At 46.0% G+C, this 50,331-nt stretch carries 43 protein-coding genes (1 of these 43 cut by a window edge); 18 read left to right on the top strand and 25 right to left on the bottom strand.

What is annotated here, in order from left to right:
* The first annotated feature begins 78 nt into the window (after positions 1-78).
* Positions 79-1,596 carry an FISUMP domain-containing protein gene (locus ACJMM9_RS04410; RefSeq protein ID WP_405324195.1) on the top strand — a complete coding sequence of 506 codons (1,518 nt, stop codon included), beginning with the start codon at positions 79-81 and terminating at the stop codon, positions 1,594-1,596.
* 121 nt (positions 1,597-1,717) lie between these two features.
* On the opposite strand, the gene ACJMM9_RS04405 is transcribed toward ACJMM9_RS04410, so the two are convergent.
* The 6 genes from ACJMM9_RS04405 to ACJMM9_RS04380 form a co-directional block, all read right to left on the bottom strand.
* Entirely contained in the window at positions 1,718-4,411 is a 2,694-nt protein-coding gene (locus ACJMM9_RS04405) for a beta-L-arabinofuranosidase domain-containing protein (RefSeq protein ID WP_405324193.1), read from the bottom strand.
* A gap of 171 nt (positions 4,412-4,582) precedes the next feature.
* Complete coding sequence (locus tag ACJMM9_RS04400) at positions 4,583-5,263, bottom strand: hypothetical protein (protein ID WP_405324191.1); 681 nt, start codon at positions 5,261-5,263, stop codon at positions 4,583-4,585.
* Complete coding sequence (locus ACJMM9_RS04395) at positions 5,256-6,089, bottom strand: TIGR02147 family protein (RefSeq protein WP_405324189.1); 834 nt, start codon at positions 6,087-6,089, stop codon at positions 5,256-5,258. The genes ACJMM9_RS04400 and ACJMM9_RS04395 overlap by 8 nt, the downstream gene beginning before the upstream one ends.
* A gap of 233 nt (positions 6,090-6,322) precedes the next feature.
* Positions 6,323-7,894, bottom strand: a complete 1,572-nt coding sequence (locus ACJMM9_RS04390; RefSeq protein ID WP_405324187.1) for a glycoside hydrolase family 5 protein — start codon at positions 7,892-7,894, stop codon at positions 6,323-6,325.
* Positions 7,895-8,072: 178 nt separating this feature from the next.
* Complete coding sequence (gene gltA, locus ACJMM9_RS04385) at positions 8,073-9,572, bottom strand: NADPH-dependent glutamate synthase (RefSeq protein ID WP_085491167.1); 1,500 nt, start codon at positions 9,570-9,572, stop codon at positions 8,073-8,075.
* A complete protein-coding gene (locus ACJMM9_RS04380) occupies positions 9,572-10,459 on the bottom strand; it encodes a sulfide/dihydroorotate dehydrogenase-like FAD/NAD-binding protein (protein WP_290763413.1) in 888 nt (295 codons plus the stop codon). Before ACJMM9_RS04380 ends, gltA begins: the two co-directional genes overlap by 1 nt.
* Before the next feature lie 155 nt (positions 10,460-10,614).
* Here ACJMM9_RS04380 and ACJMM9_RS04375 point away from each other — a divergent pair, with 155 nt between their 5' ends.
* Entirely contained in the window at positions 10,615-11,064 is a 450-nt protein-coding gene (locus ACJMM9_RS04375; RefSeq protein WP_405324185.1) for an RrF2 family transcriptional regulator, read from the top strand.
* 84 nt (positions 11,065-11,148) lie between these two features.
* The gene (locus tag ACJMM9_RS04370; RefSeq protein ID WP_405324183.1) at positions 11,149-12,240 is read left to right on the top strand and encodes a hypothetical protein; all 1,092 of its coding nucleotides are present in this window, start codon (positions 11,149-11,151) and stop codon (positions 12,238-12,240) included.
* Positions 12,241-12,455: 215 nt separating this feature from the next.
* Here the strand turns inward: ACJMM9_RS04370 and ACJMM9_RS04365 are convergent, their stop codons facing one another.
* From ACJMM9_RS04365 to ACJMM9_RS04300, 14 genes are all read right to left on the bottom strand, one after another.
* Positions 12,456-13,364, bottom strand: coding sequence for a PD-(D/E)XK nuclease family transposase (locus ACJMM9_RS04365; protein WP_405324181.1), 909 nt, complete (start codon positions 13,362-13,364; stop codon positions 12,456-12,458).
* A gap of 268 nt (positions 13,365-13,632) precedes the next feature.
* Positions 13,633-14,742, bottom strand: coding sequence for a tetratricopeptide repeat protein (locus tag ACJMM9_RS04360; protein WP_405324179.1), 1,110 nt, complete (start codon positions 14,740-14,742; stop codon positions 13,633-13,635).
* Positions 14,743-14,795: 53 nt separating this feature from the next.
* Entirely contained in the window at positions 14,796-15,443 is a 648-nt protein-coding gene (locus ACJMM9_RS04355) for an energy transducer TonB (protein WP_405324177.1), read from the bottom strand.
* Positions 15,444-15,623: 180 nt separating this feature from the next.
* A complete protein-coding gene (locus ACJMM9_RS04350) occupies positions 15,624-16,028 on the bottom strand; it encodes an ExbD/TolR family protein (protein WP_405324175.1) in 405 nt (134 codons plus the stop codon).
* Positions 16,029-16,052: 24 nt separating this feature from the next.
* Complete coding sequence (locus tag ACJMM9_RS04345) at positions 16,053-16,784, bottom strand: MotA/TolQ/ExbB proton channel family protein (RefSeq protein WP_405324173.1); 732 nt, start codon at positions 16,782-16,784, stop codon at positions 16,053-16,055.
* A gap of 38 nt (positions 16,785-16,822) precedes the next feature.
* Positions 16,823-18,565, bottom strand: coding sequence for a MotA/TolQ/ExbB proton channel family protein (locus ACJMM9_RS04340; RefSeq protein ID WP_405324171.1), 1,743 nt, complete (start codon positions 18,563-18,565; stop codon positions 16,823-16,825).
* On the bottom strand, positions 18,562-19,398 hold the full coding sequence (locus tag ACJMM9_RS04335; protein WP_405324169.1) for a DUF3450 family protein: 837 nt from the start codon (positions 19,396-19,398) through the stop codon (positions 18,562-18,564). Before ACJMM9_RS04335 ends, ACJMM9_RS04340 begins: the two co-directional genes overlap by 4 nt.
* A 91-nt stretch (positions 19,399-19,489) precedes the next feature.
* Positions 19,490-21,286, bottom strand: a complete 1,797-nt coding sequence (locus ACJMM9_RS04330) for a hypothetical protein (protein ID WP_405324167.1) — start codon at positions 21,284-21,286, stop codon at positions 19,490-19,492.
* Positions 21,270-23,711: a TonB-dependent receptor plug domain-containing protein gene (locus ACJMM9_RS04325; RefSeq protein WP_405324165.1), complete on the bottom strand. Its 2,442-nt coding sequence runs from the start codon at positions 23,709-23,711 to the stop codon at positions 21,270-21,272. Before ACJMM9_RS04325 ends, ACJMM9_RS04330 begins: the two co-directional genes overlap by 17 nt.
* A 216-nt stretch (positions 23,712-23,927) precedes the next feature.
* Positions 23,928-26,195: a caspase domain-containing protein gene (locus ACJMM9_RS04320; RefSeq protein ID WP_405324163.1), complete on the bottom strand. Its 2,268-nt coding sequence runs from the start codon at positions 26,193-26,195 to the stop codon at positions 23,928-23,930.
* Positions 26,196-26,200: 5 nt separating this feature from the next.
* The gene (locus ACJMM9_RS04315; protein WP_405324161.1) at positions 26,201-26,989 is read right to left on the bottom strand and encodes a hypothetical protein; all 789 of its coding nucleotides are present in this window, start codon (positions 26,987-26,989) and stop codon (positions 26,201-26,203) included.
* On the bottom strand, positions 26,986-27,489 hold the full coding sequence (locus ACJMM9_RS04310) for an RNA polymerase sigma factor (RefSeq protein WP_405324159.1): 504 nt from the start codon (positions 27,487-27,489) through the stop codon (positions 26,986-26,988). Before ACJMM9_RS04310 ends, ACJMM9_RS04315 begins: the two co-directional genes overlap by 4 nt.
* Before the next feature lie 109 nt (positions 27,490-27,598).
* Positions 27,599-28,309, bottom strand: coding sequence for a nitroreductase family protein (locus ACJMM9_RS04305; protein WP_405324157.1), 711 nt, complete (start codon positions 28,307-28,309; stop codon positions 27,599-27,601).
* Between the two features lie 51 nt (positions 28,310-28,360).
* Positions 28,361-28,798, bottom strand: coding sequence for a very short patch repair endonuclease (locus ACJMM9_RS04300; protein WP_405324155.1), 438 nt, complete (start codon positions 28,796-28,798; stop codon positions 28,361-28,363).
* Positions 28,799-28,931: 133 nt separating this feature from the next.
* On the opposite strand from ACJMM9_RS04300, the gene pepT reads away from it, so the two are divergent.
* Together pepT and ACJMM9_RS04290 are read left to right on the top strand one after the other, a co-directional pair.
* Positions 28,932-30,179 carry a peptidase T gene (pepT, locus tag ACJMM9_RS04295; RefSeq protein ID WP_405324153.1) on the top strand — a complete coding sequence of 416 codons (1,248 nt, stop codon included), beginning with the start codon at positions 28,932-28,934 and terminating at the stop codon, positions 30,177-30,179.
* Between the two features lie 162 nt (positions 30,180-30,341).
* The gene (locus ACJMM9_RS04290; RefSeq protein ID WP_405324151.1) at positions 30,342-31,097 is read left to right on the top strand and encodes a fibrobacter succinogenes major paralogous domain-containing protein; all 756 of its coding nucleotides are present in this window, start codon (positions 30,342-30,344) and stop codon (positions 31,095-31,097) included.
* 118 nt (positions 31,098-31,215) lie between these two features.
* Here ACJMM9_RS04290 and ACJMM9_RS04285 read toward each other — a convergent pair whose 3' ends face one another.
* A complete protein-coding gene (locus ACJMM9_RS04285; protein ID WP_405324149.1) occupies positions 31,216-32,343 on the bottom strand; it encodes a Gfo/Idh/MocA family protein in 1,128 nt (375 codons plus the stop codon).
* Positions 32,344-32,458: 115 nt separating this feature from the next.
* Here ACJMM9_RS04285 and ACJMM9_RS04280 point away from each other — a divergent pair, with 115 nt between their 5' ends.
* Together ACJMM9_RS04280 and ACJMM9_RS04275 are read left to right on the top strand one after the other, a co-directional pair.
* Positions 32,459-33,343, top strand: coding sequence for a TonB family protein (locus ACJMM9_RS04280; protein ID WP_405324147.1), 885 nt, complete (start codon positions 32,459-32,461; stop codon positions 33,341-33,343).
* Positions 33,344-33,363: 20 nt separating this feature from the next.
* On the top strand, positions 33,364-34,290 hold the full coding sequence (locus ACJMM9_RS04275; protein ID WP_405324145.1) for a ketopantoate reductase family protein: 927 nt from the start codon (positions 33,364-33,366) through the stop codon (positions 34,288-34,290).
* A 136-nt stretch (positions 34,291-34,426) separates the two neighbouring features.
* Here the strand turns inward: ACJMM9_RS04275 and ACJMM9_RS04270 are convergent, their stop codons facing one another.
* Positions 34,427-34,807: a (deoxy)nucleoside triphosphate pyrophosphohydrolase gene (locus ACJMM9_RS04270; protein WP_173468631.1), complete on the bottom strand. Its 381-nt coding sequence runs from the start codon at positions 34,805-34,807 to the stop codon at positions 34,427-34,429.
* A gap of 147 nt (positions 34,808-34,954) precedes the next feature.
* On the opposite strand from ACJMM9_RS04270, the gene ACJMM9_RS04265 reads away from it, so the two are divergent.
* From ACJMM9_RS04265 to ACJMM9_RS04255, 3 genes are read left to right on the top strand one after another with little or no spacing between them, the layout of a single operon-like run.
* Positions 34,955-35,497: a glutathione peroxidase gene (locus tag ACJMM9_RS04265; RefSeq protein ID WP_173465002.1), complete on the top strand. Its 543-nt coding sequence runs from the start codon at positions 34,955-34,957 to the stop codon at positions 35,495-35,497.
* Between the two features lie 8 nt (positions 35,498-35,505).
* Complete coding sequence (locus ACJMM9_RS04260; protein ID WP_405324142.1) at positions 35,506-35,940, top strand: MarR family winged helix-turn-helix transcriptional regulator; 435 nt, start codon at positions 35,506-35,508, stop codon at positions 35,938-35,940.
* The gene (locus ACJMM9_RS04255; RefSeq protein WP_405324140.1) at positions 35,937-36,473 is read left to right on the top strand and encodes a low molecular weight protein-tyrosine-phosphatase; all 537 of its coding nucleotides are present in this window, start codon (positions 35,937-35,939) and stop codon (positions 36,471-36,473) included. Before ACJMM9_RS04260 ends, ACJMM9_RS04255 begins: the two co-directional genes overlap by 4 nt.
* On the opposite strand, the gene ACJMM9_RS04250 is transcribed toward ACJMM9_RS04255, so the two are convergent.
* Positions 36,460-37,278: a thioredoxin family protein gene (locus tag ACJMM9_RS04250; RefSeq protein WP_405324139.1), complete on the bottom strand. Its 819-nt coding sequence runs from the start codon at positions 37,276-37,278 to the stop codon at positions 36,460-36,462. The genes ACJMM9_RS04255 and ACJMM9_RS04250 overlap by 14 nt on opposite strands.
* Before the next feature lie 439 nt (positions 37,279-37,717).
* On the opposite strand from ACJMM9_RS04250, the gene ACJMM9_RS04245 reads away from it, so the two are divergent.
* From ACJMM9_RS04245 to ACJMM9_RS04210, 8 genes are all read left to right on the top strand, one after another.
* Positions 37,718-38,911: a DNA cytosine methyltransferase gene (locus tag ACJMM9_RS04245; protein ID WP_405324137.1), complete on the top strand. Its 1,194-nt coding sequence runs from the start codon at positions 37,718-37,720 to the stop codon at positions 38,909-38,911.
* Complete coding sequence (locus ACJMM9_RS04240; RefSeq protein ID WP_405324135.1) at positions 38,904-41,174, top strand: ATP-binding protein; 2,271 nt, start codon at positions 38,904-38,906, stop codon at positions 41,172-41,174. Before ACJMM9_RS04245 ends, ACJMM9_RS04240 begins: the two co-directional genes overlap by 8 nt.
* A complete protein-coding gene (locus ACJMM9_RS04235) occupies positions 41,167-42,093 on the top strand; it encodes a hypothetical protein (RefSeq protein ID WP_405324134.1) in 927 nt (308 codons plus the stop codon). Before ACJMM9_RS04240 ends, ACJMM9_RS04235 begins: the two co-directional genes overlap by 8 nt.
* Before the next feature lie 806 nt (positions 42,094-42,899).
* Positions 42,900-43,343, top strand: coding sequence for a hypothetical protein (locus ACJMM9_RS04230; RefSeq protein ID WP_088640320.1), 444 nt, complete (start codon positions 42,900-42,902; stop codon positions 43,341-43,343).
* 162 nt (positions 43,344-43,505) lie between these two features.
* A complete protein-coding gene (locus ACJMM9_RS04225) occupies positions 43,506-43,946 on the top strand; it encodes a hypothetical protein (protein ID WP_405324132.1) in 441 nt (146 codons plus the stop codon).
* Between the two features lie 122 nt (positions 43,947-44,068).
* Positions 44,069-45,415, top strand: a complete 1,347-nt coding sequence (locus tag ACJMM9_RS04220; protein WP_405324130.1) for a UDP-glucose dehydrogenase family protein — start codon at positions 44,069-44,071, stop codon at positions 45,413-45,415.
* Positions 45,416-45,424: 9 nt separating this feature from the next.
* Positions 45,425-46,501, top strand: a complete 1,077-nt coding sequence (locus ACJMM9_RS04215; protein WP_405324129.1) for an NAD-dependent epimerase/dehydratase family protein — start codon at positions 45,425-45,427, stop codon at positions 46,499-46,501.
* A 38-nt stretch (positions 46,502-46,539) separates the two neighbouring features.
* Entirely contained in the window at positions 46,540-47,754 is a 1,215-nt protein-coding gene (locus ACJMM9_RS04210; protein ID WP_405324127.1) for a CotH kinase family protein, read from the top strand.
* On the opposite strand, the gene ACJMM9_RS04205 is transcribed toward ACJMM9_RS04210, so the two are convergent.
* Positions 47,755-49,239 carry a hypothetical protein gene (locus ACJMM9_RS04205; RefSeq protein ID WP_405324125.1) on the bottom strand — a complete coding sequence of 495 codons (1,485 nt, stop codon included), beginning with the start codon at positions 49,237-49,239 and terminating at the stop codon, positions 47,755-47,757.
* Positions 49,239-50,331, bottom strand: partial view of a lipopolysaccharide biosynthesis protein gene (locus ACJMM9_RS04200; protein WP_405324123.1) — the 3' portion only. Its footprint extends 374 nt past the window's final position; only the last 1,093 of its 1,467 coding nucleotides appear in the window; the start codon falls outside the window, past its right edge — the gene reads right to left on this strand; the stop codon is at positions 49,239-49,241. The genes ACJMM9_RS04205 and ACJMM9_RS04200 overlap by 1 nt, the downstream gene beginning before the upstream one ends.

The raw sequence follows: 50,331 nt of genomic DNA, 5'->3' as shown, positions 1-50,331 counted from the left end.
ATTCCATGGAATCAAAATAAAGCATAAGGTCTCCCATTATAAGAGAATTTATTTATATTCTAAATAGTTGGAGGCGTTATGCGGAATTTATTCTTTTGCCTACTTGTTGGGATTTTATTTTTAAGCTGTAGCGATGAGAATCCCTCCGACATTTTCACAAATCCACCAAACGATGAATCATCTAGTTCTTTTGCAGAATCGTCATCTTCAGAAGAATTTGGATCATCATCATCTTCATTCGACATATTCTCCAGCAGTTCCGAAATCAGCTCTTCCACTTGGGCACCATATTCATATGACGAATTAATCGATGAACGTGATGGACAAGTATATAAAACAATCAAGATTGGTGAACAAACGTGGATGGCGGAAAACCTAAATTACGCTTATTCACAACCAACCTCAACAAAAGATTCTTCTAGTGAATGCTATAACAACGAACTAGAAAACTGCAAAAAATTTGGACGACTTTATTTATGGTCTGCAGCAATGGACAGCGCCGGAATCTTTAGCTTAGATGGGAAAGGATGTGGAAAAGGCAGCGGTTCATGCAAAGCCCAGCCTGCCAAAGGGGTTCGAGGTGTATGCCCCGAAAATTGGCACATACCAACAGAATCGGATATGGGTAATTATGTCAATTATGCCAATTCATCCATTGAATCGTTATACACTGTAAGACATTACTGGATTAATGAAATAATGCTTCCAGATTTTTTACAAGATAGCATTGGAAAAAAACACGCTTTTTTATGGTCTTCTGTAGACTTATACGGAGATAAATTCAATGACAACATCGTAGAAGGTATAGAATTTTCAAACTTCAGCAATCTTGTAGAAAAAACTTCCTTTCATAGAGGGGAAGTACATTCAATCCGTTGTGTCAAGGACGACAAAATAATCCAAGTTGAACATGGTACAATGACGGACGAGCGCGATGGTCAAGTCTACAAGACCGTAAAAATCGGTGACCAATGGTGGATGGCAGAAAACCTGAACTATGCCTATCCACATACATTTGACGATTTGGATTCGGCCAGCTGGTGCTACAACAACGAACCCGACAGTTGCGCAAAATACGGCAGGCTATACATATGGGAAGCAACAATGGATTGCAACGCTTTATCAGAATACACGGATGATTACTATGATTACAATTATTTTTGCACCGAACAGGTTTACAAAACAGAAGAATCTTTTAATTTCTATCGCGGAATCTGCCCTGAAAATTGGCATATTCCATCGCATGACGAATGGGCTTTGCTAAAAAGTACAGTAAACAACTTTGCAACAGATTTAAAATCGACTGATGATTGGCGCGATGACGGAAACGGTAGCGACATCCTGGGATTCAGCGCCCTCCCTACTGGGGGATGTAGAGCATCTTCTAGCAATAAATGTTTTGAAGCCGGACAAAAAACATGCTTTTGGACAACCAGACAAATAGACCGCACCATACATGATATTACCCCAATAACTTGGAACGATTATTTCTGGACAAGCATTTTCTGTCTTACAGCAACCAGCAAGGATATTTTTAACGATGTAATCGATAAATTTGATTACGCTCTTTCCATCCGCTGCGTGAAGGATGAATAGTCTCGCATCCGTAACATGGGATGTATGGATCCTCGCTTCGCGAGGATGACGGAGGCGGAGGAAAGCGTCTTTGTTTCGCGAGGATGACGGGGGCACACGAGGATGACGCATTAGAAAATGCCTAAAGGCCGTTTTTGTTGAATAGCGTGTAGCCGCGCACGAGGCCATCCTGGAAAAGGCGAACAATGTAATTGCCGTTCTGGAGACCCGCGATATCGACGTTAAATTCACTTGCGCCTGCGGGGAGCATTTGCGAAAGCTTGAGGCGCCCGTCCATTGAATAAATTTTTACGTTCATCGTTCGGGCTAGAGCTGCGGCCGATTCGATTTGAAGCGTTTGCGATGTTGCACGTACGCGAAGGCCCTGTTTTACGGCAGCAACCGGCTTGATGCTTATCGGCGGGCCTTCTACAACGGGCTTCGGCTTGTTGCGGAGGAGTCGTACGCCATAGATGCCGCCCACCATTCCCGAGCTTGCTGTAAACGAGATGCGCACAATCTTTTTGCCTTTAATCATATTGTCTGGAATCGGATACGTAACGTTCACAAACTCGTCCTTTTTCCAGCGGTTCGAAATGGTCTCGGTCGTGAGCTTTTCATCGTCAATCGAGATATCGAATGTGCGAGTGCAACCTTCGTTACCCCAGTAACGCACCATGAGGCTGAGGGAATCTTCGCTATTCGTCTCGAATTCGTAGCTGATAAGGCCGCCATCGCCACCGGAGCACTTGCCAGCGTCACGGTAGAATTCGCCCTGATGTGTGCCGGAGGTGGAATTTTCGGTTTTCATCTTGTGGTCCACTTCTGGCTGCTGCTCGCCCGGAGCAACTTTATCGACCGTCTTTTCGTCAAGTGCCAAAGCTTCTTTTTGCTCCTTTTCGAGGCGGTCGAGAATCGAGGGGTCCGTAAGCACCATCCAATACATCATGTAACGGGCATCGTGAACTTCATAGAACGGCTGCAAAAGCAGGCTCGCGTCCTTTTGCTTCGCAAAAAGATAAGGCGCCTTGAAGTGCAGCGGTTCGCCCTTTACCGGTTCCACCTTCGAGGGGATATCCTCTTTTTTACTCGCGAGCATCGGCGCCTGATCGAGCGCTTCCAGCGCTCCGGACGCGATATGACTCCAGCGACCATCATCGGCAACAAGGCCATTCAAGTTAGCCGTTCCTGTCTTTGCAGAAAGCACGATCGGGCCATGCAAAAGCGCCACGTAATCGGTCACGCCCGGCAAATCTTCGACATGCGTGTACATCGGGTAAAGCACTTCGACGACATCGCCCGACTTCCAGGACTTTCCGGCAGAAACATAACTCGACGGAGTCGATTTTTTCACGACCGTATCGCCATTGACGATGACCTTGAATTCACCTTCCTTGACCCAATACGGGTGGCGAATTTGCATATCAAAATCGCCGCTACCGGTAATCGTAAACTTGGAACGTTCACCCTTCGGGAAGGCCGTCTCCTGCTTGATTTTTATGCTCTTGTCTTTCCAATTCAAGAAGGAAGCGGCAAAGAGGTTCACGTAAAGCGAGTTGCCATCTTTCGTGTAAATAAATTGATTGTACTTGGCCGGATTTTCCATGCCCGAGCCTACGCAGCACCACATGCCCGCATTGACCTTGGAATACACGCGGTAATGGCGCGGGCGAGCCGGCGTAAAGTAGACATAGCCGCCATGCGTCGGGTGAATGGTCGAAAGGATATGGTTGAAAAGTGCGCGTTCATAGAAGTCGGCGTAATGCGCATCGTGCTTGATGTTGAACAGACGTTCCGTCAACTTGAGCATGTTATACGTATTGCAGGATTCAGGTCCTTCACGTTCTTCGATGAACTTTTTGTGATTGTTGAGCGCCGGGAAATGTTCCGAAATGCTGTTGCCACCGATTGCGATGCTGCGCTTGTTCACGACAGTCTGCCAGAAGAAATCGGAGCCCTTCTGGTACTTTTCATCGCCCGAGAGTTCTGCGATTCGTGCAAAGCCCACAACTTTCGGCACCTGCGTATTGGCATGGACATTCGTCAAGTTGTCATTGCCCTGCGACATCGGATTCAAAAGCCACTGGTGCGACCACTTCTTGGCCGCATTCAGGTACTTTTCGTCTTTCGTGAGCTTGTAGGCGTCGGCGTAAACTTCGGGCATGCCGCCGTGTTCCGTGCCGAGCATCTGCTGCATCTTGGAATCGTTCAGGCCGTTCGTAATCGAAATGCCCCAGTCGCAAAGCGCGAGGAACATCGTCTTTGCCTGTTCATAGCCCGCATAAACGTAGGCATCGCGGAGACCCGCATAAAGCTTGTGGATATTGTACCACGGCACCCAATAGCCGTTCTGCGCGCCGGCATTGCCGCTCTTCATGCTGAGCCACATCTTTTTGCCGTTGGGAACGCCACTGATATAGCCCTTGAAATTGTTGTCCTTGGAATTCTGATCCTGAATCGTCTTGAGTTCTTTCAAGATGTATTCGAGGCGATTCTTGACCTGGACGTCATCGTTATCGGCGTAATGCATCGCCAAAGCGCTCAAATAATGCCCGAGCACATGGCCGTCGAGGCCTGCCCAGTTCGGGAACTTGCTCGCCTTCGGCTTCATGCCCGCTTCTTCGTAAAACGGCGCAAGCAAGCGGTCCACATCGTAACTGAGGAGAGTTTCGACGTTCAAGTCCTGGCGTTCCTTCAAAACGCCATCCAAAAGCTGCACATCCGACAATGCGAACATGTCGGGGTAAAGCACATCCTGTGAAAATCCGAGACCGCACGCAACCCCCGTCAAAGCGAGAGCCGTGCGTAAATGTTTACCAAACCATCCTAACTTCATAAAAGCCACCTTGTTTTGCGACTTCATCTTTTTTGTCATAAAGGAGATGCCTGCTCGGCGGCAGGCATGACAAGTTCAAAGAAAAAGTACCGTCTCTGCTTAGAAAATAGATTGCAGAGCGGGCGTTAGGAATGGGGCTTAATCAATTAGTTTTGCTGATTTGACAAAGGACTAAATTCCAAAAGAATCGATATGGACGCTACTTTCACCGCAATTGACTTTGGATTCATCGGTAAAATCGTCCAAAAGGGTGTCGAACACAGCAGACTCGTCAAAATAGGCGCAATAGGCTTCGAGGGTTCCACTTTCGTCGCAGGCGCCACTAAATTCATCACTTGCATTTTGAAGCAAGCAAAGATTTTTGAACTGTTCGAAAAGCCCATCGCAGCCGCTGCCAAAATTTTCAAGTTTTATACTTCTTTCCATGCGGTTATTCCGCCCAAGCTTAAACTGGGACAAATATTTTTTTTCGCCAATTGTACAAGATGCCGAGGCACCCTTTTCTTCGGAGTACACATCTATTTGGCCCTTATTTTTTTCAACATTTCCCTTTGACACTTCGACAATTGTATATGTCGCCGAAACCCCGCATTCAAAACTGACGCTCAGCATTTCTTCACCTTTATTCACGACACTCTTGTATTTCACAACAAAAATTTCACCAACAGACGAACTACTACCCAAACTGCTATTTGAGTCAGAGCTATCATACACAGAGCTACTTGAAACCTTGTCACCTTGCGCTATTCCCGGACCAGCATTGGGGTCCACCGTTCCAGTGGCATAATTATCACTAGAGCAAGCAACAAGAACAAGTAAAGGAAGGACTAGTAAATAGAGATTCTTAAGCACGGCCGTTACCTGTTATTTTGTCTGTGAGTGGAAAGAACTGAAAGTTGATTCGGCAAACTTGATTAAAGTTTCCGCACTCGTTAGCAATGGCCACAGCCTTCTTGCAACAAGCCTTTATTTCATCGACTATTTTATTATACGCATCCTGGTTGACGCTAAGCGTCGCGCCATTAAAAAAGCGTTCATTCGCTGTATAACGATCAACAGCCCGGGCAGCCATAATGGCCATTTCCTTGTGCATCGCGCGGATGGCGATCGGGAGAGCGTCCTTGGAACCAATGACAGTCTGTTCCGTCTGCACATAAACTTTTTCGCTTTCTTTTTTCAGGAATCCCGCCTTCACAAGAAATTCCAGAACATCGCGGACTTCTTCAGCAGAGACGTACTCCTTGCATTCTTCAGCAAGGTCACGGGGGGTCGCCCCAGGCATTAGCGGTGCAAGTTCTCTAATAACGGGATATTTCCAAGATTCATAATACTGGAACGCTTCCTTGTCAACAACACGAACCTGGTGTTCTAACGCGATTCGCTGCATTTCAAGAAGAGCCGCTCTCTGGACTTCACTGTTTTCTGCATTGCCCAAAACTACAAGCTGGTAAAAAAATTGCTCTTCGTAATCAACAAGCCCCATCGACTTGGCAACTTGACACGCCTTAACCTTGCTGAGCTTGCTCTGCCCCATGGCAACAAGCTTTAAAAAATTGGGCGAAGAAAAGCCCGCGTTCCCGCAAAATTCACGCCACGAAAAAGATCCTAGACGTTTGCGTTCGTCGTAGTAATCCTGCAAATAGAGGTGGTAATCGCGGTACTCGAAAATCGACTTCATGGATTTTAAAATAAATTTTTACAATACAAAAGTCAACATTCGTATTATACAGAAAACGTTATTTCGCAGCCAGGATAGCAACTTTTTTGAGTTTTTAAATATTGCAAAGTCTATATTATACAAAGTGTATAATACAAGGAACTATAGGTTTCCGAGGTAACGAGAAAGCCCCGGCGAATGGTTACGCCAAAGCCGTCCCGGAACAAGTCCGGGATGACGTTGAGCAAGGCTATTTAGCGGACCTGGACCTGCAAGACGCTATTTTTGCACTTGGCGATGTAATTGCCCTGGCGAAGACCGTCCAGCCGCATTTGAGCCTGCTCGGCAGACATGTTATTCGTGGAGCGGACGAGATTTCCGTTCACGTCGAAGAGCATAATATCGCCGGAAGCATAAAGCGTATTGCCTTCACGGCGGAGATTCTTCGGACCACCCGCGAGAACGGTCGGCAAAGCGGTTGTTGACGAACTGCTAGGCTGCGAAACTTCACTAGAACTTGAAACTGCAACGCTGGAGCTAGACTGCGTTTCCGAGCCGCCATTGATAAAGTCTTCGACGTGCGTGACGCCATTGTTCACGTAATTGCCGAGACCATACACACCGCGCATGGCGTTGATAACATCCACCTCGAGAACCTTGCCCACCGGCGAGCTTTGACGGCGGATGTAAGCCATGTTGTCGTAGCCGGTATTGCTTTCGTTGCCCATATCCCAGAGAATCGGGGTGAGGCCATACTGCTTTGCTGCCGAGACGACATCCTTGTGCCACTGTACGCGCCCCTGCTTGTGGAGGTTCAAGTCAGAGCCGCTCAATTCCGGAGTGCGTACGTTGGCGCCAAATTCACCGACAATGACCGGGTAGCCCTTGTCCACGTAATTCGTCTTCATCTTGGCAAACTGTTCTTGCGGATGCACAATGCTCCCGAGCTTGGAATCTACAGAACCCGCCCAGGCATTGTAACCCGCGTTGTGCTTGGGTTCGCTAGCCTTGGTGTAGTCGCCATAGTAGTACTGCGGCTGAATCGGTTCGCTGGCGCCCCAATCCTGCTGACTCGTCATAAGCGTGTACTGGTACGGATCGTAATAGTGAACTTCGAACATCAAGCGGCCTTCGACCTTGTCTTTCGGGAAAGTGCTTACGGGAGCGCTTGCGACGGACTTGTCGATGTCCGTATTGAGGCCCTGAATAATCAAGGTGCGGGTTTCGTTGTTGCCGCCTGTAGCGCGGACAGCATCAATGAACGTCTGGTAATAATGCATGAGCGTAGACACATGCTGCGATGTCCACGTGTTCACATTCGGGCCAGGTTCGTTTGCACCGGCGAAGAGCAAGCGTTCGTTGTAGTTCTTAAACTTGTTCGCAATCTGCGTCCAGTAAGTCTTCATCTTGTTGTCGATAGTGTTATCAACGCTCGTGCCGATGTTGCTCTGGAACCAGCCACCTTCACCTTCGTGGTGGATGTTCAAAATCGTGTAGAGACCAGCGCGCATCGCGTAATCGACAACCGTCTTCACGGAATCAAGCCAGGTTTCGGTGACCTTGCCGCCACTCGTGTGGCTATCCCAAGCGCAAGGAATACGCACCGTATTGAAGCCAGCCGCCTTCACGGAGTCGAGCAAAGCCTGTGTCGGAAATGGGTTGCCCCACAAAGTCGGGTTGTTCGGCACTTCCATCGAGTTACCGATATTGAAGCCCATACCCATCTTAGCTTGAACTTCTTTTGCTGTAGGAAGAGTGGCTGCAGAAACAGAGCCTGCAAAAAATGCAATGCCACAGGTGATTCCTAAAATTTTTGACCAATCCATAACATCTCCTTAAATAACCTTTCTTTTGAATATAATCAAAAGAATTTCAAAAAGGCGATGTCACAAAAAAGGAAGAATTGACAAAAAGGAATGATATACAAAAAGGATGGCCGAAGCCATCCTCTTTTGAAATGCGTAAACCGATGCCGGAACGGAGTCCGGCATGACAGCCTAAGAATTACTTCTTGAGGAATTCGTTAATGCCTGCAGCAGCACGACGACCTTCGCCCATGGCGAGAATCACAGTTGCAGCGCCGAGCACGATGTCGCCACCTGCATAGACCTTTTCCATGAAAGTCTTGTTGGCGGTTGCATCTTCGAGAAGGATGTGACCCTTCTTGTCGACGGAGAGTTCCGGAGTGGTGTTGCTGATAAGCGGGTTGGAACCGTTACCGATTGCAACGAGCACGGTGTCGCATTCGATTTCGAAGCTTGCGCCTTCGACCTTGACCGGACGCGGACGGCCCTTTTCATCGGGTTCGCCGAGTTCGTACTTGTCGACGAGCATGCCACGGACGTGACCGGCTTCGTCGCCAAGAATCTTGGCCGGGTTCTGCAACACGCAGAATTCGACACCTTCTTCCTGAGCGTGGAGAACTTCTTCCTTACGGGCCGGAAGTTCGTTCATGCTACGACGGTAAATGATGCGGACCTTTTCTGCACCGAGGCGGAGTGCCATACGGGCAGCGTCCATAGCGACGTTACCACCACCAAGGACGACAACGTTCTTGCCCGGCCACATCGGCGTATCGGCATTTTCCTTGTCGTAAGCGCGCATGAGGTTTGCGCGGGTGAGGTATTCGTTAGCAGCGAACACACCGACGAGGTTTTCACCTTCGATGTTCATGAACAACGGAAGACCAGCACCGGTACCGACGAACACAGCGTCAAAGCCATCCTTTTCGATGAGGTCCTTGAGCTTGCGGGTACGGCCAATCACAAAGTTCGTTTCGAACTTCACGCCCATAGCGGCGAGAGATTCAATTTCCTTGTCCACAATCTTCTTCGGAAGACGGAATTCAGGAATACCATAGCGGACCACGCCACCGAGCTTGTGGAAAGCTTCGAAGATGGTCACGTCGTGGCCTTCGCGGCGGACGTCAGCAGCGACAACCAGGCCGGCAGGACCGGAACCGATCACAGCCACCTTTTTGCCGGTAGCAGGCTTAACGGCCGGAACCGTTGCACCACCGTTGTTGCGTTCATAGTCAGCAGCAAAGCGTTCCAAACGACCGATTGCGACAGCCTGGTTCACGTCCTTGTGCATCTTGCCCATCGTGCAGTTCATCTGGCACTGGCGTTCCTGCGGGCACACACGGCCACATATTGCCGGGAGCAAGCTCGTTTCCTTAATCTTTGCAATAGCAGCCTTGAAGTCACCTTCGGCAATCTTTGCGATGAAAGCCGGAATGTCGATGTGCACCGGGCAGCTTTCGACGCAGAACGGCTTCTTACAAGCGAGGCAGCGGTTAGCTTCGACGATAGCCTGAGCTTCGGTGTAACCCTGAGCCACTTCTTCCATCACGCGTGCGCGATAGGACGGTTCGAGCTGCGGCATCGGCTGAGCCGGGATAGCAGTCTTGTCCTTCGGCTTGAGCGGCTGCGGAAGAGCCTTAATCTTTTCAAGTTCCACCTTGGCGGCGGCGTCCAACTGTTCGCGAGTCATATGTTCAGACATTATTTGCTCTCCTTAGCCTTGGCATCTGCCATCTTGTCGATATTGCACTTGTGGCCGTCATTTGCACCGAAGCGATGCAAAGCTTCCTGTTCCTGGGGCTTGAAAGCGCCCATACGCTGGAGCATGTTGTTCCAGTCGACTTCGTGGCCGTCAAATTCCGGACCATCGACGCAGACGAACTTCGTCTTGCCACCGATAGTGACGCGGCAACCACCGCACATGCCAGTACCATCGACCATGATGCTGTTGAGGCTAACGACAGTCTTCACACCATACGGCTTGGTGGTGAGGGCGCAGAACTTCATCATGATCGGAGGACCGATAGCGATGACCATGTCCGGCTTGCCCTTGGTATCTTCGCAGAGTTCCTTGAGCGGTTCAGTCACGAGACCCTTGCGGCCATAAGAACCGTCGTCGGTCATGAAAATGATGTTGTCAGCGAGAGCGGTCATTTCTTCCTTCATGAGGAAGAGGCTTTCGTTACGGGCACCCATGATAATCGTTACCTTGTTGCCGGCAGCCTTGAGGGCCTGGACAATCGGGTGCATCGGGGCAATACCGACACCACCGCAAACGCAGACCACATGACCAAAGTTGTCGATATGGGTCGGAGAACCGAGCGGGCCAACCAAGACCGGGATATCGTCACCGACTTCGAACTTAGAAAGTTCGGTCGTCGTCTTACCAACCGTCTGGAAAATGAGGGTGATAGAACCTTCATTCGTATCGGCGTCAGCAATAGTGAGCGGAACGCGTTCACCGTTGTCCTTGTTCGTCTGGAGGATGATAAATTGTCCTGCCTTACGTTCTTGCGCGATCAGCGGGGCGTGGACGCGGAATTGGAATACCGCGGGAGATAACTGTTTTTTAAAGAGAATCTTTGCCATAATGCGAGGCAATATAGAAAAATTTTCTTACCGCTGATAGTAAAAAAATATGTAAAGGGGGGCTATAAGGCGAGGAAAAACCAATAAAATTTGTAGGAAAAATTTTACAATAATTGTAATTATATATATATTTGGTCTAAAGGAGTCAAAGAATCATGAGAGTATCTACAAAGGGTCGATACGCTATTCGCGTTATTATTGATATGGCAGCAAACGGAGAGTCCGAATTCCACCCGCTGCACAACCTGGCAGAACGTCAGGGTCTTTCCGAAAAGTATCTTGAAGCGATTCTTGGAGTCCTCGTAAAAAACAATGTGCTCGAAGGCGCACGCGGCAAGGGTGGCGGCTACAAGCTTGCAAAGCCAGCGGCTGAACTCACGGTCTGGGAAATCCTGAGTGTCATCGAAACTTCGATGAGCCCCGTGGAATGCGTCGCCGATGAGAAAAACGGCTGCGACCGAGCGGACATCTGCCCGACACTCCCGATGTGGAAAGACCTGGCAAAAATCATCAAGGATTACTTCACGGGAATTACAATCGAGCAACTGGCCCGCAAAGCCCCCAAAATTGCGCGCCCGATTTGCAAAGAGAACATGAAAGAGTAGAACTAAAAAATAGGACTTTCACGGCGGCAAAACCGCCGTTTTTTTATGCAATTTTTTTTAGTTTATCTCATCATGAGGTTTAAGATGTTTTTTAGAATTTTGATTATTTGCCTTTTCACGTTTTTAGTCGGATGCGAAGAGAAAGCCGAGCCTATTTCTTTGACAACCTACAGTGTTATGGATTCGGTAAGCCTTGGCAAGTTTTTTGAATTGAACGATACGAACGACATTTATTCAGGCCGCATCAGGAAAGTTCTTGAAGATGTAAACAAGCTTATGATTAAAGTTAACGACTCAAACGATATATTAGACACGCTAAACCATGAAATCTTTTATAGAGTTTGCTTTTCTGACATTGACGGTTTTACGGTAAAGCATCCTTGCTCCATGGATTCAACACTGCTTGTAAGCATTACAAAAAAATTGAACTACAACGATTCTGTAAAAGCTCTCAAAGTCGAACTTGATTTCATTTCCTATTCAACATCACCAGAATTCGCCAACTACTCGGAAATGTACTTGAATGAAGATGATTCGGTTGAATCCAAATGCTTATCAAAAGACGGGAAAATGTGCAACGATCTATACGCACATATTACCATTTCAAAGAAACTCTTTTCCGAAAATGTTTTAACAGGATTCGCTCCAAATTGGCCAAAAGAACAATTCGACATTCACATCAATGAATCAAACTTTGCCCAAAAATTCAAAATCGATGATTTTCTTTCTTCAATTTACGAAGAACGTCTAAAACGTAGATATGAAATGGGAAAAATAGATTCCTTGATTCCGTTTGAAATGTGTTATAAAAATGGTCTAGCCACTCCATGCGGGTTAACCAAAGAAATCAGTTCACATATAAAAAATGCGGTAGAAAAGGAAAGAGATACGTTGATCGCCATTACTTACCAACGTTGCTTCATGATGAACGATTTTGCTTTAGACGGAATGTCCAGCAAACATTTTTGCAACTCAACGGATGGCGTTCATTGCAGTGAACTTTATGCACTAGTTCGCAGAAATGATAACGTTGTTTTATACCTCTTTGATTTGAATGACTTTTCTTATACGGTTGAAGAATTAAGCCATGGCGATCCGATGTGGATTCGGTACAACGAATTGTACAAAAAAGACGGAACATTTGTAGGCTACGAGAAAAGGCATCATTCATCGTAGCCATTTACGTAAAAATTCACAGTTACTTCTCGGACTGCGTTTCGAGCAAGTCTGCGGCTGAATTCTTGGGAATATGGAAACAATTTAACAATCCCGATTTCAAAGGTGTCGAAATCGACCCACTTTTGAGGGTAGCGGGAAGCATCGCTTTCACGATGAGCTAATCTTCGCTAGATTAAACTTGCCAGAGCTATAGGAATTATCTCAACGGGACATCAGCGCTGTGCGCTGCGCCTTTTGATTTCGTCCAGAGGAATACCGGAAATAATAGCGATTTTTTCAATAGGAATATCGTTAGCAAGCATCGCATCGACCATTTCAAATCGAGTCTCAATCTTGGCACCAGCCAAACGACATTCAATTTCTTCTTTTGCAATCATTTCTCGTTCCAGTTCGGTTAGAGTGGTTTTGTCCAAATTCTCGATTTTTATGCGGTTCAAGGCTTCATTGACAAAGCCATTCCCAAAGTCAGGGAGAGGCCCGCCTTCATGCGCGTGCTTGAGCACATAGAGCCAAGCATCAACAGGACCTTTTACCTCGTCTGCGGTCTTATTGAACTTCGGCAGACTTACAATAATATACTTATTTTTGGGGAATAACATCTCGACGATTCCTCCATTCAACATTTCCTTGCTATAAATAGCCCATTCATCGATGTAATTTTCCATACAGTAAGGCAATTCAAAGTCGCAAATCCAAATGGAAATTGTTTCGGGGATTTCGTAACGCCGGTATTCCTTTTCTTCTTTTGCGAGCATTTTGAATTCTTCTGATTTATCCATTTCATGCTTGCCTTTTATAATCAAGAACGCCTTATACAATATAGTGCGGTCGATAAAGAAACTATGGTCAGCCTTTTGCATTTCAATATTGAGGAAACGCTTAGAACCCGTAGTTGCGAAAGCATCCAAAATGACTTTTCGCTCTTCGGGAATCATAAACCTTAACGTATGTTCAAACGAGTAATTCAGATTCTTGATTTGGTCATCGCCCTTCAGCTGTAGGATTCCGTCAACGAAGTCCTTGATGGCATCCTTGCTGGCGAACAAATTTTTGAAACCCGTATCAGTTCTTGGATCGATGTAGGTTTTACCTTTCAGTTTTTCAGGAATAGATTGATTCATAATTACACCTCCATTAAGTTTGGAGGTTCTAATCTACAACAGCGAATTCTCAAAAAGTGAAACTTTGCAAATTTTGCAATCAACCGTTAGCAAAATCGTTTATTTTGTCAACTATAGATTTCAGCACTTTTCCAGAGCAGAATCGTTTGCGAAGCCGCATAAAATAAGGTATATTCAAAAGTAGGTCTTATAGGGGCTCTTTTTGAACGGGGTTAAAACAAAGGAAGCCGGACTCGACTCCTTAACTTTGTCTCCCCCAAAATGGATTTCACTTCTCGGACTGCATTTCAAGCAAGTCGGCGGTGAGGGAAGCATCGTTTGGATAATATTTTAACGCAAGCTTCAGCAGGCGCACGGATTCTTCCGTGCGCTTTTGAGCATGGGCATCGTAGGCCATATTCTTGAATCCAAAGACGGCTTCGGCGTTTCCGTTTTTGGCGGCGAGCTCGTAGGCATATTCGGCGCGGTCATAGAACTTGGCGTCGTACGCGAGGTTTCCCATAAAGATGGCGGCATCAGAGAAATCGGGTTTGATTTGCAGAATGTTATTTAAGATTTCCATCGCGATGTAGGGCTTTTTATCTTCGGCAAGGACGTCGGCAAGCTTGTACATAATTTGCGCATCGTCGAGTTTCACGCCGAGGGCTTCGCGGTAGGCATTGGCACTTTCTTCGAAATTCTTGTTCAGGCGGTAGACGTCGCCGAGATACACGAGAAAATCGGATTCTTCGGGATGGAGCGTGTAGCCTTCACGGATTACGGCAACGGCTCGGTCAAAGTCGTTCAAGGCAATGTTCGCTTCGGAGAGCTGGTAGACAATGCTGATGTCATTTTTGTCGAGACGGTAGGCGTTTTCGATGGCGCGGAGGGCACCGACTTTGTCGCCGGTTTTGGTGTAGGCTTCGCCAAGGTAAAGCCAACCGGAAATGTTATCGGGGTCGAGTTTGAGCGCACGGTGGTAAACGGCAATGCATTCCGGGAACTGCTTTAAGCGGAAGTAGACGCTAGCCATGTTGAAAAGGGCGGGTGCAAAATTGCCTTCGGAGTAGTCCACGGCCTTGCGGTAAGCGGCGGCGGCTTCGGGATATTTGTCCATCTGGTAATAGCTATTGGCGATGTTGAAACTCACGGCAACGGGATCGGCGCCGCGGTCTTCGGCCTTGCGGTACAAGAGGATGGCCTGCTTGAATTTTCCACTGCGATAAAGAGCGTTTGCGCGTTCCATCAAGTCAAAAGACGATTGCGCGGCAAATGCGGGAAGCGCGAGGAAAAGGGAAATAAGCAGGACAGACGAAAGATGAGAGACGAGAGACGAGAGTGACGCAAAACAAGAATCACCCCGTTGTCTACAATACCTATTTACACATTCATTAAACATAATTTTCTCTTTTGCGCGAAGCGCCATTATTGTTCATCCGTCTTTTGTCTCAATCAATCTCTAAACTTCACTTCGAAGGGTTGTTCCATTCCGCAGAAGGCGACGGCTTTGCCATCTTTTTCGGCGGGTGCAAATGTCATGCGAGCGATAGCATCCTTTCCCGCTTGCGCAAGTCCAGAGCCTGCGGGAGATTCTTCAATGACCTTGATGTCGTACGCACGGCCTCCGACATCCACACAAAAACTGAGACGAAGCGTTGCATCAATTTCGCGGTCACGGATTTGCGGCGGCACTTGGAAATTTGCGACAGAGCGGCTTTCTGGCTTTTTATCGACATCGCCTTTTTCTGTAGAGAGCGCGCCACCTCTGAAATCGGCAACGAGTTCGCTATTGATGGCGGCCCCTGCTGTTCCAGAAACAGCGCCGAGAGCCATAGCAAAACGCGGACCCGCTTTAGGCGAGCGCGAATTGGACTTTTGACGGTTCGGCTTGCGAGCAGTGCGTTTTTTCTCAATCTTCTTTTCGACTTCTTCAACCTTTTTCACAGAAACTTCGGTCTTGACGAATTTCTTTTCGTGGAAAATTTTACCCGTCAAGAACAAGTTCGCCATCGTCACAGAGAATACGAGAACCATGCTCGCGAGAATCGCCGCGAGAAGGATTGTAAAACGCTTTAAAAACTTTTTTATAAACTTTTGCATAATTAAAAACTTAACTGGATTCTTCGTCCCTACGGTCCTCAGAATGACAAGATGCTATTTCAAGAATTTATTGGATTGCTGCTCCTTCGAACCTAACGCGACTAAGGAACTAAAGTTCCAAGTCTTGTATATCGCTACGCTCGCAATGACGTGTTCTTGGTACATTCCGTTTACAAAGCATCACTCTGCTTGGGCGGCGATGGAGACTTTCTTGACGCCGGCCAAATTGCACATGTCAATGACCTGGACGAGAACGCCTGTTTCAGATTCCTTGTCGGCAATCACGACAGCTTCGCGGCCAGGCGCTTTGGCAAGAGACTGTTTCAAGATGTCTTGCAGGCTCGCCAAATCCACCTGGCGCTCGTTCATGTGAATCGTCCCTTCGCGCGTGATAGCAATGAGCAAGTTTTCCTTTTCAAGTTGACTTGCCGATTGCGCTTGCGGCTTAGTCACATCGACACCCGTTTCACGAGTGAACGACGACGTCACCACAAAAAAGATGAGCAAGATGAACACGATGTCCATCAGCGGGCCCATTTCGATGCCCACGTCTTTCTGTTTTCTTCTCGGTAAGTTAAAGTCCATTATAAACTCCTTAGATTGCTTCGCCTACGGCTCGCAATGACGAGTAAAGCGAGAGTTCTCGGCATCAGTTTCATTAGCACGGGCCGCAAAATAGTTGTCGATTACAGTTGCACCAAGTTCCATTTCCTGTTTCAAGATTTCGATGCGTTCGTCCAAGCGCTGTTTCAAGAGCGTAAGCGGGAACGCTATCAAAAGACCGCTCTGCGTTGAAATCAACGCTTCCGAAATTCCATCGGCCATCAGCACGGGGTTCTGGTTTCCGTATAACGTGATCACTTCAAAGGTCGAGACCATACCCGTAACCGTCCCAAGGAGGCCAAGTAATGGGGCGGCTGCGGCCATCACCATGACGATGTGGTTCCCTTGTTCCATGTAACGCACGCTTTTCATCATGCGCACTTGCATGTAGTCGCGGAATTCATCATAATTCTTTTGCGCAATTTCAATCGCGTAAGAAAGCTCTCTCGAAAGGAATCCACCGCGCTTGCGAAGATTCTTCAGAGTTGCCTGAATACGATGTTCATCAGAATTCAACTCGGTTCCCGCATCAGACTTTTCGCCGGTCAAGTTGCGCTGCATACGCCTTACGACTTTATGGATATCATTCTTGAAAAAGTCGCTACCGATGCGCAGCCAGCTCGCAAACAGGAAGTAGAACCCAACAACGCCCGCCAAGAGGATGGGGAGCATCACTACCCCACCCGCCTCGTACGTATTCCGCAGGGATTCTATGAATATGTAATGAAAATCAGTCATAATTCAGATGAGATTGTTTTGGCTCGCAATGACGTATTTTACTTACTTTCCTTTCCGAAGACTTTATTCATAAGCGAGGTGCTTTGCACATAGAGTTCGCTGGTAATCTTTTCGATTTTTTCGCTCAAAAGACCGTGCAAAATCATCACAGGGATTGCAATGACAAGGCCCATTTCGGTCGTGACGAGAGCTTCGGAAATGCCGCCTGCAAGTACGCGGGCATCATTCGTCCCGACTTCGGTAATCACGGTAAAGAGCGTAATGATACCCGTCACCGTACCGAGCAAGCCCAAGAGTGGAGCAATCGTACCCATTGCCGCCAAAAGGCCCATGCGGCGTTCGAGTTTCGGCTGTTCACGGAGCAACGCTTCTTGCAGGGAGCGTTCCGCATTTTCGCGAGTGTCATTCACCTTGTTCAGCACCGCAAACAGCACCATTGCAAGACTCGTCTCTTTCTTGAGGCAAAGATTTGCTGCTTCTTCGTACTTTTTCTCGGCGACAAGCGCATCCATCTTCTTGGTAAAGCGACGGCCGAGATGACCACGATAAGAGAGCATGATGAATCGTTCAAGGAACAGGAGGAGGGCAATAATCGCCACGAGCATCAACGGATACATCACAATACCGCCCTTCTTGAAGAACGCCTTGAATTCTTCGGTCCAGGTAAGTTCCTTTGTATCGGTGATGGAATTCTTGATGGCCTTGTTCTGTAGCACATCCAACGGAATCGCGATAATCGCAGACGGCGCATCTGTTGCAGCACTCGTCACCGAACCTGCCTGGTTCACAGCAGCCTTGATGTTCGCCGCCATTTCCGTCGGCAAATTCGCATTCCATTCAAAGACCTTTCCTTGCAAAGCTCCAGAACGCAATAACGCCTGCACATCGCCATTGTCGTTTGCCACTTCGCCGAGGAACACCGTTCCCAAGCGCAAACGATTCACGTTCACATCCGGGCGCGTACCGACCTGCGAAAGCTCTGCACCATAAGACTGCGTATAAGTGACTTCGTGACGGGCAAGCAAATCTGCCATGTAGCCCTGTACCGCAGCAATCGTATTTGGCACTTTCTTTTCGGCTTCGGCACTGGCGCGTTTCAAGTTCAAAAGGCGCTTGTTCATTCCGACCGGATAATCGCCCGCCACATCGCCAAGCGTCTTTTCAATCGAAAGCTTCACTTGCGTGTTAAGCGCATCAAATGCAACCTCTTCGCTCTTGGATTTTTCTTCGGCTTCTTCGGTGACGTTCTTGTTCGCCATCACTTCTTCGGTGACGCGGCCAAGATCTGTCGAAAGCTTGGAATAGCGGCCGTCCAGTTCGCGTGTTTTATTCTGGTGTTCTTCGGTCAGCTGCGATTCGGCATAGCGGTTGCTCCAATGCTTGGCATCGAGCTTTTCAAGGGAATCCGCTTTTTGCATACGGATGCGAGTGAGCGTTTCGACTTCGCGCTGCAAATTGCGCACTTCGACTTGCAACAAGGAATCCTTAATGCGGGCTTCGTCTTCGGCGCTTTTCTTGTCGCTGGACCACGGCCATGCAAAAGCAGAGGAGGCGAGCATTAACACGAGTGCAAAAATAACTCGACGCATAGATTGCTTCGTCACCGAGTTCCTCGCAATGACGTTTTTTTCTCCGCTCAGGATGACACCATTTCTCTCGTCTTTGCACTCCGTGCAAGACTGGTCGGCTCGGTCATGAAAACAAGTAAACTTGGTTTCACGACTCTCGCCTCTTTCGTCTTTCGTCTGTAGGGCTTTACCCGTTCTTTCGTCTAAAATCATCTCACGCCTCCCACAACAGAAAGGCTTACAGGCAATTTTACAATCTGAGGCGGCTTTTTCGCCTGTTTCACATCAATGGCAAGCTTCACGGCAGCGCGTTCCTCAAGATTCAATTCTTCGTTCCATTCGTAAACAACTTTATCGTTTTCGAGCTTACGTTCCAGGCGACCGTAAGAAGCGCCATTTTCATCGATATAGACCATCCACTGGTTGCCAATGCGGAGAATCGTTGCATTCACAATTTCGCCGTTCTTGCGAGTAAGCGGGCTATTGACCACGGAAACTTCATCGCCGAACTTGATTTCTTCATTCACAAGCGACTTCATGCGAGAAAATGCTTCTTCTTCAGTCACGTTACCGCTTTCGATTTCGCGCGTCAAGGATTTTGCACGGTCAAGGCGCTTGTCGCGTTCCCACGGGAGCGTCTGCGCAATTTGCATTTCGAGCTGTTTGCAGATTTTGGCAAGTTCGCTGCGCAAGGCGCGGCGCTTGGCAGCCACGTTATCGCTCTTGTTCTTTGCGCGAGCCTGCTTGTTGCGTTCCTGCTGGAGGCTAGCGGCCACCTTACGGATTTTCGCATTCAGGCTATCAATTTCCAGATTGCGGCGTTCCACATCGGCCTTGTAGCGCTGTTCCAGCAATTGGCGATGAGACGCATCTGCACGCAGCATCGAATCCGTCGATGCAATTCGAGTATTCAAATTTTGAATTTCAGAATTCAGCTTTTCCTTTTGCAGTTTCAAGTCGCGAATTTCGGACTCGTAGTCTGCAAAGGCAAGGCCCGAAAGCGAGAAAACAAGGACTGCAAAAGGCAATATATTCAATCGTTTCATAACTATTCCAAATAGGTTGTCTCTAAATTACATTATTTAAACACCTTGACCCATCAAAAGTGTCACCGTGTTTGATAAAAATTTTCAAGAATCATTGACATTCTACACGACCATCCTTGAGACTGCACCAGTTCTCGCAAATTTTGGGTTCTGCGCCCAGTCCATAGCACACATTCTCGACCTCGCGTTTTAAGACACTAGACTTTAATTCCTGGAGATAATAACGGCTCACAAGCGCAGACTTACACTGTTCGTACTCATCCAAATTCCAACCACGGTCAGCGCACCAGAGCCACAGATATTCCTTGCAGTAATTTTGTTCAGGATCCTCCAAGCAATCCCGTTTTAGCGCAGAACAATCTGCAATGTGATTACTTTCAAAATTACTTGCCACGCAATAGCGTTTCAAGCCGTCTGCATAGGCGTTCGCCTTGTCTTCCGCATTGACCGTATCCGGCAAGAACTGAGACCACTTCGTCGTATCAAGCATCATCGCAGCTTTTACATTAGACGCATAGCAAGTCCTCAAGCCCCTATTATAGACAGAATCCCTATAAAGCAAAGCAGCCTTTTCATTAGCCTCCACCAAGCCTTCTAAATAATGCACATCTTCACCGGACATTCCAGAACAAGCAACATCCTGATAAAGCCTACACCCACGGGAATCCCAGCTATCGGAATTGTCGCCCTTAGTGTCTTTACAATTCGCCCAAGCGATGTGAGAAAAGCCTACAGCATCGCCAGTAACTTCTATAGTAACCGTCGTTTTTGCCATTCCGCTAAACACGCCCATTCCATTCTGGATATTCGACTCCGGAACAAAACGTGAATCCGAAACCGATTGCTTCACCTTCTCCACATAGTCAATATACGCGTCATCGGTCGAATAAAGGTCAACTGAGAATGTTCCTATCGGAAGCATCATATTCATCAGGTAAAGCGTGTCAAGATTTTTATTTCCAGCAACCGTACGATTCGATGAAAAACCAAGGTTTTGCTGTTCTTCCAGAGGATCATGCATAGAAACTCCCCTGTACCCCTTTTCATCGGCATCGGTCATTCCCTTGAACATCTGGTTCATCGTCGTATTCTGCGATTCACCATCCCTTATGTCGTAATTCATAATCGAAAGGACGCCACGCACAGACTGATCGTAATCCAGGGCCACTTTTACAAATTCCATATCCATCGGAAATTCCAAAAAGGATACCGTAAAATCCGGATCAAGGAAAAAACGCTTTGAAGTATCGTTATTCCGTTTTTCAATCCACTTATACGAACCATCTTGCTGAGGAGCGTTCATGCCCTTGATTTTCACAGCATTCGGGATCGTCGCGACCGCTTTATAAGTCGATTTCACCATATGGCCAGCGCTATCCCATTTAAAGGAAGCGTTCAACTCATACGATTCGCCCGAAATTGGGTGAAGCATATAAGGCGTATAAAAACAGTTTACCTTCAACTTGTAGCTATCAAGTTGAATCGTAGCATTTACAGTTTCCTGACTGTTTTTACGAAACAAACCGCTAATCGTCACATCAGCGCTGTCATAGAAAGCGAAGTCTTGTGAAGAGGCTTCGTCCAATTCATACACTTTTGAAAAACAGACATTAGCATCACCATCGGCAAGGATATATCCGTACGTATAAATTCCCGTATAGACTTCACGGTCTTCGGGATAGTATTCCCACGGGCCATGAAAATCGCAGGCCGCGAGAAAAACAGACAAGAGAATCCAGACGAGAGACGAGAGGACTCGCCTGCAAGATCCTTCGACGGAGTTTACCCTGAGCTTGTCGAATGGGTTCAGGATGACACATTCATTCTTTCTTTCGTCTCTAGTCTGTAGCCGAGAATCGGCGTTCTTTCGTCTAAAAGTAGTATTCATAATTCAACATAATCGGTAAAAAGGGGAACTGAGTAATTTCTGTTTTCTTCGGCGGAGTCTTGCGCGTATCGTAGAAAGTGAAGAACATGTTATCGTGATTCGTCAAATTGATAATAGTCCAGCTAAAGTTCCACTTGCCTTCGCGTCCCATGTCAATCGCCTTCAGGTCAATCCTGAAATAGTCCGTCTGGCGGCCAGCATTGCGGCTTCCTGGAAGAACAACGATATCGTCTGAATATCTTTGCGTTCCGATTTCCTGCTGCAAGTAATAACCTTTGTACTCACTAATCGGCATTCCCGACGAATACTTGAGCGCCAAGGAAGAGCGCAAATAACGCCCCTTTTTCTTATGCTTCCAAAGGGCATCTTCATCGCCCTTCCAATTGATGCCCAGATCCATCTTTAGCGCATACGGTTGATGCCAACTCGGGTAATACGCCTTGGTTCCGTCATTGGAACGCGCAACGCTGATGCTCTGGCTCCAGTTAATTCCACCGAACCACCAGCCTTTATCTTTGCGGAGCGAAAGTTCATAACCAAAGGAATATCCATCAGCCGTTCCAAAATTATCGGCAAGCACTAATTTTTTAGAAGACGATTCATCGCTACTATCCTGTTTCATCGCAAACGTATTCAAGTTGTTCTGCGTCTTGTAATAAACTCCAGCCGTAAAATCGTAACCGTCAAACAGGTCGCGATGGCTATACTCCGCCGCAAGCAACCACGATGAAGCGGGCTTGATATGTTTGCCATCCGTCGTTGTCGTTGCCGGGTAATAGAACTCGTTTAGCGTTTCCTGGTCGGTATACACAATCGAATTCATATACTGCAAATAGTAACCACCATAAAGTTCCAACGACTTCGTATCGTCAAGATTGATGTTCAACGAGGCTCGCGGTTCTACGCCAAAGTGCTTTGATGCCGTCTGATAATTGAATCGCAAACCGTATTGCAGCAAGTAATCCGGCGAAATCTTCCAGGCATCCTGCACATAAGCCACATGATGGAACGGCTTTTCAATATCAGCAACCGAGATCGACGCCATCGATTCTTGATACCGTTCATAATCGTATTCCAGTTCGTAGCCCAAAGTAATCGTATGGTTTTCAATACCGCGATAGTTGAGCCACTGCTTACCGGCAAACGTGTAAAGGAGCATTTCAATCGACATGAGGTCGCTCACCTTCATCGTCTGGTAGAACTTACTGTAAGCGAGTGTCGCATTGTAGTCCCAGTTGCCATTGATGCGGTGGTAGAATCCAAGCGGGATTGCGATGTTTCCCCAGTCCATATAAAGCGGGTCAAATTCCAAGCGGTCCTTGCCGATATAAAAGCTGAGTTTCATGCGCGTATCTTTAGAAAAGTCGTACATGAAGGTTCCCTGCAAGTCCGTAAATTCGTAATCGAGGTCAAGGTCCAAAAGTCCAATCGCATTGCACAAATCAAGGACATAGCCGATGTAGGTCGTACGGCCTGCAAGCACCCAACGCGCAGGACCCTTATGGCCTTCGGTATGGAGCTGAGCCGCAAATGTACTGACCTTGATGCTCGACTTGCTGAACCATTCCTCCACAGAATCCTGACCGCCCGCGCGGCCATCCATCTTGAGCACGGAACTCAAGCGATTGCCGTACTGTGCCGGGAATCCGCTCTTGTAGAACTGCACATCGTCAATGCCTTCGACGAGGAATGTACTGAAAAGTCCGAAGAAATGCACCGGCGAATAAACGACCGCATTATCGAACAGGAACAGGTTCTGGTCGGCAGCGCCTCCGCGCACATAAATCTTGGAGCTAAAATCGGAACTGGCGACAACGCCCGGAAGCGCCTGGATGCTCTTGATAACATCCGCTTCGGCAAGGCCCGGCATACGCTTGATGGATTTGGCGCTCACCACAGATTCACCCGGCTTGCGCTTGGGACGGCGACGCAGCTGCACCACGACTTTCTTGAGTTCGGTCACCTTCGAGTTTGCGGTTCCCGAAGCAAGAAGCTTTTCCACATCGACATCGGATGTGCTATCGGAGATTGCCGCGCCTTCGGCAGAGTCTACAGGCTCCTTCGACGCCATTCCTAATTTCGAATTCCGAGTTCCTAATTCATCTACCGTGACTGCGTCGGGGCCAAGCGTCTTGCTGAAAGTACTATCGTTTCCGAAATACAAAAGTTCATAGCATTTTTCCTTTTCAGCACCGGACGTATCGGAATTTGTCACACAAATGTTCCAGAGCGTATCGGCAGGGAGAACCACGCTAAAAGGAGTTCCCACGGTCGTCTGCAAAGCCTCGCCCGTTTCAAGGATTTCGATATTTAGCTTTTCACCAGATTCAAACGAATCATCCTGAACAATTCCATTGAAGATTAGACTATCGCGGGCTGCGGCAAGCGCAACCATCATCGACACAAAAACAACAATTTTCAACATAAAACTCATTAAATTTCCTAAACCTTTCCCCAATGGAACACCTTAAGGTACAAAAAGTGTTACCACTTATTCAAAAAAAATAACTTTTTAGTGGCTCCACTTCACCAAATCCATATTTTCAGGCCATCAAACAAAACGGAATCCAGTACAAAAAAACTGGATTCCGCCACTTCGTATCATAACGTCATTTAGCTTGTATCATATCGGCACTAGACCTTAGAATCTGCCGATCGTGAGTCCTGCATAAAAACCAGGCCACCAACGAGATCTATGTTTTTTACTACAGAAATCGTCATGATAGTCGCCAAGGGGCTTGAGCAAAAGCTTATTCAAATAGCCGACGCTTGTCAAGTTCAGCGATCCACCCACAGAAAGGCCAAAGCCCGGGAGAACTTGGTACGTGTAACCTACGCGTCCACGGTGATGGTATCCAGATTTCCAATCATCCTTATCTGTTCCGAATTTATTGTAAACATTGAAGAACGTGTATTCAAGTTCCCAGTGGCTTCCGTACTTTCCGAACTGGGTACCGATACCAATACCATGTTCATAGAACTTTTCAAAATCCTTAAAGACATATCCTTTTTTGAAGAATGCAGCCCATTCAAGATTCGTATAGAAATAAGCCGTACCCAAATGGACAGATCCACCAAGTGCACCCATTTCGTTGATGTAAGGAGTTACGTTCCACACGCCGTTTCCGACAATGTTTATAATGCCGACCGGAGACATTTCGCATTCGCCGCAAATATTGATAATACCCCACTGGCGACCTTTTTCCGTTGTCGCATAGTTGATAACACCCACCTGGACGTGATCGTTCTCATGAGCTGCATTAATGCCAGCTGCCACTTGGACATCAGAATTTGTCGCGTAGTTAATACCAGCAACAACCTGGACACTTGAAGAAACAGCAGCATTCACACCAGCCGTGATCTGAAAATCTGTATACTTCGCATAGTTCACGCCTGTAGAAACCTGCACACCATCAAGAGTGTCCACAGCGACGTTCACAATACCGATCTGTGCGCCAGAAGATTTATCCTTTGTGACATTTAAAGCCGTACTGAGCTGAGCGCCATCTAAAGAACCCGCATAGTTAACCACCGAAGAAAGCTGAGCACCTTCGAAGTGGTCCCTGACCACATTGGCAATCGTTGTCGCCTGCAAGCCATGCATTTCCTTTTTGGCAACATTGGCAATCAAGCTCACCTGCGAACCCAACATATAATCTTCAGTACGAGCTACAAAAAAGCCAATCTGCAATCCCTTACGCGGATTATTTTCAACATCAACAAAATTAAATGTCGTACGGAATTTTCCATTATGATCCAAAGAATCAAGTGAGCAGGCAATAGAATCCCCACTGGAGCAATTTCTATTACGGCCAACATCGCCACGAGAAACAGTCTGTTCAGCAGCAACACTCTTAAAATCGACAATCGATATCTTTTCACGTTTGCCATTTTTAAGCGCCACCGAAACGCCCATGTAATCAGCCTTCTGCTGAAGTTTCACTGTATAATTGCCCGCCGGGAGTCCAAGACTCATCGCGCGTCCAAGCTTTTTATTGAGTTCAGCGACAAGTTCATCATTTTCATCACGAATGTACAAACGGCCGGAAACATTTTCGTCCAGATCAAGGCCTGCACTTGTTGCACGCAAATCCGTCATCACCACGTCACCCGTACCCGCAAGGTTCATGTCGCGGCTCGGATGCTGTGCGCCACCCAGCGTCGTTTCCGTCTTTTGCAATGTTTCATTGAATGCAAACTGGTAGGCTTCGGACAAAGTCACCTTTCCATCGCTACTCAAGTCGCCTGCGCCACGGAGCCCGCTCACAAGCGAGTGCGTAAAGAACGAACCCTTGAGCTTATCGCTTTCCTGGCTGGATTCATCTTGCGTACTGCTCGTGATGAAAGCATAGCCCTTCATATCGCTACTCTGATCAACCATGAAAGCAGGCACCGCCTTACCGCCCTTCACGCGGGTAATCGCACCAGAACCACAAGCATCAATCACTGCGATTTTCACATCGGCACTGAGCGCGTCAATGCGACCCCGCAAGTCTTTCCAAGCGTAAGTTTCTTCACCCAAGCGAAGACCCTTTTCATCGGCGTGACCGCTGTAATATACAAGCACTTCGTCACGACCGCTAGAAGATTTGTCCTGCAAAATCTTTGCATCGAGATTTGCAAATTCCTTTTGCAGCGCAACAACAGACGGTTCCTTCACGAGAATCACATTCTGCGGCAGCACACCGCCCATTTCCTTGAGCACCTTGGCAAACGAGCGGGCATCGCTTTCAGCATAGCGTAGCACCGGGCGGCCAGCGCCACCGTTATTTGCACTCACGGCAACAACGTAGCGATTGATACGGCCTGATTCTGTTGCCGCATTGGCATTTGAAACCAACAAGAGCAACGCAAAAAGCAGCGCAAAAGACAAACCAGACAACACCCCAAAAAACTTATTCGAAATCATAAACATTATTTACCCGCCTTCTTGAGAGTAAAACCAACCACCTTCACATCACTTCTCTTGAGCAACTTGTCGATATCATTTTCTTCAACGGCAAATTCCTTAGGGGAAGTCACGAAGAAGAACTTTTCAAAGTACGGAGCATCGTCAAGCTTGTACGCAAACGGGAGCGAGTTCATCTTGCCCGGAGCAAGTTCAATCGCCTTCACACCATCGCCCATATGCAAAGTCAAGGCGCCATTACCGTCCATGCTAAAAAGGAGTCCATAGCACTTTTCGGGGACGGCATAGCGCAACTGAATTTCATCACCTTCGCCGACAGAATCAAGATCGTTCAGCTGGACAATCCCGGCCTGAGTCTTTTTCCAGACTTCCATGCGGGCGTCAAGTCCCTTGATTCGCGTATCGGACTGGGTTTCAGCAAGCGCGACCTGCGTATTTTGAGAGCCATTGACATTAGCAACATCGCTACCCACGCGTTCGTTCATCACGGAAGTTTCGCGCTGTGCAAAGAATGCCACCATAGCAACCGCGAAAATGAACATGGCCGCAGCCGCAAATTTCACGAGCGTAAAGCGCGGCGCGTTTTTCGCAGCAGTATCCGTTGCCGTTCCAAGATTCGCGGCAAGCGCTTCAAACGGCAACTTGCTTAAAATCGCCTTGTTATCTTCGCGAAGCATTTTTACGCGATTTGCAAAAACCGCATCTTGCGCTTCAAGCTCGCGAAGCTTATTCATTTCTTCTTCCGGCAAATCGCCAGTCAGGAATCGTTCTAATTTCCAATCGGGAATCATCACTGAACCTCCAGAGTTTTAACTTTGGCCTGTAACCCGCGCAAACGCTTGCGCACACCGCTTACTGAGAGTCCAACTTCACAGGCAGTCTCTTCAAGCGTCATTCCATCGACAAAATGGAGGACCGCCATTGTGCGGCTAGATTCGGGTTCCTTCGAAAAGAGCTTCGCCAGCACATTTTTCGTTTCGTAATCGTCATGTTCGTCTTCGGCACAGGCGATGCTCAAAAGCAGGCTCGAAGAATCTACGTCAAGTCCACGACGGCGCTTGTCACGAATGCGGTTGAGGCAAAGTCTCGTTGCCGTATTCCACAAAAGGCTGCTCGGCGATTCCATGTCCAGGCGTTCCGATGCAGAGTAAATCCGCAAAAAAACGTCTTGCATGAGGTCGCTAGCTTCAGCGTCATCGCGAAGGAGTTGCAGGCAGCGCCTATAGACCATAGGCGCGTACTTCTCGTAAATCTTTGCAAATCCTGCTTTTTTTAAGGTTTCTAGGCTTTTCACGTTTATGTAACACCGGAGGTATTCGAAAGTGTTACCATAAAATTTAAAAATTTTGAATTATTCTATATAAACAAGAAGGCGATCCCGGCACAAGGCCGGGATGACAGCGCTAAATCGTATCAGAACTTCTTAAAGTTTGCATGGAACGGCGGAAAATTTCCTTGCCAGAGCCAATTTCAAAGAAATACTTGAAAATTCCAAGATCGACCTTGCTAAAATAGCCCAAACGCGGCTTTGCAAAAACGTGTCCGCCCTCGTCAACGGTAAATTTCGCCTTGAACTGGTTCAATGCCGACGGCGCAAGCATCACATAGTCAATCCCCTTCTTGAACCAGTCGGGAGATTTATCGTAATCCGGCGCAATTCGCGTTGCAGGCTTCATCGGGTGCTGCACACCCTGAGTTTCGCCATTGCCAATCGCAATCACGAGTTCAAGCTTTTCGCCATCGTCAATTTCAATCGTCGGAGCCTTCTTGAACGTAAGCCCGACTACGCAAGTATTGAGTCCAATCATCTGCGCCAAAAGCACGATATCGGCAGTCGCATACCCCACGCGTTCATCGAGCGAAGCTTCGCACCCCGCCACAGACTTTTGCCCCGCGATTGCGATGTAATTTTTCACATTCCTAAACGAGCCATAGTGCGCCAATCGCCCGCTAAACGCCACATCGTCATTCAGAACGAGCTGCATGTGGAGTGCAAAATTTTCATTCAGCCGCCGGATCCGCGACTGCAGTTCTTCGACCTGCTCCTTGGTCAACGGCGTCGAAGTGTATCTACGCACAGAATGTCGTGTCAAAACCGCTTCTTCAAGTGTCATAAAGCCTCCTTCTCAAGAACTCCCCAATAATCCCTATCCTAAACTACAATTTTATAGCTCAATCGTCTCGTCATCGCTCTTGATAAAATCAATCAAGCGCTCCAACGTGAGGGCCGCCCCCATATTTTCCGCATCGGCCACACCATCTGTCCGCAAGGAACACTCCCAGACAATCGCCACGCGATACCCCAAGAGCGAAAGTTCATGTTGCGTCTTAATATCTCGCACAATGTTGCGGTCGAACTTGTCGTTCCAAAACGCGGAATTCGACTTCGGGCGGCTCGTGAGCTTGCAACCGTGCTGGTGCCAAAAACACCCGTTCACAAAAATCGCAACCCCATACTTTTGTACAAAAATATCCGGCGTTCCAGGCAAATCCCGACGGTGGAGATGATAACGCATTCCCGCCTTAAAAAGAGCCCTTCGTACAGTCATTTCAGGCTTCGTATTTTCAGAATGAACCGCCTGCATCATCTGCGAGCGAGTCATCGGCTTACGGCAAGACTTACGTTTTCTTGCACAAGTTTTCTTTAAAGACGTCTGAACCATCAAAAAAAAGATAAATTATATCTATACAAAGCGAAAAAAATATCTTATCAAATCCATTTTGGGGGACGGCAATATGAATATTCAGGAACGCTTTTTAAAGTACGTGAGCTTCACGACCACGTCTGACGAATCCAGCGAAAGCTGTCCAAGTACACCTCAGCAGCTCGAACTTGCAAAATATCTTGCGAGCGAACTCGAAAGCATCGGACTTGAACAGGTCAAAATGGACGAAAACGGCTACGTCTACGGACTTTTGCCCGCTACCGAAGGTCGAGAAAACGACACCCCCATCGGCTTTATCAGCCACATGGACACATCCCCAGACTTCTCAGGCGTGAACCCCAAACCGCAAATCATCGAAGACTACGATGGCGAAGACGTCTTGCTCAAAGGTTCTGGTGCCGTGCTCAAGGTCGAGGACTTTCCGACCCTCAAATGGCTTAAAGGCCGTACACTCATCACGACCGACGGCACAACGCTCCTCGGCGCCGACGACAAGGCCGGCATCGCAGAAATCGTAACCGCCATGGAAGAACTCATCAAAACAGACCGTCATGCAGAAAGCCGCGGTTACGAAAACCTTTCGGGGCACGGCGATATCTGGGTCTGCTTCACGCCGGACGAAGAAATCGGACGTGGCGCCGACCGCCTGGACCTGGACTATTTCAAGGCAAAATACGCCTACACGGTCGATGGTGGCTACGAAGGTGAAATCGCTTACGAAAATTTCAACGCCGCAAGCGCCACGTTCAAAATTTACGGCAAGGGTGTACATCCCGGCGAGGCAAAAGGCATCATGAAAAACGCAAGCCTCATGGCGGCCGAAATCGCGATGGCACTTCCAGAAAGCGAAACGCCAGCGACAACCGAAGGCCACGAAGGATTTTACCACTTGACCGACATGCAGGGCGACGTGAGCGAAGCGACTCTCAACTACATTGTTCGCGACCACGATCAAGCCCACTTTGAGGACCGCCAAAAGTTTTTAAAAGAAATCGCTGAAAAATTCAATAAAAAATTTGGTGAGGGCACCGTTAAACTAGAACTGAAGCATTCCTACAGCAACATGCTTCAAATCATCGAAAAAAATCCCAAAGTCCTCATACGCGCTCGAACCGCAATTGAATCTGTGGGCATTCCTGCAGTAAGTGACCCAGTTCGTGGCGGAACAGACGGTGCAAAGCTCAGCTTTATGGGACTCCCCTGCCCGAATCTCGGCACAGGCGGCTACGGTTACCACGGCCCCTTCGAACACGTGACCGTCGAAGGCATGAAAACAGTCGTAAAAATCATCAAAAAAATTGCTGAATCAAGAGAATAAATCAATAATTCCATTTTGCAATAAAACATTCAAAAAAAATTTGGATTTTTGATTTTTTTATTATACATTACTTGAGACAGATAAAAAAATTTAAAGGGGAAACCGATTATTCAGATTCCTTCTGGATAGTTGTTATTCCCGTAGTATAAAAAAGGAGGCCGTATGCATATTTCATTCATCGTCTTCGTGATACTCGCCGTTGCAATCGTCGGCATTTCAGGTTATTGCATGGGAAAACACGTCAGTAAAATGAGCGAACAAGAATCCCCCAATGAAAAAAACACGGTTCCTCACGAAGACTGCCTTGTCAAAAATATCGGCATGTTCAACTACGGAGCGTTCATGGACACGCGTGATGGCGAGACCTACCACACCGTTCAAATCGGAGATCAGATCTGGATGGTCGAAAACCTGCGATTCAAAGCCGCAGGGAGCTACGCGCCCAACAACGATGAATCGAACGTAAAAAAATTCGGGCGTCTTTACACATGGACAACGGCTCTCGATATTCCTCCTGAATATAGCGAACAATCTCCTGCAAAAGACATCGAAATGTACAACAAAGTCAAGGAACGGAATTATCAGGGCATCGCCCCAGAAGGATGGCATATTCCAAGCCGTAAGGAATGGGAAACTCTGCTCAGCGTCTTAAAATCCAAAACAGACGGACGAGAACTGCGCAGCGAATGTTTCTGGCACAAGCCCGGTGAAGACACATTCGGATTCTTTGCTCTGCCGGCAGGTTACCGTTTTGATAACGGAGCATTCTGCCACTTTGGTAGGCGAGCAAGATTCTGGACAAAAGATGAATACGGCAAGACTAACGCATTCCGCGTGAGCCTCACCGACAATTCAGTTGACATCGAAGGCATTTATCGATCCGATGCCATATCCGTGCGTTGCGTGAAGAACGTGTAATCGCAGTCATTCCAGTCTCTTTGTCATGCCCGTTCCAAGCGGGCATTTCCTTTTCAAAAAAAATATTAAGCAAAGGTCCCCCGCGAGCATTCGCGAGGGCTTTTGGCATCCTTGATTTTTAATCTTCGAACGGATAACGTACGCCAAACTGCTCGCGAATTTTATCCATGTGCGTCATGAATTCCATTGTCTTCGCGTGAGTCATTTCCGGGCGTTCCCAAACGATAGAGTGCACGACATTCGAGAGTGCGCGGAAATCCGAGAGGTCGCGAGAATTCGAGCAATTGTCAATCGAACCGTCGCAAATTTCATGCCGGAACTGCGCAGGATTTTCAATCGCCTCTTTGCATGCGAGAACTTCGTATTCGTAGCAGTTGCAAAGACGCGTAGGCTCAACTGATTCAACAACATTCCCGGCATCATCAAGCAATTCCAGTTTTACCATATCGTTCAAATTCTGCACACGGATTTGCCCTGCTGAACCGTAAATGACACCCTCGTTGTGCGTCGGCGAGACCATCGAAGTCTTGAGATATGCCTTTTGGCCGTTTTCGTACGTGAGGTTTATCCAGTCGCTCGCATCCACGCCCGTCTTGAACTTGACGCACTTGCAATCCATCGATGCAATTTCGTTTCGGACAACTTTTCCATCAGCATCAATACGCTCGCCGAGGAACAAGTCTGCAAACGTAAGGCTGTAAATACCGATATCTAGAAGCGCACCGCCCGCAAGCGCCGGGTCATGCATACGGTCCCTATCGCTAAGTTTCATCGAAAAATCGGCTTCGACCGTTTCAACATTCCCGATGCGGCCATCGCGAATCCAGTTGCGAATGGTCTCCAGCGCAGGCAGGAATCGCGTCCACATCGCCTCGCACAAAAAGACGCCCTTATCGTGCGCCAGTGAAATCACTTCTGCGGCAAGCTTTGCGTTCGCCGTAAAAGCCTTTTCGACCAGAATGTTCCGGCCATGTTCAATACAGAGTTTTGCAAATTCATGATGGTGCGAATGCGGTGTTGCGATATAGATCAAATCAATTGCAGAATCCGCAGCCAGCGCCTCATAACTTCCATACGCTTTTTCAAAACCATATTCCTTGGCAAAAGCGGTCGCCTTTTCCAAATTACGAGACGCCACGGCGTAACACTCCACGCCCATCCCCTGATTTTTCAAAGTTTTCACCGCAGCCGCCATTTTCGTGGCAATATGACCGCACCCAAGAATCGCAAACTTCAAATTATTCATACCATAAATATAAATTGCCCACCCCAAAAACCGCAAAAAAAATTTGCACCCCCTGTTTACCGTTGTAGCCGAACCATTAGAAATGCGCGCAAACCAAAATGCCTATATTTTATACATGAAGTACCTAAAGTTCACATTCATTTTACTACTTATTACATCCATTACGATCTACGCAGGGGGAACAGCATCCCTCGTTGCAAAGAAAAGTAACACAAAGGGATTCTCTTATTCAATATCCACACGTTTAACATTCATTCAAGAATGTTCAGAAAACGCCAACCAAGATATTTGTTATTGCGTTCTAAACAAGATTCAGCAACAGTATAGCGAAAAGCAATATCTAAAACTCGATGCAGATTTAAGGAAAAAGATAGATCACCCTGACTTTGTTACTTTTATATCTAAAGCAGCCAATACATGCGATGAAGAATACGCTCTCCAAGCCAATTTAGACCTTATCGCAACTCAAGAATTCGCAAACAACAATGATATCGTTTTAAAAGATGAGACAAGCCTTCAAACAACAGACAAAATAACTTCCAGACGACGGCATAGTAGGGCATACGAAGACAGCGAAGACGATTACGTAAAAGATAATTTCGATGGCATCGGAGATGGACTCGCTGGCCTCTTGGGAGGAGGCGGTGGTGGAATAGCAACAAAAGCTAAAGGTTCCATCAAGACTCCTTCTATGCGTGATATCGACATAGAAGGATCTCGCTCCGCCGCAGACATCATGAAAGTTGTCCGACAGCGTACTCCAGGACTTCGTCACATATACAACAAATGTTTAAAAGAAAAACCGGGATTCCAGGGTAAGGTTACCTTGAAGTTCACGATTGCTCCGGGCGGCGAAATAATCAGTATTTCCACGATTTATTCAACAACCGGTTTCAGCGAATTCGACAGTGAAATCAAGAATGCAGTCAGTCGCTGGACATTCAACAAAGTACAATCAGGAAATTCAACCGTTACAATTCCATTTACATTCATCGAATAATATTTGATATATTTCTCACTATGAAGCAGATTAAATCAGTTGCAGTTGTGGGGCTCGGAGCAGTCGGTGCCGTTGTGGCAGAACAGCTCTTGAGCGTTCTTGGGAACAAGCTTTATTGCGTAATGGACGCGGAACGCAAATCGCGCTACCAATCAAGCGGAATCGTCATCAACGGGAAAAAGACGGACTTCAACTTTGTCACGCCGGAAGAAGTCCCGGTCGTTGACCTCGTGATTTTTGCGACCAAGAATTTGCAATTCAACGAGGCGCTCGAAGAAGCGAAAAATGCAGTTGGTCCGAACACCGCGTTACTTTCACTTTTGAACGGAGTCCATTCCGAAACAGAAATCGAGCGCGTTTACGGCGCCGAAAAGACATTGTACGGATTCATCGTCAATTTGCAATCCATCAACAAGCACGGAAATATCGACTGCGCTGGCCGAGGCATCATCCTCTTTGGCGAAAAAGACAACCGCCATTCCGAACGCGTCGAGGCCATCCACCAGCTTTTTGAAGCAGCGCACATCGTTCACAAAATTCCAGAAAACATCCGTCTGGAAATGTGGAAAAAGCTCTTGATGAACACTGTGTTCAATTCGATTGGAGCAATTTGCCGTTCAACATTTGCAGGCTTCAACTTCCCGGTGATGCAATCGCTTGTGCGTAAAATCGGTAACGAAGTCATTCAGGTAGCAAACGCCGAGGGCTTTGCGCTCACGAACGAAGACCTCGAAGAGAACTTGCGACTCACATGCAACTACACACCGCTTGGCAAGTGTTCCATGTTGCAGGATATCGAAGCCGGTCGCAAAACGGAGAACGCATACTTCTGCGGAACCATCAGCAAGCTCGGGAAGGCGCACGGGATTCCGACGCCCTACTGCGAATTCCTAGGCGAACTCATCGAAGGGACCGAACTCGCGAGAGATCTTGTTAAAGAACGCTAGACAAGATGGCGGATCAAGTCCGCCATGACGCTACGACTCACCGTCATGTTGAGTAGCAACGCTACGAAACATCCAGTAAAATCTTGTTTTGCGTATACCAGACTTAACTAGATCTTTCGCTACGCTCAAGATGACGCTAAGAAAGATGTTTCACGACTTCGATGTCAGCGGGGAGCCAGTTGACGGTGTTTAGGTTTGCGCGGTCAAGCCATTTGGCATCTTCGTGTTCCAGGAGTTTCGGTTTGCAGCCTGCGGCGAGCGTACAGTAAAAGCAATGCATCGTCAGGTGAAATTTGGGGTAATCGTATTCAACCGTACAAATCTTTTCGCCAACAATCACTTTAACATCAAGTTCTTCCTGGAGTTCACGGACTAGCGCCTGTTCGGGCGTTTCTCCCGGTTCCATCTTGCCGCCCGGGAATTCCCAGCCATCTTTTTGGTCGCCATACCCACGTTGCGTGGCAAAAATGCGCCCGCCATCCGTGATAACACCCGCGACAACTTCTATAGATTTCATGGTGTCAAATCTAGAATTTTTGCGGAAAATCACATAAAAACCAAATTATAACTTACTTTTTTCGCCCAGCTATTGCTTTTTCTAATTAAGTTTTATAAAATTGAATTGTACAAAATTAAAATAAACAATCAAATATGGAGAAACAATATGAACATCTACGATTACACTCTCATCGACGGAAAGGGAAACAATGTTCCGCTCGCAAACTTCAAAGGCAAAGTGATGCTCATCGTGAACACAGCAACCGGCTGCGGATTCACCCCGCATTACAAGCCGATTGAAAAGATGTACTCCGATTTCCACGACAAAGGATTCGAAGTCATCGACATTCCTTGCAACCAGTTCAAAGGACAAACGCCCGGCACGGACGACGAAATCCACGAATTCTGTACGCTCAAGTACGGCACGGAATTCCCGCAGATGAAAAAGTCCGACGTGAACGGTCCAAACGAACTTCCGCTATACACTTATCTGAAATCGCAAAAGGGTTTCGAAGGTTTCGGGTTCGGAGTGAAAGCCGCCGCGATGGCTATACTCCTCAGGAGTATCGACAAGGATTACAAGAATAATCCGGACATCAAGTGGAACTTCACCAAGTTCGTGGTTGACCGAAAAGGAGACGTCGTCGCGCGTTTCGAGCCCACCGCCGACATGAACGACGTACGGGCTTGCGTTGAAAAGCTACTTTAGGAGGCGCAATGAACTGTTCACTAAAACTTGAAAACCAACTATGCTTTCCGTTGTACGCCGTATCCAAGGAAATCACGCGCCGTTACGCGCCGTTCCTGGAACCGCTTGACCTCACCTACACGCAGTACATTGTGATGCTCGTGCTGTGGGAAGAGAAAAAGTGCAACGTCACTGAACTCGGGCAGAAACTCTACCTCGATTCGGGAACGCTAACCCCGCTCCTGAAAAAGCTCGAGAGCAAAGGCTACATCAAGCGCGCTCGTGAAACAAGCGATGAACGCTGCCTTTCAGTAAGCCTGACCGACGAAGGTGAAATGCTGAAGCACAAAGCAGAAAGCGTTCCTAAGTCCATGGCAAGTTGTGTAAACTTGTCAGAAGACGAAGCGAAGTCGCTTTACGGCATGCTTTACAAAATCCTGGAAAGTCTTAGGAAAAACGCATGATAAAAATCTTGTTCGTATGTCACGGGAACATTTGCAGAAGCCCGATGGCAGAATTTGTAATGAAAAAGTTAGTCCGCGATTTGCGAGACTCGAACCTACAACATGCAGACTTCGAGATTGCATCTGTAGCGACAAGCACCGAAGAAATCGGAAATCCGGTGTATCCGCCCGCAAGGCGCATGCTCGCGAGTCACGGAATCGACTGTAGCGGGAAAACGGCCAGACAAATGACCGTCGCCGACTACAACCATTACGACTACATCGTGCTCATGGACCAGAACAACCTGCGGAATCTCCGCTGGATTTTGCCCCGCGACATTTACGAACAAGAACTTGCACAGTACAACAAAGCTCGAGAATCCGCGAAGATTCAAGACGCGCGCGATTCCCGAGCCGGTAAAGTTTCACTTCTCATGGATTGGGCGGGCAAGAACCGAGATGTCGCCGATCCCTGGTACACAGGCGATTTCGAAGCCACCTGGCAAGACGTCAACGAAGGTTGCTCGGCAATGCTCAAAGCTATTTGCAAGTAAATCCCTGCAACTCAAGCCCAGCGCGCATCTCGCCGTAAGTCGAGGTGCGCTTCATGTCCATCGCCTTCATGAATCGACAATCGTTGTCGATATGCATCTGGAAACCCGTCATCGTTGGGGCGACCTCGCCCTTGCCGCTTGCACGGATACGATCCATCATCTGGTCGCGTTTGTCGAACTGTTCCGGCGGTACAAATACGTCCGTCACGATATCGACATTCTCGATTTCATAATCGCCGAACACAAACGAAATCGTCACAAGGTTCTTGAGGCCATGGAACTGACCGTCAACCTTGCAGACAAGATTCTTGCGGGCATTCTTCTTTTTCGGTTTGTTCTTCGCCTTTGGCGCAGTAACTGGCTTCGGCGTGTAATCCAAGGCGCTCAGAAGTTCAGGCTCCTTGATAACGCCCACGCGCTGATTGATAATGCGACCGTCCTTGATGAAAAAGAACGTCGGGAACGCCTGAATCGGGAGCGAATTCTTGATCTTTTCGATATTTGGCTCGTCAATCCCGACAGATGCAATCTTGATATCGCTATAATTTTTCGCAATGCCGATAAGCGTCGGAATCATGACAAGGCACGGCGGGCAACTTGTCGATGAAATTTCGAGAATCACAGGCTTCTTGGAATGCAGAATTTCCTTTTCGAAATTGTCATCGTTGATTTTAACGATCTTAATATCTTCGTCAGCAGACGGAGCGCCCTTCGCAAAAGCACTACTAGACGCCCCCGCCGCGAGAACAGCGAACATCACAACAGCAGCAACCTTCATCGCCAAATTTTTTCTTAAGTCAATCATTTTCGTTTCCTTAGTTTTATTGATAAGATACAAAAAAACGACCTGATGGCGATAACGAGAAAAATCAAATAGTTCTGCTTTCTAAAGCACTTCAAACAACATCATTAAATATTTAATAAATAGTTGAAAATTTTTTCGTTGATTTTTTTGAGTCATATTGCTTCCTCTGTTTTAATTGGTTATAATCAAATATTTAATGTCATTAAAAACAAAAACTTCAAATACATTTTTCCACACAAATACGCGAACTACAGTACTTAATACAAACAAGCACTCCAATAACTCTCTAAAGCTAGCTTATCGTAAGTGAAATAAGATATTCCTATTTACCTAGATGGTGAAAATATGTATATTAGACTTGGGATATTGTATGCATTCAACAATTCTTGACAACAAGACACAAAGGCCTAACAACATCGTGAAAGGCATGGAGGCGTAAATGCGTTATATCGACATATTCGCCGGGTGCGGCGGCTTGTCCGTTGGTTTGCAAAATGCAGGTTGGCAAGGTCTATTCGCAATTGAAAAAAATAAAGAAGCCTTCTCTACATTGAAGTATAACTTGATCGATCATGGTCATCATTTTGAATGGCCCGATTGGTTGGATGTAAAAGAACACGACATCAAGAAATTTTTGGATGATAACGAAGACAAACTTCGTGAGCTGGAAGGTCAGGTGGATCTGGTGGCCGGAGGACCGCCGTGCCAAGGTTTCTCACTGGCAGGCAAAAGGGATACAAGCGATTCGCGAAATAAGCTTGTTAAACAGTACATAAGGTTTGTCGAGCTGGTTAAACCCAAGGCACTCATATTTGAAAATGTTCATGGTTTTACAGTCCATTTTCAGAGCCAAAAGGGCCGAATATCCCAATACTCGTCTTATGTCATAAAAAAACTTGAAGAACTTGGTTACCATACGGATTCCAAAGTCATCGATGTTTCTCAATATGGTGTTCCACAAAAGCGGCGCAGATTTATCCTTGTCGCAATGCTTGAATCAAATCCCTCCGAAGTTTTTGCACATTTGGAAAGCAACAAAAGTAGTTTCTGCCAAGAAAAAGGAATCAGGCAATCTACGACTATTCAAGACGCCATAGGCGATTTGGAAGAAGCAAACGGCACATGCCAGTCCCCTGATACGAAACGTTATCAGGCCGGACTCTATGGCCGTGCAGAATCGGGTTATCAAAGGCTGATGCGTCATGGTCTTCAAAATCATCAGGGCGCAGTTGATAGTCATCGATTTGTCAACCATACTACAGCTGTAATTCAGCTGCATAGAGATTTGTTGAACAAAGCTCCGAAAGGTAAGCGAATAACGCCCGATGACGGATACGTTGAAAATCTGAAAAGACGTGGTGTTACAGTCCTTGATGCAAATTCTCAAGCTCCAACGATAACATCGATTCCAGATGAACTAGTTCATTACGAAGAACCGCGAATTCTTACGGTGCGAGAACAGGCACGAATTCAAAGTTTCCCCGATTGGTTCGAATTTAAAGGAAAATATACCTCGGGTGGAAAATTAAGGAAGAAAGAAGTTCCCCGCTATACACAAGTTGGCAATGCCGTTCCTCCGTTGTTTGCTGAACAAGTGGGGAAAGCCTTGATGGAGGTGATGAGCCATGGCTAATGGAGACAAGAACCTACATTTCCGCATAAGTGCGGGGTTAAAAAATGTTATTGGTAGAGAACTGATAAGCGACAAGTATATTGCAATTTTTGAAATCGTAAAAAATTCCTACGATGCCGGCGCGACAAATGTTACCATAACATATAAGCAAAATAAAGAGGGTGAATACGTTATCACAATAAAAGATGACGGCATTGGGATGGACTTCGCCGACATTACAGAAAAATGGCTTTTTGTTGCGTATTCAGGAAAAAAAGAAAAAAATCGTTCGAAATCGTATGTTGACAAAATGACTCGCCATTTTGCGGGTGCTAAAGGCATTGGACGATTTTCTTGTGATCGATTGGGTTCTAAATTAAAGTTATATACAAAAAAAGCTAGTGATACCAAAACTCATGTTGTCGATGTAGATTGGAATACATTTGAAGTTGATGATAAGGATGAGTTTGTTAAAATTCCTGTTTCCTATCGTACTAAGGATGATTCCAACATATTCAAAAAACATGGAACATTGTTGAAGATTTCTGAACTAAGAGAAGAATGGAGTCGCGAAGACTTACTCTCTCTTAAGCGCTATTTAATGAAACTGATTAGTCCAGACTTTAATAGTGATAATAATAAATTCTCTATTAACTTAATCGTTCCAAAAGAACAAAAAAAAGATGTCGAAATTCGGAATAATCCTAACAAAAATATTTGGCGGGATACTGTTAACGGATTTATTAAAAACGATGTCCTAGAACAAATTGATATAAAGACAACAAATATAGTTGTTGATATAGATGAGAAGGGAAAAATAATCTCTACAAAACTGTCTGACCGAGGGATTGAAGTTTTTACGCTAAAAGAAAAAAATAGGGATTATACCGAGCTCAAAAACATTCACACATCTATTTTTTATTTGAACAGCGTCGCAAAAGCAGCGTTTACAAAACAGATGGGCGGGGTTCAACCTAAAAACTATGGTTCCATTTTTGTTTATAAAAATGGTTTTCGAGTAAGTCCATATGGAGAACCAAATCAGGATTTCTTTGGCATTGATGTGAGAAAGTCTCAAGGTTACAAACGACACCTTGGATCTCGCGAATTAATGGGGCGCATATCTATAATTGGAGATGATAATGATTTCAAGGAAACTTCAAGTAGAAATCATGGTTTCATAAAAACTCCGGCTGTAGAAAAACTTGAGGAATTCTTCATAAAAAAGATTTTAACTGTATTGGAGAAATATGTTGTTAACTTAATCGCCTGGGGCGAGCCATTAAAGAATCGTGACAATCATGTAATTTCTCCAGAAGAGATTAATGCCCAAATAATATCTCAGTTTATAACGAACGTAAATCCTGATGATGTTGTAGAAATAAGCTACAATAAGAAATTATTTTCAAAAAACAATGAACAATCGAAAAATCTGTATTCGATTGTTGAACGTCTTGAAAAATATGCAAAAAAATCGGAAAATGAAGAATTCCGAATGTTAGCAAAAAAAACAAAGACAATTCTACAGGTAAATGAAGAGCTTGAACAAGAAAATACAGAAAAGGCTCAAGAGTTAGATAGGCTAAAACGCGAAAACGAAGCCCGTGAAAAACAGGTTTTTTTCTTAGAGAATGCAAATGACCAAAATGTTGAAAATCTTCTAAATGGCATGCATTCCATTTATACCTTAGCAGATGCAAACAAAGGTAATTTAGCAGACTGTATGGAACTGCTTCAAAAAGAAAATATTTCTGATGAAGCATACGACATCCTCGTTGATATTTTTCAAGCAAATGCCAAGATTCAAAAAATTGCAGATTTAGCCTTCCATGGCAACGCATCTTTGGAAAGTCAAACCATTGGAAATGTTTTTGATTATGTAAAAGAGTATTCTGAAAAAATGAATTATTTAAGAATGCCGCTTCACCTAAAACAAGATGGTGATTTGAATAATTGCAGTTTCAATCCGACGTCATTAGGTATTATTATTGACAATATCATCAGCAACTCTCAGAAAAACGAAGCAAGCAAAATTGATATTAATTTCAGCAATGAGAAGAAGGACGTTCTTGTTTCCTTTATTGACGACGGATTGGGTCTAGATGCGAAGCTAAACACTGCCGATTTGTTCAAACGTGGTTTTACGGCAAACTCAAAGAAAAAAGGTTTTGGAATGGGTTTGCCTCAAGTACATGACCTTATTGAAGAGATGAACGGTTCAGTCTCTATTGATGAGAAATACAAAAAAGGATTTAAAATAGACATAAGGCTAAAACATGAATAATCAGTTTAAAATTTTATGGTTCGAAGACAATTCATCATGGTATAAAACTGCGTTAAGGAGAGTCAAAAACTCTATTGCATCCCATTTTCTCCAAGATGCGATAATTCGTAAACCAAGCGGTGATGTTCTAAATATTAAAGAATTGAAAGAAGCAAAGTATGATTTGATTCTTATGGATTACAAATTGTCTGAAGAAAGCCCCAATGGCGATGAAATTATAAAATACATCCGAGATAATTTGATATTAACAGATATCTTATTTTACTCATCAGATGAAAAAAACATGATTGCTTCGTTTAGGAGAAGAATTCCTGAAATGGATGGCGTATATCTTGCCAAAAGGAACATCGAGGAATTCGCAGAAAAGACAGAACGGCTCATATCTAAAATAGTGCAACGTTCTGAAGATATTATTAATTTACGAGGGATGGTTCTTGAAGCAACAAGTTTTTTTGAAACCAAAGTGCAATCTTTTTTAGATGATTTATGGGAAAATATCGAACCAGCCGAGCAAGAGGTTTTAAACAATTTATTAAAAACCAAAATACTAGATCACCGTTTACATGATTCGGAAGATAAAATAAAAAAATTTAATAAGAAAAAATTTGATGTGCCAAAAGCAAATAAAAAAGGCTATTTTATGAATGAAAAATTAGCTTTAATCGACGCTTTTTCGGAAAAAAATCGAAATGACATAATTTGCACATCTATAGATAAAAAAATTCAGGATTTTTATATGGAAAAATTAGGACGATATAGAAATAAATTAGGTCATGTGAATGTTGGAGAAAAAATAGAAATTGGAGAAAATGAAAAAGAAATAATCAATCAAGAGTTTCATAAAAAAATGAGAAGAAATATTGCAGAATTAAATGACAAATTTGAAAAAACTCTTAATCTTCTTTTGAAACCAACTTAACTATGATGCTTGTTTTTTATAAAGATTTGGGCTTAAGGGTCAAAAGGATACCTAAAAATGGATATTCCTCGCATTAAGTGTCATTTGGATACCTGAATTCGTCGCAATCCATTTTGTTCATCTGCATTCAGGCGAGAAAAATACTCCAAAATCTTGTTTTTGCAAGTATTCATCGAAATTTCCTTGCGAAAACGTAAAATTGATTTCAAATCAGTAAACACAGACTCGAAGCCACTGTTCATATTTGGAATCCCGAGTTTATACCATTCTTCGAAGGTCCACAGAAAGCGCATGTTTCTTTTTATGTTGTGATAGGCGCTCCGGAGGTTCTTGTGCATGTAGTGCATCTTTCCGTCGGTATGCGAGGTTCGTTCTTTAAGAGAACGGTAACGTATATTTTCTTTCACAAATTCCTTTAAAGGTATAAAAAAAGGATGTTCCAAATGCGCATCATTTTAATAGCGGCAAGGATTTTTTTCCAATTTTATAAATAGCGAGAAAGAATCTCATGAAGACCGTGTTCATCACGGAATCCAAGATTGAGACAAATCAACGAAAGGTTATAACATCATTCAAAATTTCTTTATTCAACAAGAATTAACGCTATCCAAAAACCCCGCACAATCAGAAAGTTCCTTTCCAAAGATATATCAAAATTTTCAGAATACAGCCCAGTCTTGTCTAAATCTTTCGACAAAGCACCTCATTATTCCAATCTGGAATACTCCTCTACTACTCCTATCAAACACCACTTTGTAGCTTATGCAATGGGGGCGATTGTTCGTCTCAATCACAAGGAGGTAATCATGAATCGCATTAAATGTGCACTGTTTATTGCCCTCGCTCTTACGGTCAGCACATCTTTTGCCGCAAGAACTGTTAAATCAAAACTGGGCGATATCGATCTCACATCCGATAAAGATGGCAGCACGGTCGTCTGCACAGCTGGTTTTAACGATGAATTCACAATTCTCAAGGAATCAGATACGAAAGTACTTGTCAAGGGAAACTGCGGAAAAGGCTGGGTTGACAAATCCAAGATCGAATACGTTGCAAAAGGCCCGGGAGACAATTCCATTAGTTTGGATGAACAGATTCTCGTTGGCTGGATTGATAATCCGAGTGCAGTATTCGTCTTAGAAGGCAACGATGTTGACTTCGATGGAGTGGATATCAATCGTGATTTCAAGGAATACTTGACTTACACGATGGACCGTGAGAAGATGGAAATGCGAAACGGAGAAAACTAAACTCATACATCTACCAAGCGCTGTCCTCCGGGGCAGCGCTTTTATTATAAACTAATTAACTTTATTCCAAATTAAACCATTAATTTACTACTCTGCAACAATGTTACTTTGTAGTTTACAATTGAGGCAGTTGTTCACCTCGCAATAATCAAGGAGGCAATCATGAAAACGTTAAAACTTATAACCGCAGTAATGCTTGCGTTTATGGTCACATCATCATTCGCAGCACGTGTTGTCAAATCAAAACTCGGCGATATCGAAGTTACAAATGCAAAAGATGGCGGCGAAGTTATCTGCACTGCAGGATTCAATGACGAACTGACGATTGTCAAAGAAGCTGAAACCAAAGTTCTCGTCAAAGGACGATGCGGAATGGGCTGGGTCGATAAATCCAAAGTTGAATATGTCGCAAAGGCACAGGACAAGATCATTATTCTTGATGAAATCCCGTTATACGATTGGCCTGACAATCCAACGAATGTCGGAATTCTCATAGACGACATTGAAGATTTCGATGTAGCAAAGATTGACCGCGATTTCAAGGAATACCTGACATACACGATGGACCGTGAGCAAACAGAAATGAGAAATGGAGAGAACTGAGCTCACGCATCTCACGACGCTGCCCTGCGGGGCAGCGTTTTTGCGTTTATAAAACAAAGCCTTACGTTTTTATTACATTTCTTTAAAAAAGATTAAGGAAGAAAATTTTTCAAGGATTTTTTATGAATATTGCTATCGTCGGTACCGGTTACGTTGGACTTGTCAGCGGTACATGCTTTGCCGAAATGGGCGTCAACGTCACATGCGTCGATGTGAACCAGGCCAAGATTGAATCTCTCCAGAAGGGTGAAATTCCTATATACGAACCGGGTCTTGACGAAATGGTTCTCAGGAACCAGCGCGAAGGCCGCCTCAAATTCACGACCGACCTTGCAAGCGTTCTCGACAATGTCGAAATGGTATTTAGCGCCGTGGGTACGCCACCCGATGAAGACGGCTCCGCCGACTTGCAGTATGTGCTCGCCGTGGCCCGCACGTTTGGCCAGAACATCAAGAAGTACACCGTTCTCGTGACCAAGTCCACGGTCCCGGTCGGCACTGCCAAAAAGGTCAAGGCCGCCATCCAGGAAGAACTCGACAAGCGTGGCGTGAACGTCCCGTTCGACGTGGCCAGCAACCCGGAATTTTTGAAGGAAGGTTCCGCTATCACGGACTTCATGAAGCCCGACCGCGTTGTCGTGGGTGTCGAAAGCGAACAGGCTAAGGAACTCATGACACGCCTCTACCGCCCGATGATGCTCAACAACTTCCGTGTGATCTTCACGGATATCCCGAGCGCAGAAATGATCAAGTACGCCGCGAACTCCATGCTCGCGACCCGCATCAGCTTCATGAACGACATCGCAAACCTCTGCGAACTCGTGGGCGCCGACGTGAACATGGTGAGAAAGGGCATCGGTAGCGACACACGCATCGGTTCTAAGTTCCTCTATCCGGGCTGCGGCTACGGTGGAAGCTGCTTCCCGAAGGACGTGAAGGCACTCATCAAGACCGCCGAAAAGAATGGCTACAAGATGGGCGTTTTGAAGGCTGTCGAAGAAGTCAACGAATACCAGAAGACAGTTCTTTTCAACAAACTCGCAAAGCGCTTCGGCGGCGAAGTAAACCTCAAGGGCAAGACAATCGCCATGTGGGGCCTCGCCTTCAAGCCGGAAACCGACGACATGCGCGAAGCGACCGCTCTCGTGCTCATCGACAAACTCGTCAAGGCTGGCGCCACGGTCCGTGTCTACGACCCGGTCGCCATGAACGAATGCAAGCGCAGAATGGCAGCAAGGGATGACGCAGCGACAATCGCAAAACAGATCGTCTACTGCAACGACATGTACGAAGCATTGCTCGATGCCGACGCCCTCCTCCTCGTGACCGAATGGAAGCAGTTCCGTATGCCGAGCTTCGGCGTGATGAAGAAGTCCATGAAGAACGCCCTCATCATCGACGGCCGTAACATTTACGACGCGAAGGAACTCGCCGACGCAGGATTTGAATACAGCGCCATCGGTTGCTAAGGAAAGATCATGCTTGATAAGAATGTCAACCTGAACGGAAAGACAGTCCTCGTCACAGGAGCTGCCGGCTTTATCGGTTGCAACCTCTGCAAGAAACTGCTGAGCGATTATGCCTGCGCTGAAATTGTCGGCCTAGACAGCATCACCGACTACTATGACGTGAACATCAAGTACGAGCGTCTCAAGGAAATTGAGGCTCTCGCCACATCAACCGGGAAAAAATGGACATTCATCAAAGCAAGTCTTGCAGACAAGGCGGAAATCGACAGCTTGTTCGAAAAATACCGCTTTGCTGTCGTCGTGAATCTCGCCGCCCAGGCAGGCGTCCGCTATTCCATCACGAATCCGGATGCCTACATCCAGAGCAATCTCATCGGATTCTACAACATTCTGGAAGCCTGCCGACATTTTGAAGTCGAGCACCTCGTGTACGCGAGTTCCTCCAGCGTGTACGGCAGCAACAAGAAAATCCCGTACTCCACCGACGACAAGGTCGATAACCCGGTTTCGCTGTACGCCGCCACCAAGAAGAGCAACGAGCTTATGGCACACGCCTACAGCAAGCTCTACAACATCCCGAGCACGGGACTCCGCTTCTTTACCGTGTACGGCCCCGCCGGCCGCCCGGACATGGCCTACTTCGGCTTTACAAACAAGCTCAAGGCCGGCAAGACCATCCAGATTTTCAACTACGGCAAGTGCAAGCGCGACTTTACTTACGTCGATGACATTGTCGAAGGCGTTGTGCGCGTGATGCAGCATGCCCCCGAAAAGCAGAATGGCGAAGACGGCCTCCCGCTCCCGCCGTACAAGGTCTACAACATCGGCAACAACCACCCGGAAAACTTGCTCGACTTCGTGACGATCCTCCAGGAAGAACTAGTCCGTGCGCATGTTCTCCCCGCCGATTACGACTTCGAAGCGCACAAGGAACTTGTGCCCATGCAGCCCGGCGACGTTCCCGTGACCTATGCCGACACAAGCGCCCTTGAAGCCGACTTTGGCTTCAAGCCCGCCACTCCGCTCCGCGAAGGACTTAGAAAATTCGCAGAATGGTATGCCGGCTATTACGGAACTGAAAAATAACGATTAAAACCAATTCTATGTTCCACAAAAACAGAAGCATGGCAATTTACGTAATCGCCACCCTTATAGTTTTGTTCTTTTCTGCCTGTAGTGATGATAGTGCATCAGCAAGCGGAGTACCTATCACAGAACTCTCAATCGAAGACTTTGAGCAACCGTACACAGGTGTTCCAAGGATCGTGATCGAAACGAGAAAACATAAAGCCATAAAGGATCGCGAAACAGAAATCCCCGCAAAAATGCAAATCTGGAACGAGTATGAACCCGAAAGCGAAATCCTGGATTTGACCATAAGGGGAAGAGGAAATACAACGTGGGACTTTTATCCCAAAAAGCCCTACGCAATAAAGTTTGAAACAAAGCAATCCTTACTGGGTATGGCCAAAGCTAAAAAATGGGTCATGCTTGCAAACTATAGAGACCGAACCTTAATTAGAAACGCCGTCGCATTTGAACTTGCCCGTAAAACATCTCTCGCCTGGACCCCAAGCGGCAAGTTTGCAGATGTGATCATAAACGGGGAATTTTTAGGCAACTATTACATCTGCGAAAAAATCGAAGTCAAAAAGAACAGGCTCGAACTAGACGACGACTCCTATTTACTTGAATTCGATACCAGTTACGATGAAGAATTCAAATTTAAAACGGAATACAACGACCTTCCCGTCAATATAAAGTATCCAAGCGAGCCAGACAAAATCCAATACAATTATATAACAGACTACATCAATGAAACCGAAAAGACTTTGCAACTAGACGCAGACGATTCCACCTACCTTGACTATGTCGATCAGAATTCTTTTATCGACTATTTCACGGTATATGCATTATCGACAAACAGTGAACCGATGCACCCCAAAAGCGTCTACATGCATAAAGACAAGAACGGCAAGCTCTCTGCCGGCCCCGTTTGGGATTTTGATTACGGCACGTTCAAATTAAACAAGACAGGGCTTATAAATCAAAAAACGGCTTTGTTTAAGCCATTTTTCGAGAAGGATTCTTTCAAAAATGCATTTAAGCAAAGATGGCCTGTCATTAAAGATTCGCTCAGTTCTATGAACGCCTTTATCGACTCTCTTGCAAATTACGTCAAGGAATCAAACGAACAGAACATAAAGCTTTGGCCCATTAACATCACGGCTCACAAAATAGGTGACGAAGAAAAAAGTTTTGACGAAGCCATTGAAATGCTAAAAAAGGCGCTTCAGAACAAAATCAAAGAACTCGACAAACTGGTTCCTTCGCTTTAACTACCACTTGAACCCAGCTCTGGAATACACTTTTCGATCGCCCAGAAGGGTCCATTCCAGATCGAAATTGACATAGCGACCTTCGATACCGAGAATCGGTGTAATGGAATACTGCATTTTTGCACCATGCAGAAAACGCTTTTTTACAACAGCGTGATTCAGCGGATTGGGATCGTTTATGGAGCTTCCCGTATCTGTACCTTTCCAAAACCATTTCTGGTGCAACCCAAAGACCCACCGCTTATCCATTCGCGAATACATCAACCAGTCAATAGTCATGCTGTTAGGACCGCCCTGATTGCCTAGCGGCACTTCAAGATGAGCCATTTGAGCCGTATTGCTCTTAAAATGCGTATATACGAAAGGTTCAACGCGAGCGTATTCAAAAAGTGTTCCCACTTCGAATGCATGATTTTTCCAATCGAAATCGTGAGCCACCTGGGCGCCAATCATCCAAGCCCATTTTGACTGAATATTCTCATTTTTTATAAGCTCTATCGGACTCTGAAAATCATCCATAAAGAATTCCGTATAAAAACGAGCCTTGTTGAACAATCTATAGTTTAAATCAAACGACAACGCCCCGTTATTTGAGCTTTCAGTGTAATTCCCCTTTTCCATAAAAAGCGGAATGATCGGAACAAAAAGCCAGGCATTATTGTCATCGTGAACAACCTGGAGTTCACTCATTCCCACGACAAGATTGCCGAAATCCAGTTCATATCGATGTCCATATAGATTTCGGGCTTCTTTGTTACCTTTGTTTGAATTTCCCTTGAAAACGCGCAAGTCACCATAAATAGTAAGGACAGTAAGCGGTCCGACCTGCAAATCCAGGGACATCGAATTAAAAGGCAGCGAGAACTGGTTTAAGGCCAAGTTGTTATAATAACCAGGCCCCCAATGCATTACATCACGGCCGACATCAAATCGGGCAAAGCCCATATTTAGAGCCAAGTGGCCCCGATAACGAGCGTAGCTGACATATTCAAGACCGTCATTAACTTCTTCCAGCTGAAGGTCAATGTATTCACCATCGTATGACTGAGGATTTTTCGAGTAATGACGTTCTGAATAAATTCGAGCATCCAATACAAATTCCAAAGAGTCAATATAGCCTCTCAGATAAAGTCCGCCGTCAATCCCAGGCCAGATTGTATCGCCAAGAGCTTTTCCACCTCGGAAGTCTATTCCGCCAACCAGACTTGTCGCAAGGAATGTCCGATTGGACTGGAATTTCAGCAATGCATCCTTTTCCCTATTAGCAGCATCCCTGCGCCAGGAGGAATCCCTCTGTGGATAATGAAATTCCTGTTTTGCAGAAGTGGTTGTAAGCCTATGGAACTCGAACAGCATGGGCGCCGTATCGAGAAGCTTGAGGTTGTATCTCTCCGGAGAAATCACCGGAGAGGCGAATAGAGTCTGGCAAAGGAATAATATTCCCAGAACTACGAAATGAACACTTCTTTTTGCGCAAGATTCCATTATTTTTTCCTATTGCGAAATTCCTTTACAGTCTTTATTAAATAATCAAGGCATTCTAAATGCAACAGCCTAGCGAGTCCCAAATAAAGAGCCATGCCCAAAAAGGTCAAGACAACCAATTGCAGAACCGGACTTATTGCAAATTTATCGGACAACCAACAAGATACAAAATAAACACATCCGCCCATGAAAACAGATAATGCCATAGAAGGCAGAATATCCTTCGTCTGTTCAATGTATCCATAATTCAATAACTTTTTATTTGGATAAGCATTCACAAATGCCCCAAGCGGAGCAGTAATAGCACTGCTCATCGCAATGCCTATTGGCGACCTGAAAAATAAAACAGCAATGGCAATAGCGACCAGGCCATAACCCTTTTTTATCAATTCAAGTTTTAAAAAGATATCACTACGTCCAACCGCATTGACTGCAGAAAGGTTTGTCGTATGAATCGGCCAAAAAGCATAGATAACACAGCATATCTGTATAAAAGGAACCGCAGGGAGCCACTTTTCACCAAGGACAACAAGAGTTAGCGGTGTTGCGACAGCGGCAAGCCCTGCCATTAAAGGCAAAATAAAAAATGAACTTGTTACTATAGCTCGACGCATCATCACTTTTAAACGAGGTTTATCATCTTGCACGGATGACAAAGAAGGCAGCATCACCGACTGGATAGATGAATTCAGGTTGTTCACAATCAATTTAGGGAACTGATCGCCGCGATTGTAATAACCTAGAGCAGTTGGATTGAACATTTTACCAACAATCAGGTTCAGTAAATTATTATAGCAAGTATCCAGCAATGACGAACACAACAATTTCCAGCCAAACGAGAACAGCATTTTCCAGCGGGCAAACGAAAACGACAAACTCGGTTTCCATTTAACCGTAAACCACATTATGATGCAAATCAGCAACGAATTCGTCAATTGTTGAATAACAAGAGACCAAATGCCATATCCCCAATAGGCAAACAGCACACCTATCAGCCCTGCGGGAATAATCGCACCAACACTTCTATAAAACAGTGTCTTGAACATCATATTCCGTGCAACATAAGCCTCCTGAATTGAACTCAAGGCACCC

Origin of the sequence: Fibrobacter sp. (assembly GCF_045112255.1) — a bacterium.
Lineage (GTDB): Bacteria > Fibrobacterota > Fibrobacteria > Fibrobacterales > Fibrobacteraceae > Fibrobacter.
The sequence above is the reverse complement of the archived record's forward strand: the minus strand, read 5'-3'. Positions and strand labels throughout refer to the sequence as shown.

Bases quoted from the DNA above. Each gene is read 5' to 3' on its own strand.
- ACJMM9_RS04345 (WP_405324173.1), bottom strand. From the start codon at position 16,784: ATGACTGATTTTCATTACATATTCATAGAATCCCTGCGGAATACGTAC.
- ACJMM9_RS04270 (WP_173468631.1), bottom strand. From the start codon at position 34,807: ATGAAATCTATAGAAGTTGTCGCGGGTGTTATCACGGATGGCGGGCGC.
- ACJMM9_RS04285 (WP_405324149.1), bottom strand. From the start codon at position 32,343: ATGAATAATTTGAAGTTTGCGATTCTTGGGTGCGGTCATATTGCCACG.
- ACJMM9_RS04330 (WP_405324167.1), bottom strand. From the start codon at position 21,286: ATGAATACTACTTTTAGACGAAAGAACGCCGATTCTCGGCTACAGACT.
- ACJMM9_RS04250 (WP_405324139.1), bottom strand. From the start codon at position 37,278: ATGATTGACTTAAGAAAAAATTTGGCGATGAAGGTTGCTGCTGTTGTG.
- ACJMM9_RS04390 (WP_405324187.1), bottom strand. From the start codon at position 7,894: ATGGATTGGTCAAAAATTTTAGGAATCACCTGTGGCATTGCATTTTTT.
- ACJMM9_RS04370 (WP_405324183.1), top strand. From the start codon at position 11,149: ATGTTTTTTAGAATTTTGATTATTTGCCTTTTCACGTTTTTAGTCGGA.
- ACJMM9_RS04360 (WP_405324179.1), bottom strand. From the start codon at position 14,742: ATGTTTAATGAATGTGTAAATAGGTATTGTAGACAACGGGGTGATTCT.
- ACJMM9_RS04255 (WP_405324140.1), top strand. From the start codon at position 35,937: ATGATAAAAATCTTGTTCGTATGTCACGGGAACATTTGCAGAAGCCCG.
- ACJMM9_RS04300 (WP_405324155.1), bottom strand. From the start codon at position 28,798: ATGACTCGCTCGCAGATGATGCAGGCGGTTCATTCTGAAAATACGAAG.
- ACJMM9_RS04320 (WP_405324163.1), bottom strand. From the start codon at position 26,195: ATGATTTCGAATAAGTTTTTTGGGGTGTTGTCTGGTTTGTCTTTTGCG.
- ACJMM9_RS04290 (WP_405324151.1), top strand. From the start codon at position 30,342: ATGCATATTTCATTCATCGTCTTCGTGATACTCGCCGTTGCAATCGTC.
- ACJMM9_RS04375 (WP_405324185.1), top strand. From the start codon at position 10,615: ATGAGAGTATCTACAAAGGGTCGATACGCTATTCGCGTTATTATTGAT.
- ACJMM9_RS04380 (WP_290763413.1), bottom strand. From the start codon at position 10,459: ATGGCAAAGATTCTCTTTAAAAAACAGTTATCTCCCGCGGTATTCCAA.
- ACJMM9_RS04240 (WP_405324135.1), top strand. From the start codon at position 38,904: ATGGCTAATGGAGACAAGAACCTACATTTCCGCATAAGTGCGGGGTTA.
- ACJMM9_RS04280 (WP_405324147.1), top strand. From the start codon at position 32,459: ATGAAGTACCTAAAGTTCACATTCATTTTACTACTTATTACATCCATT.
- ACJMM9_RS04395 (WP_405324189.1), bottom strand. From the start codon at position 6,089: ATGAAGTCGATTTTCGAGTACCGCGATTACCACCTCTATTTGCAGGAT.
- ACJMM9_RS04245 (WP_405324137.1), top strand. From the start codon at position 37,718: ATGCGTTATATCGACATATTCGCCGGGTGCGGCGGCTTGTCCGTTGGT.
- ACJMM9_RS04235 (WP_405324134.1), top strand. From the start codon at position 41,167: ATGAATAATCAGTTTAAAATTTTATGGTTCGAAGACAATTCATCATGG.
- ACJMM9_RS04340 (WP_405324171.1), bottom strand. From the start codon at position 18,565: ATGATTTTAGACGAAAGAACGGGTAAAGCCCTACAGACGAAAGACGAA.
- ACJMM9_RS04305 (WP_405324157.1), bottom strand. From the start codon at position 28,309: ATGACACTTGAAGAAGCGGTTTTGACACGACATTCTGTGCGTAGATAC.
- ACJMM9_RS04260 (WP_405324142.1), top strand. From the start codon at position 35,506: ATGAACTGTTCACTAAAACTTGAAAACCAACTATGCTTTCCGTTGTAC.
- ACJMM9_RS04335 (WP_405324169.1), bottom strand. From the start codon at position 19,398: ATGAAACGATTGAATATATTGCCTTTTGCAGTCCTTGTTTTCTCGCTT.
- ACJMM9_RS04325 (WP_405324165.1), bottom strand. From the start codon at position 23,711: ATGTTGAAAATTGTTGTTTTTGTGTCGATGATGGTTGCGCTTGCCGCA.
- ACJMM9_RS04225 (WP_405324132.1), top strand. From the start codon at position 43,506: ATGAAAACGTTAAAACTTATAACCGCAGTAATGCTTGCGTTTATGGTC.
- ACJMM9_RS04365 (WP_405324181.1), bottom strand. From the start codon at position 13,364: ATGAATCAATCTATTCCTGAAAAACTGAAAGGTAAAACCTACATCGAT.
- ACJMM9_RS04350 (WP_405324175.1), bottom strand. From the start codon at position 16,028: ATGGACTTTAACTTACCGAGAAGAAAACAGAAAGACGTGGGCATCGAA.
- ACJMM9_RS04210 (WP_405324127.1), top strand. From the start codon at position 46,540: ATGGCAATTTACGTAATCGCCACCCTTATAGTTTTGTTCTTTTCTGCC.
- ACJMM9_RS04215 (WP_405324129.1), top strand. From the start codon at position 45,425: ATGCTTGATAAGAATGTCAACCTGAACGGAAAGACAGTCCTCGTCACA.
- ACJMM9_RS04355 (WP_405324177.1), bottom strand. From the start codon at position 15,443: ATGCAAAAGTTTATAAAAAAGTTTTTAAAGCGTTTTACAATCCTTCTC.
- ACJMM9_RS04205 (WP_405324125.1), bottom strand. From the start codon at position 49,239: ATGGAATCTTGCGCAAAAAGAAGTGTTCATTTCGTAGTTCTGGGAATA.
- ACJMM9_RS04405 (WP_405324193.1), bottom strand. From the start codon at position 4,411: ATGAAGTTAGGATGGTTTGGTAAACATTTACGCACGGCTCTCGCTTTG.
- ACJMM9_RS04275 (WP_405324145.1), top strand. From the start codon at position 33,364: ATGAAGCAGATTAAATCAGTTGCAGTTGTGGGGCTCGGAGCAGTCGGT.
- ACJMM9_RS04220 (WP_405324130.1), top strand. From the start codon at position 44,069: ATGAATATTGCTATCGTCGGTACCGGTTACGTTGGACTTGTCAGCGGT.
- gltA (WP_085491167.1), bottom strand. From the start codon at position 9,572: ATGTCTGAACATATGACTCGCGAACAGTTGGACGCCGCCGCCAAGGTG.
- ACJMM9_RS04410 (WP_405324195.1), top strand. From the start codon at position 79: ATGCGGAATTTATTCTTTTGCCTACTTGTTGGGATTTTATTTTTAAGC.
- ACJMM9_RS04265 (WP_173465002.1), top strand. From the start codon at position 34,955: ATGAACATCTACGATTACACTCTCATCGACGGAAAGGGAAACAATGTT.
- pepT (WP_405324153.1), top strand. From the start codon at position 28,932: ATGAATATTCAGGAACGCTTTTTAAAGTACGTGAGCTTCACGACCACG.
- ACJMM9_RS04230 (WP_088640320.1), top strand. From the start codon at position 42,900: ATGAATCGCATTAAATGTGCACTGTTTATTGCCCTCGCTCTTACGGTC.